Origin of the sequence: Nocardia brasiliensis NBRC 14402, from assembly GCF_000308475.2 — a bacterium.
Taxonomy (GTDB): domain Bacteria; phylum Actinomycetota; class Actinomycetes; order Mycobacteriales; family Mycobacteriaceae; genus Nocardia; species Nocardia brasiliensis.
The window spans coordinates 1-50,749 of record NZ_BAFT02000031.1; the positions used below are offsets into that span (position 1 = coordinate 1).

Genomic DNA, 50,749 nt, shown 5'->3' on the forward strand with positions numbered 1-50,749 from the left:
CGGTCGAGCGCGTTGATCAACACCGGCACCTTGCCGAACGCATGACTCCAGCTGACCTGTGCGGCGAACATGTGCGGATGGCTGGTGGCGACCGCCGCGACGCCGCCGAGCGCGCGAACCCGCTCGACGATGTCGTCGTCGATGTAGGCGGGCGGATCCCAGAGCAGATTGCCGTGCGGCGTCTGCGCGACGAACGACCAGTGGCCGATCGCGAATCGCGGTGTGCGGCGCAGGCTGTGCAGCCCGCGCCCGTGGTCGCGCTGCTCCACCTCGTGCGGTTGTCGCGCGAGTTCCGCATGCGTCGTCCAGTGCCCGTGCGGCCCCAGGTCGCCGCGCTCCTCGATGCTCACCGCGTCGCTGGCGAACACGCAGCCGTTGTCCGGCGGCGGCGCAACGGTATTCGCGTGCTCGAGCCCGCACCCATCACAAATCCAGGTCGTCATACCCGACAGTCTGAAACCTCGACCGCACTCGAGGTCAACCCGTTCATGGGACGTTTTCGGTAGGCTGCCCGGGACAGCTCGGTCGGTGCAGCGAAGTGTGATCCGCAGGGAGCAGCATGAGTGGCGTGGGCGTTCGAGGTATGACCAGGGCCGCCGCGGCAGTGTGCGCGGTGATGACGGTGGCCGCGTGTGGTGGGCGGGACGCGGCTCCGGACGACCCGTTCCTGTGGCTGGAAGAGTTGGACAGTGCGCGGGCGCGCAGCTGGGTGGCGGCGGAGAACGAGAAGACGCTCGGCGTCCTGGAGCAGGACCCGCGCTACGCCGAGAACCTCGCCACGGCAAAGGAACTCGGGAACGCGCCCGACCGCCTGCCGGTGCCGCAGCTGGTGGACGGGCGGATCGCCAACTTCTGGCAGGACCCCGCGCACACGCGGGGGGTCTGGCGGGTCACCTCGGTCGCCGATTACGAGTCGGCGCAACCGAATTGGGCCACGCTGCTCGATCTGGACGCGCTGGCGAAAACTGAGGACGAGAACTGGGTCTGGAAGGGTGCCGACTGTGCGTCGGTGAGCGGAACGCGCTGCTTGATCAGCCTGTCCGAGGGCGGCGAGGACGCGATCACGATCCGCGAATTCGACGTGACCACGGGGCAGTTCGTGTCCGACGGGTTCGTCCTGCCGCGCAGTAAACAGAACGTCGCCTGGTCCGGCGAGGACACCCTGCTGGTGTCGCGGGAATGGCAGCCGGGTGAGGTGACCACGTCGGGCTATCCGTACATCGTCAAGAAGGTGGTGCGCGGCCGTCCGCTCGCGGACGCGACGGAGGTGGTGCGTGGCGACAAGGCGGATGCCCTGGCGACCGCGCCGCTGCTGCTGAGTGACGGAAACGGCAACAGGCTCAACGTCGTTCAGCGCTCGCCGTCGTTCTTCGAACGCAGCTTCACCCTGCTCACCGGGTCGGGCACGGCCACCCTCGCGCTGCCCCCGAAGGCGGACTTCGCCGGACGGGTCGGCGACCGGATCGTGCTGACCGTGCGGCAGGACTGGACGACCGCAGGCGCGACTTTCCGGGCGGGATCGCTGGTGTCGCTGAACGCCGACGAGATGGTGAAAGATCCGCAGCGGCTACGCGCCACCCCGGTGTACGTGCCGGGCCCGACCGAGACCGCGGAGGGTGTACTCGCCACCCGCGATCGGCTGGTTGTCACCTCGATGAACGACGTGCGCGGCCGTGCCGCCATATACACTCCGCAGCCGGACGGTTCATGGTCGGCAGCCCCGGTTCCGTTGCCGGACAACGCCGCGATCGCGACGGTGGACGCGGACGCGAAGGGCAGCGCCGCGTATCTGTCGGTGACGTCCTTTCTGGATCCGACCACCGTGTGGCGGCTGGACACCGTGAGCGGGCAGGTGCAACCGGTGAAATCCACGCCGTCCAGGTTCGATTCGTCCAGGTATGTGGTCGAACAGCACAAGGCCGTCTCACCGGACGGCACCCAGGTGCCGTACTTCATCGTGCACGCCGCCGATCTGCGTTTCGACAGCAGCACACCCACGATCATGTACGGCTACGGTGGCTTCGAGATCTCGCAAACCCCCACCTATGACGGTGTGCTCGGCCGGCTGTGGCTGGCGCGGGGCGGCGCTTTCGTGGTGGCCAATATCCGCGGCGGCGGTGAATTCGGGCCCGCCTGGCATGAGGCGGCGCTGACCACCAACCGGCAGCGTGCCTTCGACGACTTCGCCGCGGTCGGCAAGGACCTGATCACCAGAAACATCACCGCCCCAGAGCATCTCGGCATTCTGGGGGGTTCGAACGGCGGGCTGCTGATGGGTGTCGAGCTCACCCAGCATCCGGAAATGTGGCAGGCGGTGGGCATTCAGGTGCCCCTGCTCGACATGGTGCGCTACGAGAAGATCGCCGCGGGGGCGTCCTGGGTGGGCGAATACGGCAGTGTCGCCGATCCCGCGCAGCGCGCGTTCCTCGAATCCATCTCGCCGTATCGCCAATTGCGTTCCGGTGTGCGATATCCCGAGCCGTTCATCTGGACCACCACCAAGGACGACCGGGTCGGCCCGCAGCACGCCCGCAAGTTTGCCGCGCGGCTCGCCGAACTCGGCAACCCGTACCTCTTCTACGAGGCGACCCAGGGCGGCCACGGCGCGGGCACCACGATCGATGAGCAGGCGCAGATGAGCGCCCTGCAATACACCTATTTCATGCGGCGGCTGATGGGGTCGAGCTAGTGGAGTTCAGACGAAGAACGTCTCGCTGGTGCCGGTGAACCGGTCGAGGGCGTGCGGCGGCAGCACCGCCTGATCGGCTGGATGCTCCGAGATCGGCAGGATCTGGCTGCGGAACTGCGCGATGGCGCGCAATTTGGCCTCGACCGCCGGGCCGGGGAGGGTCAACGTACGGGCCCGGCTGCTGGGCACCACGGGATGTTCGGGAGTCGCCCAGTGCCACATCCAGATCGGGAATTCGAGCAGCCTGGTAGGCGAACCGGCGCAGGCTGCGGCCGCGGCGCGCCCCACTGCCTCGTGATCGGGGTGCCCGTCGTGGCGCCAGGTCGTCGCGCACCACACACCGGAGCGTCCGCATTCGGCGAGCACACCGGTGATGGCGTCGGTGACCGCAGCCTCCGCAGCGGCCACCTTGCCGTCTTCGACGCCCAATTGGAGCGGCGCGTCGGCGCCCAATTCCGCTGCCGCGCGCCGTGATTCGAGCGCACGCAGGTCTGCCAGTTCGGCCGGGGAGTAGGTGGGCGAGCCGGGATGGGAGCCCTCGCCGTCGGTGACCGTGACGACGGTGACCGGCAGGCCTTGCGCACGTGCCAGCGCGATCAACCCGCCGACGCCGAGTACCTCGTCGTCGGGGTGCGGGGCAACCACGACCAGATGCCGCCAGCCCACGAGGGAGAGTTCGTGCTGGCGCTGCCGCCAAGGCGACCAAGCGCTGACCGGGGTGCCTCGGGCGGCCAGGTCGATGATCTGCATGCCCCCGGGCTACCCCGCGCGGTCGGAGGCAAACGGCGGACGTGACCGGAATGTGGTTCACCTCGCTACGCGGCATGGTGTGCTGGTAGCCGGGTATGCCCGCGGAAAGACGAGGTAACGAGGCCGAGAAAGACGACAGACCGCAGAGGAGCCGAGGAATGACCACGATCGCGGAAATGATTGTCAGCGCACTGGCCGAGGAGGGCGTCACCCACATCTGGGGTGTCGTCGGCGACGCGCTCAACCCGATCACCGACGCGATCCGACGCGACGATCGGGTGGAATGGATCGGGGTACGCCACGAGGAGGTCGCCGCCTACGCCGCCGGGGCCCAAGCCCAGCTCACCGGCACCATCGGGGTGTGTATGGGTACGGTCGGACCCGGGTCGATCCACCTGCTCGGCGGGCTCTACGACGCGAAGAAATCGCACGCGCCCGTGCTCGCGATCTGTGGCCAGGTGCCCACCGCCGAGATCGGCAGCGAGTACTTCCAGGAGGTCGACAACGACTCCGTCTTCCGCGACGTCGCCGAGTTCACCGCGACGGTCACCACCGCGGAGCAGATGCCGCGGCTGCTCGAGCAGGCGGTGAACGCCGCCGTCTCGCGTCAGGGCGTCGCCGTGCTGACGATTCCGGGTGATGTCGGGGGACTGAAGCTCGCCGATCCCGATGCCCGCCCGCGGTTCGTCGCCCGCGATCGCACGATCGTTCCCGGCCCCGATGAGCTGCGCCAGGCCGCCGAAACGCTGAACCAGGCGGAGAAGGTGACCTTGCTGGTCGGGATCGGGGCCAGGGAAGCGCGCGCCGAGGCGCTGGAACTGGCGGCGAAGCTCAACGCGCCCATGGTGCTGACGATCAAAGCGAAAGAGGGCCTCGAGGACGACAACCCGTACGCCGTCGGGCAGACCGGGTTGATCGGTAATCCGGCCGCGAACGCGGCGCTCGAGGATTGTGACGTGCTGTTCCTGGTCGGCACCGACTTCCCGTATCGCGACTGGTACCCCACCGGCAAGACAGTCATCCAGCTCGACGCGCGGCTGGAGCACATCGGCCGGCGCACCGCGGTCGACGTCGCGATGGTCGGTCATGCGGGTCCGGCGCTGCGCGAGCTGCTCCCGAAGCTGGACGCCAAGAAATCGGACAAGCACCTGTCGAAGGCGCAGTCGCACTATCAGAGCTGGATGGAAAGTCAGCTGCGGCTGGCCGAGCCGAAGCACGACCGCAAATTCCTGGGCCGGATCCGGCGTCACCTGGACAATCCGGACGAGCTGATCCGCCCCGAGGCGGTCGCCGCCGCGGTGAACAAGCACGCGTCCGACGACGCGATCTTCACCTCGGACACCGGCATGTCGACGGTGTGGCTGTCCCGGTTCCTCACCATGCGCGGCTCGCGCCGGCTGCTCGGGTCGTTCAATTTCGGGTCCATGGCCAACGCGATGCCGCAGGCCCTCGGAGCACAGATCCTCGATCGCGACCGGCAGGTCGTCGCCTTCTGCGGCGACGGCGGACTGCTGATGCTGCTCGGTGACCTGCGCACGGCCGTCACCTACGACCTCCCGTTCACCGCGGTGGTGTTCAACAACGGCCGGCTCGGCATGGTCAAACTCGAGCAGGAGGAAGGCGGCCTGCCCGAATTCGGCACCGTGCTGGACAACCCCGACATCGCCGCGGTCGCGCAGGCGATGGGCCTGCAGTCGCGCCGGGTCACCGACCCGGACGAGCTCGACGGGGCGATTGCGGAGGCGCTGCAGCAACGCAAGCCGGTGCTGCTCGATGTGGTCACCAACCCCGACGAGATCTCCGTGCCGCCGAAGCCCACGCTGGATCAGGCCTGGGGCTTCGCCATCGCCAAGGTCAAGGAGAGCATCGAGAGCCGCGCGTGAGCCGTGACCCGGCCCGGCAGCGCGGGCGCGGGTCTGGTCATCGGTAGATCCCATGACAACCGGGCGCGGAAGGTTTAGTGTCCGAGGACATTCCAAGGTTGTCGGGATCGGGCACGGGGAGTTCCGTCGTGCTCGGGTGTGTCCCGAAAACCGGTTATGAATCGGGAGAACGCGTGAGATTCACAAGAGCTGGTGCGCTGCTCGCGGCGGCACTGATGGCCACAAGCCTCGGGGCGACCGCATGTTCGTCGGACGGCGGTGCGGATTCGAGCATCGTGACCACCAATGCCGGGGAGCCGCAGAACCCGCTGGTGCCCACCAACACCAACGAGAACATGGGCGGTCGCGTGGTCGACCGGCTGTGGGCCGGGTTGAAGTACTACGACGCCGACGGCAAGGCGCACAACGAGGTCGCCGACAAGATCGAAACGACCGACCGGAAGAACTACAAGATCACCCTGAAGCCGGACTGGAAGTTCAGCGACGGCACTCCGGTCACCGCGAAGTCGTATGTCGACGCCTGGAACTACGGCGCGCTCAGCACCAACGCACAGCTGCAGAGCTACGTGTTCAATCCGATCAAGGGCTTCAAGGACGTGTCGGCGGAGAACCCGACGGTCAAGACGATGTCCGGGCTGAAGGTGATCGACGATCGCACCTTCACCGTCGAGCTCGAATCGCCGTCCATCGACTTCGAGACCGAACTCGGTTACGCGCCGTTCTACCCGCTGCCCGAGGTGGCGTTCAAGGACATGAAGGCGTTCGGCGAGCACCCGATCGGCAACGGTCCGTACAAGTTCGCCAGCGACACCGCGTGGCAGCACAACGTGCAGATCGACCTGGTGCCCAACCCGGAATACAAGGGTGGGCGGCCGGCCAAGAACGACGGCCTGCGCTTCGTGATGTACCAGTCGTTCGACACGGCGTACGCGGACTTGCAGGCGGGCAACCTCGACACCCTCGACGTGATCCCCGACAGCGCGATGGGCACCTACAAGCAGGACCTCGGCGATCGCGCGATCACCAAGCCGATCGCGTACAAGGCGTCCATCGGCATCCAGACCACGGTGCCGCACTTCGGCGGCGAGGAAGGACTGCTCCGGCGCAAGGCGCTGTCGATGGCGATCAACCGGGAACAGATCTCGCAGAACATCTTCCACGGCACCCGGATTCCGGCGCGGGACTTCACCGCGAGCACGCTGCCCGGCTTCAAGGGCGACCTGCCCGGCTCGGAGGTGTTGCGGTTCGACCCGACCGAGGCCAAGAAACTGTGGGCGCAGGCCGACGCCATTTCGCCGTGGTCGGGCACGTACGAGATCGCCTACAACTCCGACGGCGGCCACCAGGGCTGGGTCGAAGCCACGGCGAACAGCATCAAGAACACCCTCGGCATCGAGGCCGTCGGCACCCCGTATCCGACGTTCAAGACCATCCGGGACCTGATCAACGCCAAGACGATCAACAAGGCGTTCCGGTACGGCTGGCAGGGTGACTACCCGACGATGCTGCAGTTCCTCAGCGCGATGTACTACAGCTTCTCCGAGACCAACAACGTCAACTACAACAACCCCGAGTTCGACAAACTGCTGAACGATGCGCTGGCCGCGTCGACGCAGGAGGAGTCCTACAAGATCGTCGCGCAGGCGCAGACGCTGTTGTTCAAGGACATGGCCGATATCCCGATGTTCGACTACCAGGCCGCCGCAGGCCGCTCGGAGAACGTCAAGAAGGCCGAGCTGGCCTGGAACGGACTGTTCGACTTCGAGGGAATCGAGAAGTAGCAGTTCGGCATTCGCCGGGTGAGGCCCGCTGACGCGCGAAAGTGTCAGCGGGCCTTCGCTTGTCAGCCCTGCTGGGTGGGGACGACGATCATTTCGGCCACGTTCATCCGCTTGGGTGCCGCGACCGCGTAGCCGATCGCGTCCGCGATGTCCTCGGCCGCAAGGGTTTCCAAGCTGTCGCGCCATTCTGCGAGGCCGGACTTCTGGCTGGTATCGCGCATGCCGTCACCGAGTTCGGTGCGCGCCGGTGACGACCGCCACGCGGCCGGTGAGGTTGTTTGTCATGACCACAACATTCGTGCTGGTCACGACGCCGTGCCAGGGGAAGGACTTCCTGGTAGTGCGAGGGCCACCCAGGATGGCCGGGGCTCACTTACGCTCGAAGCATGGATTCCGACAATCGACTGGGCGCCTTCCTGCGGGCACGGCGCGAGCTGGTGCGCCCGGAGGATTTCGGGATGTCCGGCGGTGGTCAGCGCCGGGTATCGGGCCTGCGCCGCGAAGAGGTCGCGATGCTTGCGGGGATGAGCGCCGACTATTACGTGCGGCTCGAGCAAGGGCGGGACAAGCACCCCTCCGAGCAGGTGGTGGCGGCGCTGGCGCGGGTATTCGACCTGGACGAGGAGGCCACCGCACACCTGCGGGATCTGGCCAGGCCGCCGGTGCGGCAGCGCCGGGCGCCGCAGCGCGCGGAACGCGTGAGCCCCGGGCTGGCTAGCCTGATGGCGCAGTGGCCCAACACGCCCGCGCTGGTGCTCGGCCGGTATCTCGATGTGTTGATCGCGAATCCGCTTGCCGCAGTTGTCAATCCATGTTCGGTGCCCGGCGTGAATCAGGTCCGGATGATGTTCCTCGACCCGGAAGCCCGCCGGATCTATCCGGATTGGTCGCAGCATGCGGCGGAGACCGTGGCGAGCTTGCGCGCCAATGTCGGTACGGATCTGGACGATCCGCGGCTGACCGACCTCGTCGGCGAGTTGTCGCTCAAGAGCGAGGACTTCCGCACCCTGTGGGCCAGGCACGATATCCGCGCGAAGATCGCGGGCCGCAAGCGCTTCGCCCATCCCCTGGTCGGTGAGATGACCCTGGACTACGAGACTTTCACGGTGAACGGTGCGCCGGGCCAGCTGCTCATCGCCTATCACGCCCAACCGGGTTCGGAGTCCGAACGTACTTTGGCCCTGCTCGGCAGCATGATCGCCACCGGCGACCCGCTGTTGCACGACCCCGGCGCGCACACGGTCGAGGCGGGGCGCGGGGGCTCGGTCCGGCCACCGGACTGAACCCTGGGCGGTGTAGCCGAGTCCGGCGATACTCGACGGTGCTTGCGCGGCAGGCGTTGTCGAGATGAGCGGAGGATCTACGGTGCCCGAGATGACGACAGCGGACGAGTTACTTAAAGCCGCAAAGGCTTTCGCGCCAGAGCTGGCGAAGCGACGACAGGAGATCGATGCGGCGCGCCAGTTGCCGGCCGATATCGTCGAGCGGCTGCGCGCGATGGGGATCTACGCGATGGGTTTCAGCACCGAACTCGGCGGGCCCGGGCTCACCTCGCTGGAGCAGCTGGAGGTGTTCGAGGCGCTGGCTTACGGTGACACCGCCACCGGTTGGTGCGCGATGATCGGCGCGGCGACCGGCGTCTACGCCGGATTCCTCGACGAGCAGGCCGTCGCCGAACTGATGCCGACCCGCGATCTCATCACCGCGGGATTGATCGCGCCCGCGGGCCGAGCCGATCGCGTTCCCGGCGGCTACCGGCTGAGCGGGCGCTGGAAACTGGGCAGCGCGATCAACCATGCCGACCTAGTGGTCGGCGGTGCCATGGTGTTCGACGACGGCGCGCCGGCGCGCGCCGACGGTGCGCCGCTCGCCCGGATGTTCTGCATGCGGCGTGATCAGGTGCAGGTCTACGACACCTGGGACAGCACCGGTTTGCGCGGCAGCGGCAGCAACGACTACGCCGTCGACAACCTGTTCATCCCCGAGCACCATTCCTTCGACTTCTTCGAACCGAAAAGCGGCACAGGTAAACTCGCCGAACCGGAGACGTTGCCCCGGGTGATGCCCGGCATTCCGCTCGGTGCCGCGCGGGCCGCGCTCGATCACGTCCGCGAGCTGGCCGAGGGCAAGGTGCTGCCCGGTACCGGCCGGCGGTGGGCGGACAACTATCGCGCCCAATACATCCTGGGGGAGTGCGAAATGGAGTACATCGTCGCCCGTGCCGCGGTGGTGGAGAGCCTGCGTACCCAGTGGGAAGCCTTGGACCACAAGCGTTTCGCCGAACTTCCCGCCGATCTCCGGATCCAAACCCTGCTGACCCGGACCCACGCGTACCGGGCCTGTCGCCGCATCGTCGCCCGGCTGTGCGAGCTGGTCGGCACGGCGTCGGTGTACAAACCGAGCCCGCTCGACATCTGGTTGCGCGACGCCAGCACCATGAGCACCCACCTCATGGCCCACGACCAGATGCTCCAAACAGCAGGCGCCTTCCTGCTCGGCGGCACCCCCGAATTCCCCCTGGTGGTAGGCGAGCACTGAGCCCTACGGTGCGACGGCTTTCACATACCGGTGGGCCGGGACTTCGATGGGACCGTCGGGGCCGGGGGCATGGTGGGTGAACGGCCCCTTGTCGGTCCAGCCGTGGTTTTCGTAGAACTTACGGGCTCGGGCATTGCCCGCGACGACCGCGAGCCAGGCTTCGCGATGGCCGCCGGTGTATACCCGCTGTTCGGCGGCAGCCAGCAGCGGGGCGGCGAGGCCGGTACCGCGGTGCTGGGCGGCGACGTAGACCTGCTCCACCTCGTCGCCTGCCACCATGACGAACCCGGCGACGGTGTCGGCGACGAGCGCGACCGTGGTCTGCGGAATCCGCTGTGCCGCACGGGTATCGAAGGAGGCGCGGGAGCGGACGCGCAGCAGCTCGTCGGGCACGTTGCCCAGGTGTGCGACCTGCCAGCCCTCGTACCAGATCGTCGCGATCGCCGCCGTGTCCTCGGTGCGGGCCTGCCGCAAAGTCGTGCCGTCCTGCATTCGCGCACTGTAGCAACGGCGGTCTGCTGTTGGCAGACACAGCGCCGATCAGGGGCGGAGCGCGACTAGACCTGAGGCATGATCGAAACATCGCACCTGGACTATCGAGGCCAACTAGCCGACAGATTGTTCCGCCATCGGACGATCTTGCTCACCGGTGAGGTCGACGACGCGATGGCCGAGCGGGCCTGCACCGAGCTGGTGCTGCTGTCCGCCGAGAACGCCAAACGTGACATCGTCGTCTACATCAACTCGCCCGGCGGCTCGGTGCTCGCCGGACTCGCCATCTACGACACCATGAAGCTGATCCCCAACGACGTGGTCACCGTCGCGGTCGGATTCGCCGCGAGCATGGGGCAGGTACTGCTCGCCTCCGGCACGCACGGCAAGCGAATCAGTTTGCCGCACAGCCGGATCATGATGCACCAGCCGTCCGCGGGCATCGGCGGCACCGCGATGGACATCGCGATTCAGGCGGAGAATCTCGAGTACATGAAGTTGCAGTCCGAGCAGATCCTCGCGGCCGAGACCGGCCATACGCTCGAGGAGATCCGCGAGGACAGCGACCGGGACCGCTGGTTCACCCCGGAGCAGGCGCGCGAGTACGGGATCGTCGATCGGATCGCCGAAAACTTCCACCAGATCGCACCATTCACCAACGCACATCGAGCGGGGCTGTAGTCATGTCGCAATACACCATTCCGCATGTCATCGAACGGACGCCGAACGGCGAGCGCTCCTTCGACGTGTTCAGCAGATTGCTCAACGACCGAATCATCTTCCTCGGCACCGAGATCGACGACGGTGTCGCCAATGTGGTGATGGCGCAGCTGCTGCATCTGGAGTCTGAATCGCCGGACCGCGAGATCGGCATCTACATCAATTCACCGGGCGGCTCGAACACCGCGATGCTCGCGATCTACGACACCATGCAGTTCATGCGCACCCCGATCGAGACCTACTGCATGGGGCAGGCGGTCTCCGCCGCGGCGGTGCTGCTGGCCGCGGGCGCTCCGGGACGCCGGTATGTGCTCGCGCACTCGCGGGTACTGCTACATCAGCCGTCCGCGCAGGGGCAGGGCACCATTTCCGACCTGGCGCTGCAGGCGGCGGAGGTGATGCGGATTCGCGCGCAGACCGAGGAGATCTTGAGCAAACACACCGGTCAGCGGGTCGAGCAGTTGCGCAAGGACACGGCCCGCGACCGGGTCTTCACCGCCGCGGACGCGGTGGCGTACGGGCTGGCCGACGAACTGATCGTGACCCGCAGCCATTGAGCGCGAATCCAGCGCGGCGTCGAAGGATCACCCGTCGGCGCCGCGGCTCTGGATTACGCGGAACGATTTGTCGCGGAACGGGTTCAGGCAGCCAGCGCCAGCATCTCGACGCGGGTCTCGGAGACCTTGCGGGGGTGCAGCCGGCGCAGCGCGCCCAGGCGGCGCGCGCCGCGGAAGAGCAGCGATTCGATCGGCATGCCGAGCGCGCCGCAGATCGAGTGCAGCATCTCCGAGGACGGTTCCTTGCGGCCCCGCTCGATCTCGGACAGGTACTGCTTGGACATTCCCACCTCGGCCGCGACCTCGGCCAGCGTCCGATCCTGGTCCAGCCGCTCGTCCCGGAGCACCTCACCGTAGACGGCACGCAACAGCGGCGTCGCCGCCTCGACCGGCTCGCGATGGGGTTCGGCGCGGCGGCGCGCAGCGAGATCGACTACCACGCCATCCTCTTCTGCTGCCATACCCAAGAGTCTCGCACCCCGCGCCGCCGCTCGACGCGATGTTCACCCAGGGCGGAAGTGCCACCCGTGCGCGGGCGTCGGCAAGCATGTTTGCGCAGTGTTATCGGGGTACTCGATGCGCAGGAGGTGTGACATGCCGAAGCAATGGAGTGATAAACGGGAACGTCAGTACGAGCACATCAAGGACTCCGCCGAGGATCGCGGCGCGAGCACCAAACGGGCCAAGGAGATCGCGGCACGGACGGTGAACAAAAACCGTGCGCAGTCCGGCGAATCCAAGACCGCGAGCCGTTCCTCGATCAAGGACAAGTCACCGCAGAGCCGCGGCGGACAGCGTTCCGGGCGCAAGGGGCCCAAGGGGCCGACCCGCGACCAGCTGTACAACGAGGCGCGCCAGCGCAACATCGAGGGCCGTTCCAAGATGAACAAGTCCCAGCTGGAATCCGCGCTCGGCCGTAAGTAGCCGCCGGAATGCGCTCCCGGCGCAGGGTTTTGACCTGCGCGGGAGCGCATTCGCGCGGGTGGGGGAGTAAAAACTGAATTCTCCTTGTCGTAGAGATGTGTTTCGCTGGGCAACGGCGGCGAAGCACATTGGTCTGTGGATGGGAGAATTGCCGTGGTAGCGATCGACGTCGAACGGCCGATTCGCGGGGGACGAGCGTGGACCGTGTGGCGGGGCGTCGCGGAGCGCGGACTCGGCGGCGTGCCGCCCACGGCGCTGGTACTGGCCGGGATCGTCAGCGTGCAGGTGGGTGCGGCACTGGCCAAGCAATTGTTCGCGGCGACGGGGGCCGCGGGCGCGGCCGGCATCCGACTGGTCTTCGCCGGGCTCGTGCTGGTGCTGTTCTGGCGTTCGGCGTTGCGCATCGGCTGGCGCGCGGTGCCGGTGGCGCTGGCGTACGGCGCGGTGCTCGCCTTGATGAACCTGTCCATCTACGAGGCGATGGATCGCATTCCGCTCGGCATGGCGGTGATGATCGAATTCCTCGGACCGCTGGCCGTCGCGCTGGCCGGGTCGCGACGCTGGATCGACCCGGTGTGGGCGGTGCTGGCGGGCGGCGGTGTGCTGTTGCTGACCCAGGCCGAGGGGGACGTCGAGTGGGTCGGCGTGCTGCTGGCGTTAGGGGCCGGGGTGTGCTGGGCGGGCTACATCCTGTTGAGCGCGGCCCTGGGCGAACAGACCAGCGGCGGTGGCGGGCTCGCGATCGCGATGGCCTTCGGCGGATTGCTCATCGCGCCGATCGGGATCATCGAGGCGGGCAGCGCTCTGCTCGATCCCGAAATACTGGTGGTCGGTTTCCTGGTGGCGATGCTGTCCTCGGTGCTGCCGTATTCGGTGGAACTCGAAGCGCTGCGGCGCATTCCACCCCGGGTGTTCGGCGTGCTGATGAGCCTGGAGCCCGCGGTGGCCGCGCTGGCAGGTCTGATCCTGCTGGGGCAGGTGATGAACATTCCGCAGTGGTTGGGGATCGTCTGCGTGGTGGCCGCCTCGGCGGGCGCAACCCGCACCTCGGGCAAGGCTTGACCCCTTGTCAGCGGGGAATTCCCGGCCGGATCGTGCTGCGGCGGGGCGAGTTCGGCGGTTCGGGCGCGCCCGGGGCCTGGCCGGGGTGAGGATCTAGGGGAGTTGCCCCGGGTGCGTGGCCACGTCGGCCGGGGTGCGAACCGGTGATCAGGACGGATAGGACCCTCGGGATGCGGATGCGAATCGGTGTTGTGGCGGGAGTGTTCGGGGTGGCGGCGGCGCTGGCCGCGCCCATGGCGGGGGCGACGGTGACCCAGGTTTCGATGTACCCGGGGATCAATTTCGGGCTGGCGACCAACTACGGGACCGGCTGCACCTACACGGCCCGCGCGGCGGTGACCGACGTGACGCAGCCCGTGGTCTTCTACGACAACGGGGTGCCGTTCGCGGCCGGCCGTCCGTCCGGCGGAACCGCGCTGAGCGACTGGGTGCCCGCGACGGAAGGCCCGCACACGATCAGCGCGGTGCAAGCCCCCGACGACCGCATTGTCGCGAGCGTGGACCTGCGCGTCGGGCGCGGCGTGCATCTGGGCTACGGCTGCAACGTCTTCGGCGGCTGACCCCGCGGACTACACCAGGTGAAGCCCGGTTGGCACGCGCGTACCGGGGTGGCGGCGGCGTGTCCGAATAGTCTGCTCCGTCCGGTGGCCGCGACGCCGAACCAGGGCTACCATCAGCGCATTCGAGCGCCCGCCGAGGAGAACAGTGATGCCGGAGACTCCGCTCGGGGCAGCGGTCACCGCCCCACCTCGCGGCGCGTGGTCAACAGGGGTGTGGTCATGATCCGGGTCGAACTCGATATCCGTTCCGGCAGGCCGAATCCCCAGTGGCGGCTGTCCTCCGGCGACGAGGCGCAACTGCACGGGCTGATCGCCGCGGCACCCCGGGCGGCCGACGGCTGCGGCGAAAACGACAGCGAATACCAGGGTTTCATCGCGCAACTGTCGGAGGCGGAGACCCTGCGGGTGCAGCGCGGGGTGATCGAGATCGAGCGCGGCGGCGAGCGCACCTATCGCACCGACGCGGACCGCGCGGTCGAGCGCTGGTTGCTGGCGACCGGACGGCCCTCGCTGCAACCCTGCGACTACCAGGCCGTCGTCGCGGCACTCTGGGCGTGATTTCGCGAGCATGACACTTGTCATGCCGCAGTCGTGATGGTTGACAGATCCGCCCGCTCTTCGGCGCCCGTAGCGTCAATTCTCGTAGCGCACCGCTGAATACGCCGCCGAGGAGCACCCGATGACCGTCACCACCGACACCGCCGAGCCCGCCGTCACCGTCGCACCGGTCAGCCACCTGAGGCTGCTCGCGCCGATCGCCCGCGATATCGCCGTCCCCGTGGGCGCCTACTTCGTCATGCACGCACTGGGATACAGCGATTTTGCCGGCCTGCTGGCCGGCACCGTGCTGTCCGGGGCGATGGTGCTCGTCGAGGCGATCCGGCACCGCAGGCTGGAGGTGTTTCCCGCAATCCTGTTGAGTGTCTTCGCCTTCGGCCTCGTCACGTCGCTGATCAGCGGCGACCCGCGGATGATGATCGTGAAGGATTCTGCGGGCACCCTGCTGATCGGCCTGGCTTTCCTGATCAGTGCCGTGGTCGGCAAGCCGCTGACCTACCTGGCGGCGCGTAAAGCGGCCGTCGCCGGTGGCCCCGCCCGGGTCGCCGCTCTCGAAGCCGTCTACCGCGACAACGCCGCGAAGCGCCGGATGTTCGCCGCCCTGGCCGTGCTGTGGGGCGCGGGCCTGGTGGGCGAGGCGATGATCCGGGTGGTGCTCGCCTACCAGTTGCCGATTCCGACCATGGCGTGGCTGTCGCCGGTCCTGATGATCGCGGTGATCGTGCCGCTGCTGGCGACCACGGTCGTCCTGCGCAAGCGGGCCGATCGCGCCTGAATCGCGCAGCTCACACGCCCGCTGGGCCCGGTCCGCCACGGACCGGGCCTGCGTCGTGCGCTCGGCCACCGGACGCACGCAGGTAGTGTCGGTTTCGTCGAGTTTGCCACCCCACGGAATGGAGAAAGCAGTGCAGATCCAGATCAATACCGGAAGCGGCATCCACGGCGGCGCGAGCCTGATCGAGCGGGCCGAGGCCGAAATCGCCTCGGTGCTCGACCGTTTCAGCGCGCAGCTGACGCGGGTCGAGGCGCACCTCACCGACCAGAACGGTGAGAAGGGCGGACCGGACGACAAGCAGTGCGTGCTCGAGGCGCGGCCGAACGGTCAACCGCCGGTCGCGGTCACCCATCGGGCGGCGTCGGTCGAGGAGGCGTACACCGGTGCGGCCGAAAGCATGGCGCATCTGCTGGACAGCCGATTCGGCAGGCTGCACCACACCAAGGGCGGGGAGTCGATCCGGCACATGACCCCGGAATAGACCGCCGCGGTCGTCAGGCCCCGGTGGTGGAGCCGGGGCGGACGATCATCAGCACGGTGACGACCACCCACAGCACGTTGAAGATGCCGGTGTCCATGCCCAGGCGCCGGATCAGTGCCGGGGTCGTGGCAGGCAGATCGGCGAGGATCTTGCCTTGACCGGGCAGGATGAGCATGGCGAGCACCCCGGCGGCGGCCGCGGTCAAGCCGATGGAAACGATGAGCCACTTGTCGGTGAGCACGCCGAGGCTCAAGGCGGTGAGCGCGCCGAAGGTGGGAACCAGGATCCCGATGTAGGCGTAGACCCGGCAGATGCGATGCAGCGTCGCCAGTACGGCGGCGTCGCGATCGTTCGCGGGGCCGGCGAGGGCGCGGCGGGTGGTGGGCGCGAACATGCTCGCCGCGACCGTGACCGGCCCGACGGCGATGATCACGGCCAGCACATGGACCGAAAGCAGGAACTTCGTCACAGCCGCGAGGTTAACGATCATCGAGCCGAAGCGAAATAGGCGAAACGGCCATACACCGGTCGATTCCCGCCAATAGCTCTGACGTCGTAGTTTGCAGAAGATGTACTGCTCATGGCTATTGGCTGGAATCCGGGTGCGCCCTATTCTGAAGCCATGCATGTCGTAGCCGTCCTGGCGCTGGACAAGGTCATTCCGTCCGACCTCGCGACGCCGGTCGATGTGTTCGGCGGCGCTCGACTGCCCGACGGGCGGATGGCCTATCGGGTGCGGGTCTGCGGTGTCACCCCCACCGTCGACGCGGGCGCGTTCACGCTGCATCCGCCCTACGATCTCACCGCGCTGGCCGAAGCCGACACCATCATTGTGCCCGGCCGGGCCGAGCCCGAGCGGCCCGTGCCGGACGAGGTGCTCGACGCGCTGCGGCAGGCGGCGGCCGCGGGCACCAGGATCGCGTCCATCTGCGTGGGCGCGTTCGTGCTCGCCGCGACCGGCCTGCTCGACGGGCAGCGGGCGACCACGCACTGGATCGCCGCGACGCAGTTCGCCGCCCGCTATCCCGAGATCGACCTCGATCCGGACGTGCTCTACGTGGACAACGGTCAGCTGCTCACCTCGGCGGGCGCCGCGGCGGGAATCGACCTGTGCCTGCACATGATTCGGCGCGACCACGGTTCCGCGGTGGCCGCCGACACCGCGCGGCTGTCGGTGGTGCCGCTGGAACGTGAAGGGGGGCAGGCGCAATTCATCGTGCACGACCAGCCGCCGACCCCGCGTGGCTGTTCGCTGGAACCGGTGATGCAGTGGATGCGGGACAATTCCGCGAGGGATCTGACCCTCGACGACATCGCCGCGCACGCCAAACTCAGCACCCGCACCCTGAACCGGCATTTCCGCGAGCAGGTCGGCACCACGCCGCTGCAATGGTTGCTGCGGGCCAGGATTCGGCAGGCGCAGTATCTGCTGGAGTCCACCGGTCACCCGGTGGACCGGATCGCCGGGCAGGTCGGGTTCGGCTCGCCGACCGCCTTCCGGGACCGATTCAAGCGCGTGGTCGGCACCACTCCGCAGAGCTATCGTGCGGCGTTCCACGGCGCCGGGGTCGGCAACTGAACCCGGCGAAATGCATGTCACGTCAAAACGGAGCTTTGTTCTCCGTTTCTCGATAGGATCGGTTCGTTCATCCTGATCCACCATCGAGGCAAGGGGCAGGTTCATGACCGAGAGTGAGGCACCATCCGGGCTCGACCCGGCCGACATTGATTTCGAGCAGGCCTACCGGAGCGGAACCCTCGTCGAGGGCGCCGTGATGGATCGGCTGCCCTGGGAGATAGATCGCCCGCAACCACTGCTCGTGGAGTTCGAGCGCAGCGGCCGGGTCACCGGCGATGTGCTCGACATCGGTTGTGGCCCAGGGGATACCGCCATCTATCTGGCCGGACTCGGCTATCGGGTGACGGGCCTGGACTTCGCGCCGACCGCCATCGGGAAGGCCCGCGCGCGGGCCGCCGAGCGCGACGTGACGGTGGCCTTCGCCGTCGCGGACGCCACCGAACTCGGCGGGTACGACAACCGATTCGACACCGTGGTCAGCAGCGCGCTCGCGCACTGTCTCGACCCCGAGCAGCGCAAAGCGCATGTGGCAGCACTGCATCGGGTGATGCGGCCCGGCGCGCGGCTGTTCCAGCTCTGCTTCTCGGAAGGGCCGCACAGTGCCGGCTACGCGCCCTACGCGGTCGGCGAAGACGAGTTGCGAGGGGCTTTCGCCGCGCCGGACTGGCGACTCATCGAGCTGCGACCCGGCAAGTTGACCGCGATCAAACCGCCGCCGGCGTTCCAGGAGTTGCTGCAGGGCATGCCGCTCGAACTGGACGCGGACGGTCATCTGTTGCTGCCGGTCTGGGTGCTGGAAGCCGAACGGATCTGAGCCGATGCGCTGACCGATGATTTTCCGCGCACCGCACCGTCGGATCAGGCAACGTACTCACCACTGATCCAGGAGTTGGGCGATGAGAAAAATCACCGCAGGTCTGTTCATGTCACTCGACGGCGTCATCGACAACCCGCAGGACTGGCACTTCCCGTACTTCAACGACGAGATGGGCGTTGCGGTCAACGCCCAGCTCGGCGCCGCCGACACCCTGCTGCTCGGACGCAACACCTACGAGGGCTTCGCGGGCGCCTGGCCGGATCGGGAGGCCGCGGGCGGCGAGGACGCGGCCTTCGCGAAGGTGCTCGGCGACGCGCGCAAGGTCGTCGTCTCGCACCAGGATCTGGAGTTCACCTGGCGTAATTCCGAGGTGTTGCAGGGTGGTCTGATCGAGGGCGTGACCGCGTTGAAGAACGAGCCCGGTGGCGATATCGGCATGAGCGGTTCGGTCTCGGTCGTGCTCCAGTTGCTCGAAGCCGGACTGCTGGATGAATTGCACCTGCTGGTGCACCCGATCGTCGTGGGCAAGGGCGCTCGGCTGTTCCCGGACCGCGAATCGACGCTGCCGCTGCGGCTGCTCTCCTCGCAGACGTTCGAGACCGGTGTGCTCAACCTGATCTACACCCGCGACGAGGCGGCCACCACCGCCACCTACGACGACGCGAAAGTGCATCTGCCCGAGGCGGATCAGTAGTCGCGTCGCTGGGCGGGGGTGTCGAGCAGGTGTGCGAGCTGCTTGACCACCTCCGCCGCCAGGACCGCCTGTCCGGCCGCGGAGAAATGAATCCGGTCCGCGCTCAACAGATTCGGGCGGTCGTTGAGCGGGTGCTCCCAGCAATCGACTACGGCGACATCGTATTCCGCGGCCAATGAGCGGGTGAGGTCGTTGAGCCTGCGGACGCGGTCGGTCCAATCCGGAAAGACCGGCACCACATAGGCTCTGCCGAGGGTGAAGACCGTCATCGTGGCCCCGGTGCGCGCACCGAGTCGATACATATCGCGTAGCTGCTGCTCGATCTCGCCGAAATCCGGTGTGCGGCGGACGATATCGTTGGCGCCGCTGGACAGGTGCAGTAGGTCCGGGCCGAATTCCAGCAGTCGATCCGCTTGGTGCCGGACGACCTCCGCGGTGGTCGCGCCGACTACGCCGGTATTGAGATACGCGAGATCGGGCCGCACCCGGCGCAGCACGTCGGCGACGCGATCGGCCCAGCCGAGGGTCGCGTAGCCGGGGCTGGGGTCGCCGGTGCCCACCGACAGGCTGTCCCCGATCACCGCGAAGCGCCGCCAGGGGGAGTCGTAGAGCAGGGCCGCGGCCTCCAGTGAGGGAAGGCAGAAGGGGTCGGTCTCTTCGGTGGTGGGGTACGCCACGGTCATGAACAAACAATACGTTCGACCGTATGTCTAATCAAGTGTCAGTCTTCGGCGGCCATGGCCTGGAGCAGATCGCGCAGTGCGCGCTGCTGGGTGGCGGTCAGTGAGGTCAGCGGCGAGTCCGTATTGAGCAACTCGACCGCGACCGCCCGTTGCCGAGTGCCCGCCGGGGTCAGCACGATCTGTTTGGCGCGCCGGTCGCTCGGGTGCGGCTCGCGGCGGATCAGTTCCTGTTCCTCGAGCCGGTCCAGGACGAAGGTCGCATTGGACGGCTCGCACGACATCCGAGTGGCGAGCTCGCGTGCGGTGATCGGCTCCGACAGTTCGCGCAGGGCGATGACCTGGGACGGCGTCAGGTCCAACTGCTCGGCGACGCGGCGGACGTGCTGGTCGAGGCGGTGGGTGAAGCGGTGCACGAGTTTGCAGACGTCCCGGTCGAGCTCGGTCTCCACGGGCGGCGGGGGTCGGCGCTTCATTGCTCCGAGTCTAGCGCGCATCGTTCGAACTGTGATAGTTCTAGTTCATATCATTTGAGTTCGAACTATCTGAGGATGCTCTGATGCGCCCTGCTGTCCTGTCCCTGATGTTGGTGGTGTTCGGTCTGACGACCGGGGAATTCGTGATCGCCGGGATCCTGCCGGAAGTGTCCGGCGGACTAGCGGTTTCGGTGCCCGCCGCCGGCATGCTGGTGACCGCCTACGCGATCGGCATGATCGTCGGCGGGCCGGTGGTGACCCTGCTGACCGCGCGGATGTCGCGCAGGCGGCTCGTCGCCGGGCTGGTCGTGTTCGCGATATTCGCCAACACGGGTTCGGCCCTGGCGCCGAATTACCCTGTGCTGCTGGCGATGCGGGCGGCCGCCGGGCTGATCGTCGCCACCTTCTTCGCGGTCGCGATCGCCACCGCGGTGTCGACGGCCGAGCCCGGGAAAGAAGCCACCGCGGTCGCCCGGGTAGCGCTCGGATTGAACCTCGGGATCGTGCTCGGCACGCCGATCGGCGCGCTGATCGGCCAAAGTTTCGGCTGGCGAGCCACTTTCGTCGCGGTGGCATTGTGTGTGGGTCTCGCCTTGCCGGTGGTGCTGCGGTACCTGCCGGACGCGCCCGGTACCGCCGCCGAATCGGTACTCGGGGAGTTGCGCGTGTTCGGCGACCGGGCGGTCTGGTCGGCAATCGCGTTGACGGTGCTCGGGAATATCGGTGTGGTCACCGTTTTCACCTTCATCACACCGCTGCTCACCGATTTCAGTGGATTCGGCACGGGGGCGGTGCCGGTCCTGCTGCTGGTGTACGGCGCCGGCGCGGTCGTCGGCAATCAGGTGGGCGGATGGCTCGCCGATCGCACCCGGACGGCGGTGGCGAGATTGCTCGCGGTGCTCGCCGTGGCGCTGTTGCTGTTCTGGGCGCTCGGCGGCAACCGAATCGCCGCGGTGGTAATGACTTTCGTGATCGGTGCGCTCGCGTTCGCGATCGTTCCCGGCATGCAGACCCGGGTGATCACGGCGGCCGCCGCCGCGCCGACCCTGGCCGTCGCGGTGAATGCCTCCGGCTTCCAGCTGGCGGCCGCCGGTGCGGGGCGGTTGGGAGGCTGGGTGCTCGGCGACGGCTCGGGTCTGCGGGCGATCCCCCTCGTGGGCGCGGCGCTGACGCTGGCGGGCCTGGCCTTCGCGCTCGTGCTGCTGTGGCGGGACCGCGAACAGGTCGGCGAGCCCGCGCCGGAGCCGGCCGAGAAGCGTTAAGCGGTCAGTGCTTTCGCGACGATGCCGCCCGTGATCGCCTTCGTCAGGTAGTGCGTCGAGTCGTGCGGACTCGCGCCGTTGTCCAGTGGTTCCTCGGTGACCGGCACTACCCCGGCGCCGGGGAACGGCGGGAAGAACGGGGTGAGATCGAGATGCGCGGCGACCAGATCGTCGCGGTCCACCAGATTATGCCAAGCCGCAACGGCTTTCGGGACCGTGGCGGGTTGCGGGCGGAGCCGCTCGTAGATGACGGTGCGCAGGCCGAGCGGGGAACCCATGGTCAGCAGGGTCACCTCCTGGTCGACGCGATGCAGCGCCTCGTAGGCGACGACCGAGCCGAGCGAGTGCGCGACAACCAGTTCGGTCTCCGGCCCGACCTGCGCGAGCACCTGCTGTTGCGCGTACTCGCGCACGTTCTCGTCGGTGAAATAGCGGGCCACCTGGGACAGGGCGCGCACCACGAACTTCTCCGCGAGCCCGATGCCGAACGGCGCGAACCAGCGCAGCCGCACCAAGGCGTTGAGTGCCGGGCGCAGCGCGGCTTTGGCGCCCTGCGCCTTGGCCTCCGGCGGCACCACCGCGGTCAGGCGCTGCGCGGTCAGCCGATCCCGCTGGTCGCCCGCGTGCTCGGCGGCCGTCGCCAACCAGAGTTCGGCGAGCTGCTCCATCAGCTCGAGTTGCTCGTCGTCGAGATCGCCGACGGCGCCGCCCTGCGCTCCCTCGGCCAAGAACTGATTGCCGTAGAACGCCATCCTGGTCGAGATGTCACCCGGTCTGCCGTTGCGCCACAGGCGATCGGCGAGTTCCAGGTCGCCGTGGTTGCGTACTCCGCCCGCGAGGCCGGGCAACCACTGGGCCTCCAGCGTGTCGGCCGACGCCTGCTCCTGGGCGATGCCGTGTACGAGGACGATCGTTGCCAACGTCCCACCCCTTTCCTCCGGCCGTGCGGCCTGCGACGTTGTCCGCGGTTATTGTCCCGCATCAGCGGGCGCCGAGTTCAGCTCTCGCGCCACTTGATCGAGCACCCCATGCTCGGCCGGTGTGGTTCCGGTACCGGCGCGGCATCCAGGACCGTTTCGATGGCGGACCGCAATTCCTTGCCGGTCACCGGCTTTCCGTTGCCCGGGGTGGATTCGTCTAGCGCGCCGCGGTAGGCCAGCGTCAGGTGCGCGTCGTAGAGAAAGAAGTCCGGCGTGCACGCGGCGCGGAAGGCGCGGCCGACCTGCTGTGTCTCATCGATGAGATAGGGAAACGTCCACCCCGCCCGAATCGCCTGGTCGCGCAACCCGATCGGGGCGTCGTCCGGGGAAATTCCGGCATCGTTGCTACAGATCGCCACCGCGGGCATGGGCAGCGAATCCACCACCTCGCCCAGCACCGACTCGACATGCCTGACGTACGGACAGTGATTGGACGCGAACATCACCAGCAACCCCGGCCCCCCGACGAAATCCGCCCGCGAATACACCCGCCGATCGAGATCCGGCAGCACGAAATCCGGCGCCGGCGTACCGAGAGGAACCATGAACGATGCAAGCGCCATAGCGCCATGCCTTCCGTCGGGATCGAAGACGCCCCGAGCATAATCCCGCCACCCCTTACCCGCCCCCCAATTCAATCCCCCGACAGCCGCGCTCTACTCGGTCGCGAGGTCGGAGGGGTTGGTGTTTGCGCCGCAGAGGATGACGCAGACTTTTTCGTGGGGGGCGGGGGTGTAGGCGGTGGGGTGGAGGGCGGCCAGGGCGGTGGCGGCGCCGTGTTCTACGGCGAGCCGGTGGTCTTCCCAGAGGGTGCGGCGGGTGGCGATGATGGTTTCGTCGTCTACCAGGATCGAGTCGACGCGGTAGTGCTGGGCGGCGTGCAGGGCCAAGGCGGTGGCGCGGCGGGCGCCGAGGGAGTCGGCGGCGATCGACTCGACCGGGACGTCGACCAGGTGGCCGGCCTCGACGGCGGCGTGCAGCGCTCGGCAGTCCCGTGGCTCGACGGCGACCGTGCGGATACCGTAATGGTCTGCGGCGGTGGCGATTCCGGCGAACAATCCGCCGCCGCCGACCGCGACCACGACGGTGTCGAGGTCGGGCATCCGCTGCTGGATCTCTTCCATGAGGGTGCCTGCCCCCGCGGCGATGAACGGATGGTCGTAGGCGTGGGACAGCAGTGCGCCGGTCGAGGCCGCGAAGTCCTGGCTCGCCGCCAGCGCGTCCGCGTACTGTGTGCCGACCAGATGCACTGTGGCGCCATAGGAATGCAGCCGTCGCACCTTCACCTCCGGCGCAGTGGCGGGCAGGAACACGGTGGCTTCGACACCCTGCGTCCGGGCCGCCCACGCACAGGCGAGCCCGGCGTTACCGCCAGAGGCGATCGTCACGCCCGCCGCGGGCAGGGTGCCGTTCTCCTGGTGTGCCAGTAGGAAATTCAGCGCGCCCCGAACCTTGAAGCTGCCGGTGTGCTGGAGCAGTTCCAGTGCGAACCACAGATTCCCCGCACCGTCACCGGCGGGCGCGAGGGTGATCGGCCGCACCCGGTGCGCCACCCGCGCGACGGCGGCCTTGATATCGGTGTGGCCGAGTTCCATTGTGCTCCTCAGTGTTCGCGACGGTGCGGTGCGAACTCCAGGGTAAGCAGCGCGGCGGCCGCGATGAGCACCTCGCGCCAGCGGATCAGCACGTACCGCTGGTCGGACAGCGCGTGGAACTTGCGCAGGAACCGATACAGCGACTCCAGCCGGATGAGCGGATCGCCGAGGTGCACGAGCACATACATCAGCTTCGCGGTGCGCGACTTCGCTTTGTCGGCGAACAGCTCCGGAAAAGGCGCGAAGGCCAACGAGATCCGAGTGATGCCGTGCTCGCGGGCGTAGTCGACCAGATCGATGATCATCCGCTCGTCCAGGCCGTTCGGGGCGCCCTTGCGCCGCCACGGCACGTCGAGGCTGAGTTCGCGGCCGCGCCCGGAGATGCCGTAGCGCTGGAAGCCCGACACCGTGCCGTCCGCGTCTTTGGCCATGACCACCAGCATGTTCGGGTTCCGGCCGTCCAGCAGGTGGTCGAGGATCATCGAGAAGCCGCGGGTCTGCCTGCCCTTACCCCATTCGTCGACGATGCCGAGCAGTTCGGCGCGCTGGGTGTCGGTCAGGGCCGACTCGTCCACGATCTCGGTGGTGACACCGAAATTGCGGGTGCGGCTGACGGCTTGGCGCAGGTTGCGGAAATGCCGGCCGACCATCGCGAAATCGTCGACCTCGAGCACCACGTCGCGTCCGATCGGAACGGCGTGCAGCCCACGGTGTTCCAGCGCGCGCACGCGCCACAGTTCGGCCAGCTCCGGGCTCGCGCCGAGCACGGCGATGCGCCAGCCTTGATTCAGCGCGAACTCGGAGAACTCCGTGAGCAGCGCGGGGAAGGCGGCGCGGTCACCGATCGGATCGCCCGCGACCACGGCAATGCCGAAGCGGGCCCGATAGCCGATGCCCGCGGTCGAACCCGCGTTGAAGAAGTAGGTTTTCGAGGAGTGCAGCGCGAAGGGGGCGAGCGGATCCCGTTCGGTGCGGCCGACGAGTTCGGCGACCCGGTACAGCTGATCGGGCTGCGGGCGGCTGGACTGCGGGAGCACCAGCACCAACCCGCTCGAGGCGAGCAGCACGAAACCGTAGCCGGGATGTTCGGCGCGGTAGGCGAGATGGGCGATGGCCAGGACGAGCAGCGCCACCGCGAAGTGGGCCAGCGTGATCGGCCTGCGCAGGTGCAGCCCGCGGGCCACGAACACTCCGGCGAGCGAGACGGCGACGAACCACGCGTGGTCGACGCCGTGATTCGCGGCCTGATGTGCCTCGTACACGAGCAGCACGCTGATCACCAGGGCCACGCCGATGAACACCGGTCGCACCCACGAGTCCGCCGGGAAAGCCGCCTGCCGGTATCCGATCCGCGTCGCAAAGCGCACGGGCGCGGCGGCCGCGGCGCGTTCCTCGCTCACATCCCCACCAGCTTCGCCATGTGGTCCTCCCGAATGATCGCCTACCGAACAACATTAAGCGGAACCGGCGGTAACGGGGAACAGCGGTCCCCGAAAACCGGCCGGTTGGTCGCGTGACGGCACGATCCCGCGGTGGTGGGGTCGAAGCCGACCCCAGGCGAAACATAGGATGATTCAGACTTATTCCGCGGAGAGCGAACGCCGGAACAATGTCACAAGATCGTCCAGGTGACGTCGGTAGGCGTCCTCGCGGTACACCGGGACGTCCCGCATGGTGAAACCGTGCGGTGCGCCGGCGTAGACGACCGAGGTGTATCGCGTGCCCGCCGCGTCCAGCGCCTGCTCGAGGCGGGCGATCTGCTCGGGCGGCATGGCCGAATCCTGATCGGCGTGCGCGACGAACACCTCCGCGGTGATGCCCGGCGCCGCGAGGTGCGGGCTGTCCGGCTGGTCCGCGGCGGCGAGGTTGCCCCCGTGGAAGCTGGCCGCGGCGGCGATGCGATCGCCGAACGCCGCGGCGGTGCGCAGCGCGAGCCGCCCGCCCATGCAGTAGCCGGTCGTGCCCACCGGGCCCGGCGTCACGGCCGGGGCGGCGGCGAGCCAGTCCAGATAGTGCTGCGCGTCCTGCAGGGCGCCCTCGGGCGTGAGGGCGGCGCGCACCGGTGCCAGTTCGGCGAAGAACTTCGCGCCCGCGTCGGGCTCGGTGAAGTCCGGCATGGGCAGCACCGGCGCGCGTCCGGTGCGATAGAAGATGTTCGGCGCGAGCACGCTGAAACCTTGCGCCGCAATGGTCTCCACCAGTTCGCGCAGGTAGGGACGCAAGCCGAACGCGTCCATGTAGAGCAGGACGCCGGGGTGGCGGGCGCCGTCGTCCGGATGGGCGAAGTAAGCGTCCGCGGTGCCGTCGGGGAGTGGAATATCGATCGCCTGAAAAGCCACAGGGGAAGTCACCGCAGCGAGTCTACGGAGGAATGTCGGCGGCGGTCGACCCGTCATTACCTCGGCAAATTACCGCATATCTCAGCGATTTCGGGCGTGTGTACGCTCCATTCGCCGCCGAAGTTGACATGCTCTCTGTCGGTGCCGTGTACGGCTCCCGAGTGGTCACGTTTCACCAGCGCCCGCGGGGTCCGCGCGATTACGTCACCGTGTTCGATCGCCGATCCGTACCAATCGCCTGGTGAATGGGCGCGACGAGAGGTTTGACTCGTGAAATTGAGCTGGCTGGTGGTTCCGGCGCTGGTCGCCGTTGCGGTGGCAGGGTGCTCCGACGACACGTCGACGAGCCGGGAATCGCCCTCGTCGAGTGGTGCGGCGACCTCGAGTTCCGCTGCTCCGGCTGCCGATTCGAACAATGACGACGAAGCGGGCGGTGTGCGAATCGCGCTCGGTGAGACCAAAAAGGTTCCGATTCCCGCCGATGCGGTGATGGATATCCGGGTGCCCGCGGACTGGGGTGCCGCCGCGAATACGTTGCGCTGCACCGCGGTGGACAGTTCCGGCCGGAACGAAGATCTCCGGTCGAGCGACGTGAAAAAGACCGAAACGGTCAACGGCAAGGACTGGGTCACGGTGTGGACGTTTTCCTCCGCGCCCGCCGGTGAGGTCACCGTGGGGTGCAAGGACCCCGATTCGAGCATCGCGGCCGCCCATCCCGCGCCGTTCGTCCGCGTGGTTCCGCGCGGCGTGCTGCCGGTGCCGCCGCAGCGCTGAGCCGTCCTGCCCTGCTCGGCGGCGCGGCGTGCGAACGTTGCCGACCCTGTCGGCGGGTGCCGGTAGCGTCGAGTCATGAGCGCAGGCGGGTACCGGGAGCGGCCGTCGCGGTTCGCCCCGGCCGTGGCGTGGACCCGCACGGTGACCGCCCGGGACGCCACCGTGCCGGTGTTGCCGGACGGCTGCATGGATCTGCTGTGGGTCGGCGGGCGGCTGGTGGTGGCCGGACCCGATACCCGGGCTTTCCGGCCCGTGGTCGCGGCCGGTACCCGGTATGCCGGGTTGCGCTTCTTCCCCGGCGCCGCGCCCGCCTTGCTCGGGGTGCCCGCGGCGGAACTACGGGACCAGCGCGTCGAACTGGAGCAGATCTGGTCGTCGGCGTCGGTGCGGCGGTTGGCCGAGCAGGTGACCGAAGCGCCGGACCCGCTGGCGGCCATGGAAACGATCGTCCTGCGGCGCGCCATTGAGGTGTCGCCGCCCGACCCGGTGCTCCGGCAAGTGGTCTCGGCCTTGGACGCGGGCTGGTCCGTCGGGGCGACCGCGGCGGCGGTGGGGCTCAATGCCCGGCTGCTGCATCGGCGTTCGCTCGCGGCATTCGGTTACGGCCCCAAGACCCTCGCGCGGGTGCTGCGCCTGCAGCGCGCGCTGGCGCAGGCCCGCGCGGGCATGTCGTTCGCCGCGACCGCGGTCGGCGCCGGTTATGCGGATCAGGCCCATCTGGCGCGCGAGGTCCGCGATCTCACCGGAATGCCGTTGGGGCAGGTGCTGACTCGATCGGGGACCGCCGCGGACCGGGCGATCGTCGGCTGACCCGGTTCAGTCGGTGGGCAGCGCGGCGTACAGGTCGATGCCGTTGCCGTCCGGATCGAGCACGACCGCGTACCGCTGACCCCAGAACGCGTCCCACGGCTTCAGCTCGCCGTGATAGCCCGCGTCGACCAGATCGGTGTAGACGGCGTCGACTTCGGCGGGATCGGCGCAACGGAAGGCCAAGCCGATCCGCCCCGCGCTCGTCGGGGGTGTCCAGGTGGGGTGGAACGACTTGATCGTGGCCTCGGTGTCCAGGGCCAGCCGCAGTCCGTTCGGCAGCGCCGCCTCGGCATGCGGCGCCGCTTCCGAGCCTTCGGGGAAGTCGAGGCCGAGCCGTCGATAGAACGCGACCGAGGCGCTCATATCGGTGACGACAAGGCCGGCGACGTCGAGTTGAGGAGTCATACCCGAACGGTAGCCAGCCGCGTGCGCCGCGGTCTTGAACGAATCGGACAACGCGGCCGGACGGTCTAGCGGGCCGGGGCGGGCACCAGTTCGGCGATCAGGTTCTCCGCCAGGATGCGGATACGGTCGCGGATGGTGCGCACGACATCGATGGTCTGCTCGGACGGGTCCGGCAGGACCCAGTCGCGATAGCTGATGCCAGGGAAGAAGGGGCAGGCGTCGCCGCAGCCCATGGTCACCACGACATCGGAGAGGCCGACGGCGTCCATGGTGAGCAGCTTGGGGGTGCGGCCGGCGATGTCGATGCCGACCTCGGCCATGGCGGCGACCGCGACCGGATTGAGCGCCGCGGCCGGTGCGCTGCCGGCGGTCCTGACCTCGATGCGGTCACCGGCCAGCGCGCCGAGGAACCCTGCGGCCATCTGCGATCTGCCTGCGTTGTGCACGCAGATGAACAGCACGCTGGGTTTGTGCGGCATAGAGGCGCCTTTCGGGGTGAGCTGAGCAAGGGGTATGCGGTGCCGCCGGACCGATCGTCCGGCATGGTGTCGCCGAAACGCTGTCGAAGCGTACGGGATACGTATACCAGCGTGGCGAAGATCGTTACCGCGCACCGGGGCCTCGCCTGCCGCGGCGGGAGCGCGGTGCCGGTCGGAACCTCGAAGTTGTTGCTGCACAGCAATAATCGGAGCATTGCGGGGCGACCGGTTCAACTCCGGACCGGTCGGTATTTCCACGGCGCGGGCCGCGCTGTCGTCAGAACAGCGCGGCCCGTGCGGTGGCGTGCGTGAAAATCGTTGACGTACAACGGATGAATCGGACTGGCCGACGTACCTCAGATCGGCCGGAAATCGATCATCTTGCGCAGCCGCAGCCGGTCTCGCTCCAGCCGCCGCGCTTCGAAGGCGATCGGGAAGTAACGCACCCGCTCCGGCAGCAGCGGAACCGTGCGCGCGAGCACCCAGCCGAGCGCGCGCAGCTTCCGTTCGTCGGCCGCGGACCAGGTGAGCCCGAGTTTTTCGCGGGCGACCTCGGGCGTGGTGCCGACCGTCACGAAGTACTGCATCCGCCCGATCGGGGCGGCCGCGCGCCGCCAGACCGGCGCGAGCGCCCGCGGCAGCTGCTTCGGCGGCGCGACCGAGCGGATCACGCGCAGGTAGTCGCGGGCGGTGTCGGTGGCCACCAGGTGGTTGGCCACCTGGTCGGCGAAGAACTGCTCGAACTCCCGGTAGTTCGCCGGAATCTCCTTGGGCGGCACCGAGAAATTGCGCATGAGCTGCACCATCTCCTGGTAGACCGCTTCCTTTTCCGCGTCCGTGAGCGGATTGCGGGCGAAGTACCTGGCGTTCTCGGCGAACGCGAAGGTGCCGGTGTGCAACACCCATGCCCACGGTCCCGAGGACAGCGCCTTGTGCCGGTCGCCGTGCGCGTCGGTGGTGTTGAGCGAGGCGTGCATGGTGCGCAGCCGATCGGCCTCGGCGATGGCCTCTTCGCCGCCGTAGATCCACATCATCACCGACGCGATGCTGCGGACCGCGCGGCCCATCGGGTCGGTGCGGAAGGTGGAGTGCTCGTCGACGACGGCCGAGATGCTCGGCTCCATGGTCTGCAACAGGAACGCCGAGCCCGCAGTGAGCGAGAAGGTGATCAGGCCGGTCTCGTCCCAGAGTCGGCTGCCCGGTTCGAAGGGGCGGCGGGGCGGCAGCGTCGCCGGGTGGGTGGCGTCGAGGGCGGCGGTCATCGTGATCTCCCTTGATCAGCAACATTCAGGCGATGAGATAATTAGAGTAACATTCTCTCATCATCTTTGGGTTGTCCGCGACCTACGCTTGGTGGCTATGACGAGCGAGTGGCGCAGTCGTGCGGGCCGGATCGGCGTGCTCACCGGGGCGGGCATCTCTACCGACTCGGGCATTCCCGACTTCCGGGGCCCGCGTGGCGTGTGGACGAAAGATCCGATCGCCGAACTGCTTTCGACCTACGACAGCTACCTGGCCGACCCCGACCTACGCCGGCGCTCCTGGCTCGCGCGCCGGGACAACCCGGCCTGGCAGGCGCAACCCAACGCCGCACACCGGGCGCTGGCCGAACTGGCGGAGGTCGGGCGGGCGGTCACCATCATCACCCAGAACATCGACCGGCTGCACCAGCGCGGCGGGTTCCCGCCGGACCGGGTGATCGAGATCCACGGCAACATGTTCGAGGTGGTCTGCGTCGAATGCGATTACCAGGGCACGATGGCCGATACCCTGGCGCGGGTGGCCGCGGGCGAGGCTGATCCGCCGTGCCCGAACTGCGGCGGCGTGCTGAAAGCGGCCACCATCATGTTCGGTCAGCAGTTGGACCGGCGCGCCGTGACCAAGGCCGCGCTCACCGCGGAGACCAGCGATATCTTCCTGGCGATCGGCAGTTCGTTGCAGGTCGAGCCCGCGGCGTCGATGTGCGCCGTGGCCGTGCAGAACGGGGCCGCTCTCGTCATCGTCAATGCCGAGCCGACCCCGTACGACTCGATCGCGACCGAGCTCGTGCGCGAACCCATCGGCACCGCCGTACCGCAGTTGGTCGCCGAAATCCTCTCGGCCGGAACGTGATCGGTCAGAGCGGGCCGAGTACGCGCTCCACGTAGCCGTTGCTGAAACGACCCTTCGGATCCAAGCGGCGGCGTACCTCGGCGAAGCGATCCCAGTCGGGGTAGCGCTCGCGCAACGTATCCGCGGTCTGGAAGTGCCGCTTGCCCCAGTGCGGCCGGCCGTTGTACTTGTCGAAAACCGCTTCGCAGGCACGGAAATACGGCTCGTAGGCCATGCCGCGGTACTGATGCACCGCGATGTAGCAGGTCTCGCGGCCGCCCGCGGGGGAGAGGAACGCATCGTCGGGGGCGACCCAGCGCACCTCGATCGGCATCGGCGTCTCGAAATTCGTGGCCAGCGCTTTGATTTCGCGGATCGCCGCGGCGGAGTGCGCGCGCGGGATCGCGTACTCCATCTCGGTGAACCGGACCAGTCGGGGCGAGGCGAACACCCGATAGGACCGATCGACCTGACGGCGATAACTACCCGCATAGGCCGCGCCCCGGTGGATCCACGGCACCATGCGCGGCTGCCAGCGGCCCAGCTTGCACAGCGCGTCGAAGGTGTAGTTGGACATCAGGATATCGGCGAACCAGTCGACGGTCTTGCCGCGCGGCTGCTCGGCCAGTTCGACCGGGTTGTTGCGCTTGGTCAGCGCCAGCGGGCTGTGCGCGAACATGTAGAACTCGAAATGCTGGTTGCCGTCGACGTGCGTATCCAGTTCTGCGAGTACGTCTTCCAGCGGAATCGGGCGTTCGACGCCCTCGAGCACGAACGACGGCACCATCTGCAACGTCACCGCGGTGACGATGCCGAGCGCGCCGACGCTGACCCTGGCCGCGCGCCAGCCGTCCGGGTCGGTCTCGGCGTTCAGTTCCACCGTGCTGCCGTCGGCGAGCAGCAGTTCGATGGAATGCAGTGCGGCCGAGAGGTTTTGCAGCGTCGCGCCGGTGCCGTGGGTGCCGGTCGCGGTAGCGCCCGCGACGGTCTGCACGTCGATATCGCCCAGGTTCGGAAACGCGAGGCCGTGCGCGTGCAGTGCGTTGCTCACCGCCTTCAGGGTGCTGCCCGCCTCGACCCGGACGCGTCCGGTCGCGGTGTCGACGTCGAGGATGCGGTCGAGCTTCGACAGGTCGAGCAGGACGCCGTCGGTGAGGACGGCGTCGGTGAACGAGTGGCCGGCTCCGGCGACGCGGACGGTCTGTCCGGCATCGGCTGCGCGACCGAGGATCTCGGCGATGTCGTCAGTGCTGCGCGGCGTCGCCACGATTGCCGGTGCGCACTGCTGATCGCCAGCCCAGTTCACCCACGAGTTGGTCATGTGACCAACTGTAGGGGATGGCCTCCTGATGTGGGCTTTCTATAACGTAGTTGTTACCTTCGGCGGCCCGTGCACGCGCCCTTCGCCTGCTCTACCTCGACATCGGTGAGTGGGGGTACGAGCAGTTGCTGGCGCGGGGTGCTGTCCGCGCGCACGCCGTTCAGGGCGATCGCCATGTAGCGCTGCCAGACATCGGGATTGACCGACCGGGAGAACTCGGCGATGCCGTCGACCATGTGGATCAGCGCGAAGAAATCGGAGGGCTCGACGCCGGGGGCGAGCATGCCGGCCTCGCGGGCCCGGTCCACGATGGCCGTCACGGTCGGCTTGATCCGGTCGCGCACCACCACGAAGCGGTCGATGTTGTCCTCTTCCAGTTCGAGCATGACCGAACTGAAACCACGGTTCACCGCCATGTGCCGGCACGCGTACTCGAAGAACTCGACCAGGCCGAACCAGGGATCGGCGTGCCGATAGGCCGCGTCGGCCGCCTCGGCGAACTCCCGGAGGTTCTGCTCGAAGACCTCGGTGATCAGGTCCTTCTTGTTGGCGAACCGGCGGTAGACCGTGCCGACGCCGACGCCGGCGCGCTCGGCGACGTCGTCGAGGGTGATCTCGAGTCCGTGGTCGGCGAACAGCTCGCGCGCGGCGGCGATGATCCGCTGCTGGTTACGCGCGGCATCGGCACGCAGGCGGCGGGGCGGAGAAAGTGCCGTGGCGTGATTCACACCCACATCCTAACAAGTATCGGGATTAAGCGGAGGCGTTCTCTCCGTTATGGTGGTAGCTTTTCACGGTAACCGGAGACGCCAACTCCGCATCAATACTCGAGACAAAGGGGACACATGACTACCACGTTCGACCGTGGGGCACCCGCCCCCGCGAAAGCAGACCAGGGCCGTCGCGGCTCGCACGCCCTGCGCTGGTGGGTGCTCGCCACTCTCGGCGTGGCACAGCTCATGGTGGTGCTCGACGCCACCGTCGTGAACATCGCGTTGCCCGCCGCGCAGCGCGACCTCGGCTTCACCGACGGGGACCGGCAGTGGGTCGTGACCGGTTACGCACTCGCGTTCGGCAGCCTGTTGCTGCTCGGAGGTCGCCTCAGCGACCTGTTCGGTCGCCGCAACACCTTCATCATCGGCCTGATCGGCTTCGCCGGCGCCTCCGCCGTCGGCGGCGCGGCCACCAGCTTCGAGATGCTGGTCGCGGCCCGGGTCGGGCAGGGCGTCTTCGGCGCGCTGCTGGCGCCCGCGGCGCTCTCGCTGCTCACCGTGACCTTCACCGAACCGTCCGAGCGCGCCAAGGCCTTCGGCATCTTCGGTGCGGTCGCCGGCGCCGGTGGCGCGATCGGCCTGCTGCTCGGCGGCATGCTCACCGAATGGGCCAACTGGCGCTGGGTGATGTTCGTCAACCTCGCCTTCGCGGCCGTGGCCCTGGTCGGCGCGGTGCTGCTGCTGGCCAAGCACGTCACCAACGAGCGGCCCAAGCTCGACATCCCCGGCACCGTCGTGGTGACCGCGGCGCTGTTCGGCATCGTGTACGGCTTCTCCCACGCCGAGTCGACCAGCTGGACGAACCCGGTCACGCTGGCCTTCCTCATCGGTGGTGCGGTGCTGCTCGCGGCGTTCGTGGTGATCGAGAGCCGGGTCGCGCATCCCCTGTTGCCGTTGCGGATCGTGCTGGACCGCACCCGCGGCGGTTCGTTCCTGACCGTGTTCGTCATGGGCATCGGCATGTTCGCGATCTTCCTGTTCCTCACCTACTACATGCAGTTGAGCATGGGTTACTCGCCGATCAAGACCGGTCTGGCGTTCCTGCCGATGGTCGCGGCAATGGTCGTCTCGTCCACCACCGTGCCCTCGCTGGTGCTGCCCAAGCTCGGCCCGAAGATCGTGATGGCGGGCGGCTTCCTGATCGCGGCCGGCGGCATGGCCTGGCTGACCCAGATCGGCCTGGACACCGGCTACTCCTCGCACATCCTGCCCGCGCTGATCCTGCTCGGTCTCGGCCTCGGTGGCGCGATGTCGACCGCGTTCCAGGGCGCGACCGCCGGTGTGCACCACGAGGACGCCGGCGTGGCCTCGGCCATGATCAACACCAGCCAGCAGGTCGGTGGCTCGATCGGCACCGCGCTGCTGAGCACGATCGCCGCCTCGGCCGCGACGGACTACCTGTCCTCGCGCACGCCGGACCCGCTGACCGTCGCGCAGTCCGCGATCGAGAGCTACACCACCAGCTTCTGGTGGGCGACCGCGATCTTCGTGGCCGGCGCGGTGATCACCGCCGTGCTGATGCCGAACACGGTGCCCGCTCCGTCGGAAGGCGAGCCGGTCATCGTGCACTGAATTATTGGCCGCGTGGCCGCGGCGTGGTTCGCGGCCCCTGGTGTCTCGCGGCCGAGCGGTCGAGACTTGCGCCTGCGGCGCGTGCGCTTCGACCGCTCGGCCGCGAGACGGCCGCGAACGGGTCGCTCGTAAGACTCGCTCCGTGGTGCGGGCGTTGGGCGGATTGCTTTCGGTAGGGCTTTACAACACAGCACAGCGCCCGCGTTCGATGTGAACGCGGGCGCTGTGTCGTCGGCAAGTGGTTCAGCAGTTACTGGGGGCGGGGAGGCCGGCGAAGCGGTCGCCGAGGTAGGTGAACGCCTGGGGGGCGCCTGCGGCGATCGCGGTGCCGTGGTCGGCGCCCGGCACCATGTTGAGCAGCACGGGAACGCCTGCGGCGCAATAGCGTCCGAGCACCTCGCGCACGAGCTGTGGCGAGACCTGGTCGTTCGCGCCGTGCCACTCGTAGATCGGCGTGCGCGGGACGCCCGGGTAGATCTCGATGCTGTTCTCGTGCAGGATGCGCGCCACCGTCGGATCGGCGTACATATCGCCGAAGAAGACGTCGCCGAAGCTCTTGTTGGCGCCCGCGTTGATGATCTCCTGAGTGCACGCGTTGGCGAGCTGGCTGCGCAACGCCAGGCCGGCCGGGTTCAGCACCTGGTCCATCGGCAGTTCACCCGGGTATTCGCGCTCGAGGCCGATGGCGGCCGCGAACCCGAGCCCGAACAGCGGACTCGGCTGCATGCCGACGTCGAGCGCCAGCTTGCCGATGTTCATCGGGACACCACCCTGGGCGGCGCCGACGATGTTCAGCTCCGGCGCGTACTCGGGGGCCAGCGCTGCGGCGAAACCGGTCGCCATGCCGCCGCCCGAGTAACCGGCCATGCCCACCGGGCTGAGCCGCAGATCCGCTGGGCCGAAACGCTGTACGGCGCGGATGCCGTCGAGGGTCAGCCTGCCGCCGAGCTTCGCGGCGCCGTAGGAACTCATCGGTCCGAGATGATCCGGCACAGCCACCGCCCAGCCCCGGGCGAGCAGCAGGTTCAGCGCGGGCGCCTCCTGCATGGTGCCGTTGAAGATGCTGTGCGAGGGCGCGCACTGCAGACCGAGCGAGTTGACGAACGGCTGGTAGGACACCAGCGGCCGGTTCATGCCACCGCCCGGGGGCAGCAGCAGGGTGGTCATCGCGGCGATCGGATCGCCCGCCGAATTGCTCGACCGGTACAGCAGCTGCCACGCGGACGCGCCGGGGAATCCGTTCGCGGCCACCGGCCTGCTGCGGATCACGTCACCGGGCTGGAAGTTTCCGACATCCGGTGGTGCCCAATAGAACCCGTCGCCGTCGGCGACGGGGTAGATCGGCGCGGCCACCGCGGGTGCCGCGTGGCCGAGTCCGGCCGCGGCCACCGCGAGTGCCGCGATGGAGAGTCGCCGCAGTGTCCGGCGGACGCCTAGCCGTCTGCCGGATATTTGCTGATGACCCGCTCGGCGTGCTGCCTTCGCCGTCGGGTGCGCATTCGGTTGTGCCCGCTGTGCCGCCATCGTTGCTCCGACCTGAGAGGTGAAGTAGGGGGAGACAACTTCGGCCAAACCTTCAGGCCATTCGTACTTGGAACTGGTCGGGATGTCAATGAACAACACTGTTCGCAGTCTTCGCGCGGGTGGGGTGCGGCTGAACGGACCGTCCGGTCCAACCGATAACATTGCCTGGATACGGTAAATGTCATGGGATGCATTGCCATCGGGATCCTGATGGTTCCGCACCCCGAGGGATGGGTAGCCCACAGACTGCTGCGTCCCGTTCTCCGGATCGGAGTGCTCGGCGGCTGCACTACTTCACCTACTGCCTCGCGGTTCGTAGACTGCTCGGGTCGGGTGGCTCGGGGGGATCGGTAGTGGCGTCGCCGGGGGACAACTGGCACGACTCGGCGGTCGACGGCGCGACGAAAGGGGGCCTGGGCATGAATGAAGCGGGACGGTGGCAGCCGGCGGCGCGGTTGACGGTGTTACTGGACGAAGACGACAAATGGCGACACACGCCCCTGTACGCCGAGATAGTCAGCCGGGCCCGGGACACCGGTCTCGCCGGCGCGAGCGTCTGGCGCGGCATCGAAGGCTACGGCGCGTCCTCGCGCATCCACACCACGCGCATTCTGGACATGGCCGATCATCTGCCGCTGGTGCTGATGCTCGTCGACGAACCGGAGCGGTTGCGCGCGTTCGTCGAACAGAACGCGGAACTGTTCACCACCATCAACGTCGCGCTCTCGCCACTGGAGCTGTGGCAGGGAGCCGCCCGATGACACCGCCGTGCTACCCCGTGGACCGTGCCGTAGCAGCACGTTTCGAGTCTCTGCTGCCACTTGGGTCACCGACCGTTAACATTGTCGGTTCGGCGCTGCTCGGTGGACTGGTCGGCGCGGGTGCGGGCAACGGGCTGCCGGCCGCCGCCGGTCTGCGCGGCGCGCTGATCACGTTCAGCACAAGCCTCGTCGCGGTATTCGCCGCGACGTCGACGACACAGTGGTTGTGGACATGATCCTGATGACGAGCAGGGCGCAGCCGATACGGAAGGGAGACCCGAGCATGGCCCATGATCGAGCAGGGCGACTCGCGCGTCCCACCGACCTGGAGGACATCGCCCACCTGGTCACGGCCTATTACAGTCGCATCCCGGATCCGTCCGATCCGGCGCAGCAGGTGGTGTTCGGCACCTCCGGCCATCGCGGCTCGAGCCTGGACACCGCCTTCAACGAGGCGCATATCCTCGCGATCACCCAGTCGATCGTGGAATACCGTGCGACGCGCGGGATCACCGGTCCGGTATATCTGGCCAGGGACACGCACGCGCTGTCGGAGCCCGCGCTGGTCACCGCGCTCGAGGTGCTCGCCGCCAACGACGTGGTGGCGATGATCGACGCCAGGGATCGGTACACGCCGACGCCCGCGCTGAGTCATGCTGTGCTGCGCCACAATCGGGGCGGCACCAAGCACCAGGCCGACGGCATCGTGATCACGCCGTCGCACAACCCGCCGCGCGACGGCGGCTTCAAGTACAACCCGCCGCACGGCGGCCCGGCCGACAACACCGCCACCGACGCCATCGCCGCGCGCGCCAACGAACTGCTGCGCAGCGGCCTGTCCGGGATCAAGCGGACCACGCTGCAGCACGCGCTGGAGACCAACGTCCAGCGCTACGACTACCTCGACCACTACATCGCCGATCTGCCGAACGTGTTGAACCTGGACGCGATTCGCGGCGCGGGCATCCGCCTCGGCGCCGACCCGATGGGCGGGGCGAGCGTCGACTACTGGGAGGAGATCGGGCAGCGCTACGACCTCGAGCTCGAGGTTGTCAACCCGTTCGTCGACCCCACTTGGCGCTTCATGACGCTGGACAGCGACGGCAAGATCCGGATGGATCCGTCCTCGCGGTATGCGATGGCCTCGCTCATCGCGATCAAGGACGACTACGACCTGTCCACCGGCAACGACGCCGACGCCGACCGGCACGGCATCGTCACCCCCGACGGCGGGCTGATGAATCCGAACCACTTCCTCGCGGTCGCCATCGAATACCTGGTCGCGAACCGGATGGGCTGGGACGCGCTCACCAAGATCGGCAAGACGGTGGTCACCTCGTCGATGATCGACCGGGTGGTCGGCGTGCTCGGCCGCGACGTGCACGAGGTGCCCGTCGGGTTCAAGTTCTTCGTGCCCGGATTGTTCAGCGGCAGCCTCGCTTTCGGCGGTGAGGAGAGCGCGGGCGCCTCGTTCCTGCGGATGGACGGCACCGTCTGGACCACCGACAAGGACGGCATCCTGCTCGCGCTGCTCGCCGCCGAGATCGCCGCGGTCACCGGCCAGAGCCCGTCGGCGCGCTACGTCGAACTCGAAAAGCGCTACGGCACTCCGGCCTACGCGCGGATCGACGCCGCCGCGACCCCGGAACAGAAAGCACTGCTGGCGAAGTTGACTCCGGACATGATCACCACCAAGGAGATCGCCGGTGAGCCCATCACGTCCGTGCTCACCAGGGCGAAAGGAAACGGCGCGCCGCTGGGCGGCCTCAAGGTGACCACCGAGAACGCCTGGTTCGCCGCCCGCCCGTCGGGCACCGAGGACAAATACAAGATCTACGCGGAGTCGTTCCACGGTCCCGAGCATCTGGCGCAGGTGCAGGCGGCCGCGGAGGAAGTGGTGGGACAGGCGCTATCCGGTGAGTGACGGATCGGCGAGCGGTAGATCGGGCAACCGTCCCGAAGCCCTCCCCATCGAGATCTGGGTGCTCGTCGGTGGTGCGTTCGTTATCGCCATCGGGTTCGGCCTGGTCGCGCCGGTGCTGCCGCAGTTCGCGCGCAGCTTCGGCGTCGGGGTGGCGGCGGCCTCGGCGATCGTGAGCGCGTTCGCGCTGATGCGGTTGCTCTTCGCGCCGCTGAGCGGACGGCTGGTGCAGCGGCTGGGTGAGCGGTCGGTGTATCTCGGCGGCCTGTTGATCGTCGCGGTCTCCACCGGTGCCAGCGCGCTGGCCCAAAGCTACTGGCAGCTGATGGTTTTGCGGTCGCTCGGTGGGATCGGGTCGACCATGTTCACGGTGTCCTCGCTGGCGCTGGTGATCCGGATGTCGCCGCCCGCCGCGCGCGGACGGGTGTCCGGACTGTGGTCGACCAGCTTTCTGATCGGGTCGGTCAGCGGGCCGCTGGTCGGTGGTGCGCTGTCCGGGCTCGGGCTACGGATGCCGTTCGTGATCTACGCGGTCGCGCTGCTGGCGGTGACCGTCGCGGTGTATCTGGCGCTGCGCGATTCGCAGCTGGCCGCCCCCGAACCCGTTGGCGGCGTGCGGATGATGTCGTTTCGGGAGGCGTGGGCGCGATCCGAGTACCGCGCGGTGCTGTGGTCCAACTTCGCCAACGGCGCGGCGATCTTCGGCGTGCGGATGGCGTTGGTGCCGTTGCTCGTGGTGGAGGTGCTGCACCAGACGCCGGGCATGGCCGGGGTGGCGTTGACCGTGTTCGCCGCGGGCAATGTCGCAGTACTCTTCCTCGCCGGCCGGTACTCGGATCGCCTGGGGCGCAAACCCTTCCTGATCGCGGGATCGCTGGTGTGCGCGCTGGGCACGGCCGGACTCGGTATCGCCGACACCCTGCCGTGGCTGCTCATCACGTCGTTCGTAGCCGGGCTCGGGGCGGGCATGTTCACCCCGACGCAGCAGGCCGCGGTCGCCGACATCATCGGGCCGAACGCGCGCGGCGGACCGGTGCTGGCCGGCTTCCAGATGGCGGCCGACTTCGGCACCGTGCTCGGCCCCGTCGCGGTCGGTGCGCTGGCGCAGCAGGCGTCCTACGGGCTGGCGCTGGCGGTGACCGGTGCGCTGCTCGCCGTCGCGGCTGTCGGGTGGGCGATCGTGCCGGAACCGCTGCGCAAGCGGGCCGCCGAGGAAACGGTCGACTGCGACCACCTCTGTGGTGCGGACGGCGCCGATCATCAGTTGCCGGCGCGCGAGGACAAGGTGGATCAGGCGGTGAGTGAGGTCGCGGGTGCGCCCGTCGCGGACAGTCCGGTGCCGCCGGTGGCCGAACCCGCTGTTACCGAACAGGACCGGGTGCAGCGTCCGGATGCGGACAGATCGCACGGTGCCACCACGGCTCGATGAGGAGCGGCGGTGTGTGACTCCCGGTCGGTCTGTTCGCGTAGCGCGCTGACGGGCGATGGGTTGTCGCCGCGTGCGGGGGTTTCGTGTCTGTTCGTGTAGCGCGTCGACGGGCGATCGGTGGGTCGCCGCGTGCGGGGGTCACCTGTCTATTCGCGCAGCGGGCTGACGGGCGATCGGTGGTCGCGGCGTGTGGGGGTCGTCGCAGCGTGTGGGGGTGGCATGCGGGTGGCGCGGACGTTGCGGCAGAGTGTGGGGGTGAGCGAATCGCGTTCGAACTACACCCCGCGGCCCATGTCCAGCAAGACCACGTACGCGCTGGGGGCGGTGGCCCTCGCGTTGATCGCGGTGATCGTCGTCGCGGCGATCAACTGGGGGCACGACGAGGCGAGCGTGCGCAACGAGGGGTACGGACCGGTGCGGGACGCCTCGGTCCGGGCGCAATTGGAACCGGACGGTTCGATTCTGCTCGGGCGTATCGACGCCAAGAAGACGATCGATATCTTCGAAGACCCGCTCTGCCCCGGCTGCGGAAATCTGGAACGCATCTACGGCCAGGAGATCGCGCAGAAAATAGACGAGGGCAAGCTGGCGGTGCGCTACCGGCTGGTGAACTTCCTGGATGCCCGTTCGCGGAGCAAGGACTATTCCAGCCGGGCGGTGGCCGCGAATCAGTGTGTCGCTGAGGGCGGTTCGGGGCCGGTGTACTCTAAGTTCCATATGGAACTGTTCACCACCAAGCGACCGAGCGAGGGCGGTGCAGATCTGAGCAACGACGAACTCGCCGCGCTCGCCCGGGTCTCGGGCGCGCCGGAGTCGCAGTTGCAGTGTGTAGCCGCCGGTGCCCGGGTCGACCAGGCCAAGGTCACCGCCACCGCCGCGACCGCGGCGCTCGGCGAGGCGCTCGACGGCACAGCGGCGACTCCCGCGGTGTTCGACGGGAAGACGAAGATCGATGTGAGCAACGAGGACTGGGTGGACGTACTGACCCGGTAGTAGTGAGTGCTTGATTGAGTCATTGGCCCGCGCCGCATGCGGCTGTGTAGCTAGGCTTTTCGAATACGGTCAATTGTCCGAGTCCGTCCGAAGGATGAACGATGACGAGTTCCGAGTCGGCGCCTGTTGATTTCGACGTGAGCAAGCCGAGCATCTCTAGGGTCTACGACGCGCTACTCGGTGGTAAGGACTTTTACCCGTCCGACGAGCGAGTCATCGAACATCTCCGGCAAACAATGCCCGAAGTGGACGAACTGGCACGGCTGAATCGCGCCGTACTCGGTCGTGGCGTCAAATACCTGGCCGGAAAAGCAGGCCTGAAGCAGTATCTCGACCTCGGCGCCGGGCTGCCCACCATGGAGAACACCCATCAGGTGGCGCAGGCGTTCCAGCCGGACGCAAAGGTCGTCTATGTCGACAAGGATCCGATCGTGTTGGCGCACGGGCGGGCATTACTCGGTGACAACGATCAAATTCGAGTCATCACTGCCGATTTGCGCGATCCGGCCACCGTGCTGGCGCATCCCGATGTGCAGAAGATGATCGATCTCGCCGAACCGGTGGCGGTCATGTTCGTCGGCATGCTGCACCACCTACACGACGACGAAGATCCGGAGGGTGTCGTCGCCGGGTACATGGACGCGGTGCCGGTCGGCAGCCATTTGTTCGTCACGCACTTCCTCGACAACGGCCCGGAATCGCGGGCGCTGGAGCGGTCGTTCCTCGAATTCCTCGGCACCGGGCGCTTCCGGACCGAGGCGGAGATCCTCCGGTTGTTCCGTGGCTTCGAACTCGTCGAACCCGGCCTGGTGCCGCTGAGCAATTGGCAGCCGGACACTATCGTGCGCGATCCCCTTCCGTTGGTCGAGCAGATCATCGTCGGCGGGATAGCCGTCAAGTCCTGAGCCCGAGGGCCGAGCCGGACGCACCACCCGCCACGGCCCGGCCCGCCCGGCGCGCGATCCGACTCCCAGAGTTCCCCGGGACCGCGGTGCCGAGCATTCGGGTGGTTCGAGGACGCCCGGGTGGGTTCGCCGGCACCCGGCTGGTTCCAGGGCATCCAGTTGGTTCCGGGGCCGAGCCGTCGAACGCTGTCGAGGGCTCGGCCCGCTCGACGGGCGATCCGGCTTCCCCAGCCGGCCGGATAGCCGCTGTCGAGCATTCGGTTGGTCTGTACGTGTGATCTGTTGTGCGGCCGAAAGTTCCGTTGTTGGGCCGGGCCGGCGACTCCACCAGTCGCCGGCCCGGCCTGCTCGACGGCGCCGTCCCGGCTTCCCCAGTAACCCGGGACTGCTGCGCGTCGAGATTTCGGGTGGTCGGTGGGCGGGGCGTCGACTCCGGCTGCCGACGCCCCGGCCCGGCTGTTCGGCCGTGGGATCCGTTCCGTCGTCACCGCGGATCCGCACCGGTCGAACTCGTGGTTCAGTACGCGGTGTCCACCGCGGGAGTTGCTGTGTCATCGGGGATTTCGTCCTCCGGTGGAATCCGGCACAATTGCCGATGGACCAGGACGTGACCGCGCAGGGGATAGGCGATATCGTCGGCCAACGAGCGGGTGCCCGACTCCATGACCGGGGCGTGCTCGGTCGGCGCACCGGAATCGTTGTGCGGGAACAGATATCGCGCACCTTCGCGCGTCGTCGTCTGCTGCGCGCCGGTGGGCGTGGTCCACTGCAGCCGGTCGGCCTCGGCCAGCCAGGTCTCCCACGGCACTTTTCGCTTGTCCACCAACACTTTCAAGCGGTTGTGCCGGGTGCACAGTGCCGTCACGTCGGCGCGAGTGGCGGGGGAGCGGTGGTGTGCGAGGTCGGATTCCGCCGCGGGCATCACACAATTCGGGAACCGGCACATGCCGTCGAGGGCGCGCACCTCGCGCGCCAATCGCGGTGTGTGCGCGACCTGTTCGGCAGCGACCGGCTCTTCGGCACCCGACTGCTCCGGAATCACTTGGAACCGAGCATGTTCGGCGACCATCCGCGCCAGCGCCGCGTCGATCGGACCGTAACCGGCCAGGAATGCCGGCGCCTCCGTCATGCCGAGGAGGGTGTCCGCCGGAATCCCGATCTGGATCAGCGGCCGCCGCGGCGGCTGCGCCACGTCCCGCTTCGGACATCGTTCGCCACGTCCGCACGTGCACCGCAGTCGCCCCGAACCGTCCGCCAACGCCACCAGCGCATCCGCCCGCCGCTGCGGCATCGTCCGCGGATCCGACGAACACACCTGCAAACTCATCTCCCGCAGCCGCATCGCCACCGTCTGCGCGCCCGGCGCCGGCAACACCCCGTCGAACACCGCCATGCTGTCCTGGATCGCCCGAATTCGGACGTCCCGATCATCCTGACGCCGCTCCCGCCGCCGTTGCGCCCCAACCGGATCCAACCGCGCCACCCAGCGCCGCGCCGTCTGCCGCAGCCGCACCGGCGTGGTCCGGGTGGCCGTCTCCAGTAACCGCGGCTCCAACTCGTCGAGCACCTCCCTGGCCACCGCGCGCGTGTTGTCGATCACCACCCGCACCTTCGCCAGATCGATCCGCCCCGCGGCGAACTCCGCGCGCGTGCGCGGCAACCACCCCTCCAGCGCCAACCCCACATCGATCATCGCGGCGACCGACCCCTCGTCGACCTGGACCGCCATCGCCGCTTCGGTCGCCGCGAACTCACCCGCCCGCACCCCGCCCGGCCCAGGCTCCGCACTCGATGCCCGATGCCGCCGATACAACTCGCGTACTGCGAACACCTCCGCCGCCTGCGCCGCCGCCGCAGCCCCATGCGCCGTCCGAAGGGCCTCGATCAACCCCTCATCGCTCATGGCCTGAAAGTCCATCACCGAGGAACCGCCTCCTTCGAACATGCGTTCGAGTCTACGACCCGCAAACCCCCGCCGCCACCCCCAATTCAAGGCGATTTGGCCGCCACCACACCCGTGGTGTAACTTCGTTCAGGCAGTCAGGGAAACCTGAAAGCAACCCACTCGGGGCTATGGCGCAGCTGGTAGCGCACCACACTGGCAGTGTGGGGGTCAGGGGTTCGAGTCCCCTTAGCTCCACTCGAAACAAGTATCCGCAGGTCAGGGACCTGCGGATATTTTTGTTTGTGTCGCCGTACGAACCGGGCGGTACTGCTGGACCTCCTAACGCGTCGGGGTCAGCGGGGTTGGCTGGCCTGTTCGGCGGACGGCAGCAATATGTTTGGCATTCGGGCTGCCTATAGGGTGGTGATCATCCGCGACGCGTTGGTTCGATGAGGTCGAACCAGCGGTATGGGTGAGGGAGGGCCGCTCCAGGTTCGCCGATGATGTTGATGGCAGGGTCGCTGTATTCTCGTTCGTCGCGGTCTCCGCAGGTGTATCCGAGGACTGCTTGTATGCCGATGTCGAAGGTGGACTGTTCGAGGATGTGGGATTCGAGGCGTTCCCAGTCGTCGTCCTCGATCAGGCTTTGTTCAGCGCCGTCGTCCGTGTCGGTCCACTCGGTGATCCGTTCGGGGGGCAGTGGTCATGGGTGCTCTTCGTCAGGTTCGTCCTGGAGGTCGTCGACCGCTGCCAGGAGTATCAATTCGTCGAAGGGGAAGTGTCTGTGACGCAGCGGGTTGATTTCGTGCTGTAGCAGCTTGGAGAGCGAATAGCACTGCTGCCATGCACTTTTTAGCCACGCCCGGTTCTCGTTGATCAGCATCATGACTCGAAGGTCGAAACACTGGAAGGGATTTCCGTCGTGGAACGCCTCGCCATTGAGGATGAAGCCGTTGGAATCAGCCCAGAAGCCGAGTGACCTGCCCCAGCTTTGGTTACCTGTTTGACCAAAGCCGGCGCAGTCCCGACAAACCCAGATCGGCGACCCGAGCCGGTTGCCGGAGGCGTGGGTGAAGGCCTCGGTGAAACCGGATGCCACGACATCACCTCGAGCACCAGCTCCGGTAAATCGATGCGCGGCAGCATCGCTTCCACGCGGCGGCGCAGCTCGGTCAGGCTCGGGGCTCCGGGATCGCGACCAGCGCGGCGGCGTGCAGTTTCCTTCGTCGTCGACGGTGGCCGGGGTGTCGGCGTCCAGACGTGCGGCGACCTCCCGGTAGGCGCCATCGAGGGCTTCGGCGTGCGCGACGAGCATTCCCGCTGCCTCACCGGGCAGGCCCAGGGCGTTGAGGTCGGCCTGGCGTGCGGTTTCCCAACTGATTCCGGCCGGCAGATGCGCCCGCGGGTCACGCTATTTCGAGGACCGTGATCAGCTCGCCGAGTGCGCGCATCGCGGCCAGGACCGGCGCCCCGTCGGCGGTGGCAACGAAGGCGATGGCGCACATCAACCGCGGCAGGAACGGGCGCACCGTGGTGAAGCGCCCCGCCAGCTCCTCGGTGCGCTGTCCGTCGAGTTCGGTGTCGCCGAGCGGGACAAGTTCTGTGATGATCGCGACCGCCGAGCGTAGCTCGGCACCGGAGACCTTCTCCTCAACCTGATTGCCGCCGCCGGGCTCGGCACCAAACCTTGCGCTGGAGAACGAGTTTCGATCGTGTGGAAAGTTGGCATCAGCGTGGGCGCGGTTTCGCCGCGCTCGTCCGTGAGCACGCCTGCATCGGGATCCGCTAGCCGAGGACTCGGTTACCGATCCGCGGAAACACATCCGCCTCTGACCATCCACCTGCCAAAAAGGCGAAGGAGCGCTTGCATGTCTTTCGACACCGACAGCCCCCCACACCGTCGTGAGCGCGCAAAATCGGCGCAATGGGCACCGGTCGCGCTCCTAGGCGGGTTGGGCATGCTCGTCGCCGCGTTCGCCACGCTCGACCGTGTCCCTGGCTGGGGCGAGGACTACGGCGCTGTGCTGATCTATCTCGCCTTCTTCCTGTGGATGTCGATCGCCGGACGGCTCACCTGGTGGGCCATCGACACCCTGGCCGACCGGATCAGGAAGCGCCGATGACCCCACGTACGGGGACCGCGGCCGCGGCCTAGTGAGGGCGGCCGCGGCCGCATTCGGAATTGCCGCCGTATGATGTCGCGATGCGCGTGAACCGTGAGCTGGGGCACTCCGCCACCGGCAGGTGATCCTCCTCTCTTTTCCTTTGCGAAGCGGTCGCGTTCTCGTTCAGAATCGAGATGTAGAAAGAACGATTTCTAGTAACAAGATGTCTTATCAGATGACATCTGGGGCGCTCGGCTCGAACTTCGACATCGTGATGAACAAACACGGATCACGCCCTTTTCTCAACCCCATCTGTCTCGAATGCACAACTGATCGTGCGCACCGAAGTGGAGGATGACATGGTCGACAACGCTGCTCTCAGCCGAGAAATCGGGACGTTCTACGCCAACTATGCCGCAGCGTACGTGGCGGCCATGACCGATAATCCGGACGGCGATGAATACTTCTACCGAAACTACTATTCGGTCCCGATGTATATCGGCGAGGCCGAGCCCGCGGATAGTGGTGGGTCTGGATCCGGCCGGAGTCGCTGGCTATTGACCGATTCGGACATACGCGAATTTCTGCTGGCCAGTGCGAAGGATCTGGCCGATCGGGGTTACCACCACGCCAAGATCCTGGATCGTGTTGTCCGGGTGTTGAACAGCACGCGCGTCAACTTGGAGATCGTGGTGAGCCGCTTACGCGAAGACGAGGTCGAAATCGAGCGTTGGGCGGTTGGTTACGGTATCGCGAAACTAACTGGGGGATGGCGGATCATCGACCTCTACACCACGGTGACGGCTGCGGAGACAGTCGCCGACGCATGGCCACCGGCCACCGCCCTGTGAACGTCTATGCGCTGTACCGCAACGAAAGTGGTGATCGAACATGACCCCGAGCATCCGAGCTCGCGCCGCCGAACCACTGTTCTGGTTTCTCGGTGTGCGACGACAGACGAAGACGGCGGAACTGGCAGCCCGAAACATCGACCGGTTGCGGCGAACCCAGCAGGCGCCGGTCCCGCCGAGACGTGTTCAGCGGAAGGTCGAGGTGACCGAGAGTCGTACCGGCCGATGGACGATACACACGCTGCGTCCTCGGGATCAGGCTCCCGGACTGCGGATCGTGTACCTGCACGGCGGCGGGTATGTGAAGCAAATGATCGGGCTGCATTGGAATTTCGGTGCGTATCTCGCGCAGCGGGTGCCTGCGGTGGTCGACATGGTCACCTATCCACTGGCCTATGAGCAGACCGCCGAGCACACCATCCCGCAGCTCGCCGAGTACTGTGCCACGCTCGACCAGTCAGACCTGCCTGTCGTGCTGGCCGGTGACTCGGCGGGCGGTGCGATGGCGCTCGCGGTCGCCCAATACCTGCGCGACAAATCGACTTCAGGTCCGGCGGGCCTGCTGCTGATCTGTCCGTGGCTCGATGTGCGGATGCGAAATCCTGAACAGCAGGTCATGCAGCGCCGAGACTGTTCGCAGGCGATTCCCGGCTTGCGTGTGTACGGCGCCGCCTACGCCGGGCCGCTCGGCATGGACCATCCCTACGCGAGCCCGATTCTCGGTGGCGCCCAGGGCCTTCCGCCGACCCTGCTGATCTCCGCGGGCCGCGATATGTTCGACGCCGACGACCGCGTCTTCGCGGACCGAGCACGCAACGAGGACGTCCGCTTACAACACCATCGCGGAGCCGGTATGCAGCACGACTATCCGATGCTGGCCGTGCTGCCCGAAGCAAGACTCGCACGCCGCGTCATGCTCGACTGGCTGCACGAGGCGATGCCGGTGAGCCCGCCGCCGCGCCGAGGTCGACTGCACAGTGTCACCGAAGTGGAGAAGACGCGATGACCATCGAACCTCTGACGCATCCGCTCGTGCGGGTGCTCGACCGCAGCGAAAGAATGTTCGCCGCAAGCGGTCACTGTGTCGGATACTCCGTCCGCGTGCGCGGCCGAGTGGACCTCGAAAGCTTGCGTGCGGCGTTCTCCGCGCTGGGCACAACGCATCCGCTGCTGTCGTGCCGGCTGGTCGACACGAGCGACGGGCACACCGCATTCGCCCACGTCGACGAACCGCCGCTGGTGCTCGTAACGCACGGCACCGAGGGCAACGAAACCTCGCCCGACATCGAAAACCGCACCGCGGCAATACATGTGCGGCTGGAGAATGCCGACATCGCGTGGGTGACCTTCCTGGTGCACCACTCGATCGCCGACGGCACCCACGCCATGCGGCTACTAGCCGACCTATGGACCTACTACACCGACACCGTGCAGGGTCACGTGCTGCGACCGCGCCCGCAGCCATATCCCCGATCACTGGAACAACTGCTCACCGAACGCCATATCGCCGCGAACCCGACGCCCGAGTTGCCCGTGGCGCCGGCCGATCGCCCGACCACCCTCGATCCCGTCCCCGCCACCACGGCACACCCGCGCGTAGAACTCACAGCAGCAGAGACCAAAGCCCTCGCCGAACTCGGGCATGAGGTTGGCGCGACCATCAATTCGTTGGTCTCCGCCGTGCTGCTTCGCGCAGTCGCCGACACCAACGGCGTCGACATCACGGACCTGCGCTACGCCTACCCGGTGAACGTCCGCCCCCGATTGACCCCCGCGGTTTCGGCTACCGAAGGAACCAATGTCCTCGGAACGGCCTTCTTCACTCCGCTCGTGCGGATGTCCACCGTTGCGCTCGCCCGCGCCATCAGCGACAAGCTCGCGATCGATCTCGCCGCCGGTCGCGTACAACGGCACTATCTCAACACCTCCGAGTTCCTCGACGCCGTCGACGCTGCGTTCTCACACCGCCCGGGAACCGTGCTGGCCGCCAATTGGGGAGTCATACCGGAACTTTCGGCGCCGATCGGAGTCACCGTCGATGATTTTCGGCCCGTCTGGCATGGTGTGCGGCCGGTCGGCGGGGCCGAGATCCCCTCACTCACCCCTGAGCATATGGGCGTCATTCTGACGTTCAGCGGCCGGCTCATCGTCGAGATCGCGCAATTCGACCCGCGCCCGGACGCCCTCACCACCCACCTCCGCCGACACTTCGACGCGCTGCTCGCCCACCCCGCCGCTCCGGAGGCAACATGACCACCACCAGTCGCGAATGGCGTCTGCGCGCCCGCCCGACCGGCGAGCCCAAGCCGGCGGACTTCGAACTCGCCGCGGCCGAACTCGCCGATCCCGCACCAGGGCAGGTGCTGGTGCGCAACGAATGGTTATCCGTCGACCCGTATATGCGTGGCCAGATGGACGATACCGACTCCGACATCGGGTCGTTCGCGCTGGGCGAGGTGATGACCGGGGGCGCGGTGGGCACCGTGATCGCGTCCGAGACCGCGGCCATTCCGGTGGGAGCCACCGTCTCACATCTACGGGGCTGGCGTGAATACGCCGTGCTCAACGAGTCGGAGGCGGAAGTCGTCGACACCACGGCGGCCCCCGCACAAACCTATCTGGGCCTCCTCGGACTCACCGGCCTGACCGCCTACGCCGGACTCACCGAGATCGCGCCGGTCGCTACGGGTGATGTCGTATTCGTCTCCGCGGCCGCTGGAGCGGTCGGATCGGCCGCCGGGCAGATCGCTCGCAAACTGGGTGCATCGAGAGTGATCGGCTCCGCCGGTGGGCCCGAGAAGTGCGCTCGTCTGGTGCGTGAGTTCGGTTTCGACGCCGCGATCGACTATCAGCGCGGTGACGCGCTCGGCCAACTGCGCGCTGCCGCGCCCGAGGGTATCGAGGTCTATTTCGACAATGTCGGGGGCGACCACCTCGACGCCGCGCTGGTCGTGCTCAATCGCTTCGGGCGAATAGCCCTGTGCGGGGCCATCTCTGGATACAACAACGCTGGACCACCACCATGCGTCCGCAACCTCCCGCTGGCCATGCGCAAGCGAATCATTCTGCGCGGCATGAACACCACCGACCATCTGCACCTCCTCGCCGACTGGCGCGCACAAGCCGCCGGCTGGCTGCGCGACGGCAGCTTGCACAACGCGGAGACCGTCTACGACGGCATAGACAACGCCCCGGACGCCTTCCTGGCGATGATGAACGGCGGCAACACCGGAAAGATGCTCGTTCGCACGGCAATCGGAGACAAACCTTGATCACGATCATCACGGCCGTCGACATCACCGTACGAGCCACGCCAGATGCGGTGTTCGACCTGATATCGGTGCCCGACAACTGGCCCCAGCTCATCCCGTCCTCACAGCGGGTGGAAGGCGACACACATCGATCCGTCGGCGTCGGTGCCCGCTTCACCGACCACATCCTCGTCCCGGCCAGCGGCTTGGCGACGGCATTGGACTACACAGTGCGCCGCGCGGAGCGCGCAGCGATCCTGGAGTTCGACACCGCGAAGCCTTTCGGCAGAGCGGACGTCACCTACACCGTCACCTACCGTTTGGAACCCACCACGATGGGAACCATATTCAGCCGAGAAGCACGCACCGAATACTCCGAGCTGCACCCGTTACCGAAAGCGGTCGTGGACGGCATCTTGACCGAACCCGACCATGGCCGGCGCTATCTGGAAAACGTGAAGAACAGGCTGGAAGCGAACCGTGCGTCATGACCTGTGAGGGGTGACATGACTGCTACGCGTCTTCGTGGCGGTGCTGCTGGTAGCGTGCTTCACCAGGATCGGTGAAGCCCTGTCGGTCGATCTCTGTGGCCAGCTGGACTAGAAGAACTCGAGTCTTTCGAGTACCCGGACAGGCACACGTCGGTCCCGGTCCGGCAATGTCCTGTGTCGGTGCTCTGTGATCTCGGTCTTGTCATGGAAGTCGTT

At 67.5% G+C, this 50,749-nt stretch carries 55 protein-coding genes and 1 tRNA gene; 34 read left to right on the forward strand and 22 right to left on the reverse strand.

Features of this window, described 5'->3' with window-relative positions; all coding sequences use genetic code 11:
• The coding region (locus tag TY25_RS08820; protein ID WP_042255433.1) for a hypothetical protein at positions 1–443 on the reverse strand (443 nt) is incomplete at its 3' end.
• A gap of 116 nt (positions 444–559) precedes the next feature.
• Here TY25_RS08820 and TY25_RS08825 point away from each other — a divergent pair.
• Positions 560–2,689 (forward strand): prolyl oligopeptidase family serine peptidase, encoded by a 2,130-nt coding sequence (locus TY25_RS08825; protein WP_236639100.1) that lies wholly within the window; start codon positions 560–562, stop codon positions 2,687–2,689.
• A gap of 6 nt (positions 2,690–2,695) precedes the next feature.
• On the opposite strand, the gene TY25_RS08830 is transcribed toward TY25_RS08825, so the two are convergent.
• Positions 2,696–3,439, reverse strand: coding sequence for a PIG-L deacetylase family protein (locus TY25_RS08830; RefSeq protein WP_042255434.1), 744 nt, complete (start codon positions 3,437–3,439; stop codon positions 2,696–2,698).
• A gap of 158 nt (positions 3,440–3,597) precedes the next feature.
• Between TY25_RS08830 and TY25_RS08835 the strand changes: the two genes are divergently transcribed.
• Positions 3,598–5,322, forward strand: a complete 1,725-nt coding sequence (locus tag TY25_RS08835) for a thiamine pyrophosphate-dependent enzyme (protein ID WP_042255435.1) — start codon at positions 3,598–3,600, stop codon at positions 5,320–5,322.
• Between the two features lie 215 nt (positions 5,323–5,537).
• Positions 5,538–7,103 (forward strand): peptide ABC transporter substrate-binding protein, encoded by a 1,566-nt coding sequence (locus TY25_RS08840; protein WP_042255436.1) that lies wholly within the window; start codon positions 5,538–5,540, stop codon positions 7,101–7,103.
• A 62-nt stretch (positions 7,104–7,165) separates the two neighbouring features.
• Here the strand turns inward: TY25_RS08840 and TY25_RS42510 are convergent, their stop codons facing one another.
• Positions 7,166–7,324: a Rossmann-fold NAD(P)-binding domain-containing protein gene (locus TY25_RS42510; RefSeq protein WP_201773651.1), complete on the reverse strand. Its 159-nt coding sequence runs from the start codon at positions 7,322–7,324 to the stop codon at positions 7,166–7,168.
• A 165-nt stretch (positions 7,325–7,489) separates the two neighbouring features.
• Here TY25_RS42510 and TY25_RS08845 point away from each other — a divergent pair, with 165 nt between their 5' ends.
• Both TY25_RS08845 and TY25_RS08850 read left to right on the forward strand, forming a co-directional pair.
• Entirely contained in the window at positions 7,490–8,386 is an 897-nt protein-coding gene (locus TY25_RS08845; protein WP_042255437.1) for a helix-turn-helix transcriptional regulator, read from the forward strand.
• A gap of 91 nt (positions 8,387–8,477) precedes the next feature.
• Positions 8,478–9,641, forward strand: coding sequence for an acyl-CoA dehydrogenase family protein (locus TY25_RS08850; protein ID WP_169744334.1), 1,164 nt, complete (start codon positions 8,478–8,480; stop codon positions 9,639–9,641).
• A 3-nt stretch (positions 9,642–9,644) separates the two neighbouring features.
• Here TY25_RS08850 and TY25_RS08855 read toward each other — a convergent pair whose 3' ends face one another.
• Entirely contained in the window at positions 9,645–10,133 is a 489-nt protein-coding gene (locus TY25_RS08855; protein WP_042255439.1) for a GNAT family N-acetyltransferase, read from the reverse strand.
• Between the two features lie 78 nt (positions 10,134–10,211).
• On the opposite strand from TY25_RS08855, the gene TY25_RS08860 reads away from it, so the two are divergent.
• Both TY25_RS08860 and TY25_RS08865 read left to right on the forward strand, forming a co-directional pair.
• Positions 10,212–10,814, forward strand: a complete 603-nt coding sequence (locus TY25_RS08860; RefSeq protein WP_042255440.1) for a ClpP family protease — start codon at positions 10,212–10,214, stop codon at positions 10,812–10,814.
• A gap of 2 nt (positions 10,815–10,816) precedes the next feature.
• Positions 10,817–11,410 (forward strand): ATP-dependent Clp protease proteolytic subunit, encoded by a 594-nt coding sequence (locus TY25_RS08865; RefSeq protein ID WP_042255441.1) that lies wholly within the window; start codon positions 10,817–10,819, stop codon positions 11,408–11,410.
• 83 nt (positions 11,411–11,493) lie between these two features.
• Here the strand turns inward: TY25_RS08865 and TY25_RS08870 are convergent, their stop codons facing one another.
• Positions 11,494–11,871, reverse strand: a complete 378-nt coding sequence (locus TY25_RS08870; RefSeq protein ID WP_042255442.1) for a helix-turn-helix domain-containing protein — start codon at positions 11,869–11,871, stop codon at positions 11,494–11,496.
• A gap of 133 nt (positions 11,872–12,004) precedes the next feature.
• On the opposite strand from TY25_RS08870, the gene TY25_RS08875 reads away from it, so the two are divergent.
• The 6 genes from TY25_RS08875 to TY25_RS08900 all read left to right on the forward strand — a co-directional run bounded on the left by TY25_RS08875 (position 12,005) and on the right by TY25_RS08900 (position 15,770).
• Complete coding sequence (locus TY25_RS08875; RefSeq protein WP_029892818.1) at positions 12,005–12,334, forward strand: hypothetical protein; 330 nt, start codon at positions 12,005–12,007, stop codon at positions 12,332–12,334.
• A 153-nt stretch (positions 12,335–12,487) separates the two neighbouring features.
• Positions 12,488–13,396 (forward strand): EamA family transporter, encoded by a 909-nt coding sequence (locus TY25_RS08880; RefSeq protein WP_063602713.1) that lies wholly within the window; start codon positions 12,488–12,490, stop codon positions 13,394–13,396.
• A gap of 170 nt (positions 13,397–13,566) precedes the next feature.
• Positions 13,567–13,956: a hypothetical protein gene (locus TY25_RS08885; protein WP_146154155.1), complete on the forward strand. Its 390-nt coding sequence runs from the start codon at positions 13,567–13,569 to the stop codon at positions 13,954–13,956.
• A gap of 219 nt (positions 13,957–14,175) precedes the next feature.
• Positions 14,176–14,514, forward strand: coding sequence for a hypothetical protein (locus TY25_RS08890; protein WP_042255477.1), 339 nt, complete (start codon positions 14,176–14,178; stop codon positions 14,512–14,514).
• Positions 14,515–14,635: 121 nt separating this feature from the next.
• A complete protein-coding gene (locus tag TY25_RS08895; RefSeq protein WP_042255444.1) occupies positions 14,636–15,289 on the forward strand; it encodes a VC0807 family protein in 654 nt (217 codons plus the stop codon).
• A gap of 130 nt (positions 15,290–15,419) precedes the next feature.
• Positions 15,420–15,770: a hypothetical protein gene (locus TY25_RS08900; protein WP_029892823.1), complete on the forward strand. Its 351-nt coding sequence runs from the start codon at positions 15,420–15,422 to the stop codon at positions 15,768–15,770.
• Positions 15,771–15,783: 13 nt separating this feature from the next.
• Here TY25_RS08900 and TY25_RS08905 read toward each other — a convergent pair whose 3' ends face one another.
• Positions 15,784–16,239, reverse strand: a complete 456-nt coding sequence (locus tag TY25_RS08905; RefSeq protein ID WP_029892824.1) for a hypothetical protein — start codon at positions 16,237–16,239, stop codon at positions 15,784–15,786.
• A 153-nt stretch (positions 16,240–16,392) separates the two neighbouring features.
• Between TY25_RS08905 and TY25_RS08910 the strand changes: the two genes are divergently transcribed.
• The 3 genes from TY25_RS08910 (at position 16,393) to TY25_RS08920 (ending at position 18,860) form a co-directional block, all read left to right on the forward strand.
• Positions 16,393–17,349 (forward strand): GlxA family transcriptional regulator, encoded by a 957-nt coding sequence (locus TY25_RS08910; RefSeq protein WP_042255445.1) that lies wholly within the window; start codon positions 16,393–16,395, stop codon positions 17,347–17,349.
• 103 nt (positions 17,350–17,452) lie between these two features.
• Positions 17,453–18,163 (forward strand): class I SAM-dependent methyltransferase, encoded by a 711-nt coding sequence (locus TY25_RS08915; protein WP_042255446.1) that lies wholly within the window; start codon positions 17,453–17,455, stop codon positions 18,161–18,163.
• An 82-nt stretch (positions 18,164–18,245) separates the two neighbouring features.
• Positions 18,246–18,860, forward strand: coding sequence for a dihydrofolate reductase family protein (locus tag TY25_RS08920; protein WP_042255447.1), 615 nt, complete (start codon positions 18,246–18,248; stop codon positions 18,858–18,860).
• Here TY25_RS08920 and TY25_RS08925 read toward each other — a convergent pair.
• Positions 18,854–19,543 (reverse strand): SGNH/GDSL hydrolase family protein, encoded by a 690-nt coding sequence (locus tag TY25_RS08925; protein ID WP_042255448.1) that lies wholly within the window; start codon positions 19,541–19,543, stop codon positions 18,854–18,856. The two genes, TY25_RS08920 and TY25_RS08925, sit on opposite strands and share 7 nt — an antisense overlap.
• A gap of 38 nt (positions 19,544–19,581) precedes the next feature.
• Positions 19,582–20,016: a MarR family winged helix-turn-helix transcriptional regulator gene (locus tag TY25_RS08930; RefSeq protein WP_042255449.1), complete on the reverse strand. Its 435-nt coding sequence runs from the start codon at positions 20,014–20,016 to the stop codon at positions 19,582–19,584.
• An 83-nt stretch (positions 20,017–20,099) separates the two neighbouring features.
• Here TY25_RS08930 and TY25_RS08935 point away from each other — a divergent pair, with 83 nt between their 5' ends.
• Positions 20,100–21,278, forward strand: a complete 1,179-nt coding sequence (locus TY25_RS08935; protein WP_042255450.1) for an MFS transporter — start codon at positions 20,100–20,102, stop codon at positions 21,276–21,278.
• Here the strand turns inward: TY25_RS08935 and TY25_RS08940 are convergent.
• The 5 genes from TY25_RS08940 to TY25_RS08960 all read right to left on the reverse strand — a co-directional run bounded on the left by TY25_RS08940 (position 21,275) and on the right by TY25_RS08960 (position 26,204).
• A complete protein-coding gene (locus TY25_RS08940; RefSeq protein WP_042255451.1) occupies positions 21,275–22,198 on the reverse strand; it encodes a hypothetical protein in 924 nt (307 codons plus the stop codon). The two genes, TY25_RS08935 and TY25_RS08940, sit on opposite strands and share 4 nt — an antisense overlap.
• Positions 22,199–22,275: 77 nt before the next feature.
• A complete protein-coding gene (locus TY25_RS08945; protein ID WP_042255452.1) occupies positions 22,276–22,821 on the reverse strand; it encodes a thioredoxin family protein in 546 nt (181 codons plus the stop codon).
• A gap of 93 nt (positions 22,822–22,914) precedes the next feature.
• Complete coding sequence (locus TY25_RS08950) at positions 22,915–23,853, reverse strand: threonine/serine dehydratase (RefSeq protein WP_042255453.1); 939 nt, start codon at positions 23,851–23,853, stop codon at positions 22,915–22,917.
• An 8-nt stretch (positions 23,854–23,861) separates the two neighbouring features.
• Complete coding sequence (locus TY25_RS08955) at positions 23,862–25,253, reverse strand: bifunctional lysylphosphatidylglycerol flippase/synthetase MprF (RefSeq protein ID WP_052382879.1); 1,392 nt, start codon at positions 25,251–25,253, stop codon at positions 23,862–23,864.
• Positions 25,254–25,433: 180 nt separating this feature from the next.
• On the reverse strand, positions 25,434–26,204 hold the full coding sequence (locus TY25_RS08960) for a dienelactone hydrolase family protein (RefSeq protein ID WP_226887203.1): 771 nt from the start codon (positions 26,202–26,204) through the stop codon (positions 25,434–25,436).
• Positions 26,205–26,462: 258 nt separating this feature from the next.
• Here TY25_RS08960 and TY25_RS08965 point away from each other — a divergent pair, with 258 nt between their 5' ends.
• Both TY25_RS08965 and TY25_RS08970 read left to right on the forward strand, forming a co-directional pair.
• Complete coding sequence (locus TY25_RS08965; RefSeq protein ID WP_042255455.1) at positions 26,463–26,966, forward strand: hypothetical protein; 504 nt, start codon at positions 26,463–26,465, stop codon at positions 26,964–26,966.
• A gap of 75 nt (positions 26,967–27,041) precedes the next feature.
• Complete coding sequence (locus tag TY25_RS08970) at positions 27,042–27,776, forward strand: DUF6597 domain-containing transcriptional factor (protein WP_042255456.1); 735 nt, start codon at positions 27,042–27,044, stop codon at positions 27,774–27,776.
• Between the two features lie 6 nt (positions 27,777–27,782).
• Here TY25_RS08970 and TY25_RS08975 read toward each other — a convergent pair whose 3' ends face one another.
• From TY25_RS08975 to TY25_RS08985, 3 genes are all read right to left on the reverse strand, one after another.
• Positions 27,783–28,181, reverse strand: coding sequence for a VOC family protein (locus TY25_RS08975; RefSeq protein ID WP_172595814.1), 399 nt, complete (start codon positions 28,179–28,181; stop codon positions 27,783–27,785).
• Positions 28,182–28,246: 65 nt separating this feature from the next.
• Positions 28,247–28,660: an arsenate reductase ArsC gene (locus TY25_RS08980; protein WP_042255458.1), complete on the reverse strand. Its 414-nt coding sequence runs from the start codon at positions 28,658–28,660 to the stop codon at positions 28,247–28,249.
• Positions 28,661–29,016: 356 nt separating this feature from the next.
• The gene (locus TY25_RS08985; RefSeq protein WP_042255459.1) at positions 29,017–29,922 is read right to left on the reverse strand and encodes an oxygenase MpaB family protein; all 906 of its coding nucleotides are present in this window, start codon (positions 29,920–29,922) and stop codon (positions 29,017–29,019) included.
• Between the two features lie 97 nt (positions 29,923–30,019).
• On the opposite strand from TY25_RS08985, the gene TY25_RS08990 reads away from it, so the two are divergent.
• Positions 30,020–30,772 carry an SIR2 family NAD-dependent protein deacylase gene (locus TY25_RS08990; RefSeq protein ID WP_042255460.1) on the forward strand — a complete coding sequence of 251 codons (753 nt, stop codon included), beginning with the start codon at positions 30,020–30,022 and terminating at the stop codon, positions 30,770–30,772.
• 4 nt (positions 30,773–30,776) lie between these two features.
• Here the strand turns inward: TY25_RS08990 and TY25_RS08995 are convergent, their stop codons facing one another.
• Both TY25_RS08995 and TY25_RS09000 read right to left on the reverse strand, forming a co-directional pair.
• Positions 30,777–32,072, reverse strand: coding sequence for a D-arabinono-1,4-lactone oxidase (locus tag TY25_RS08995; protein ID WP_042255461.1), 1,296 nt, complete (start codon positions 32,070–32,072; stop codon positions 30,777–30,779).
• A gap of 53 nt (positions 32,073–32,125) precedes the next feature.
• Positions 32,126–32,800, reverse strand: a complete 675-nt coding sequence (locus TY25_RS09000) for a TetR/AcrR family transcriptional regulator (RefSeq protein WP_042255479.1) — start codon at positions 32,798–32,800, stop codon at positions 32,126–32,128.
• Between the two features lie 117 nt (positions 32,801–32,917).
• Between TY25_RS09000 and TY25_RS09005 the strand changes: the two genes are divergently transcribed.
• Complete coding sequence (locus TY25_RS09005; protein ID WP_042255462.1) at positions 32,918–34,417, forward strand: MFS transporter; 1,500 nt, start codon at positions 32,918–32,920, stop codon at positions 34,415–34,417.
• Between the two features lie 243 nt (positions 34,418–34,660).
• Here TY25_RS09005 and TY25_RS09010 read toward each other — a convergent pair whose 3' ends face one another.
• Positions 34,661–36,040: a lipase family protein gene (locus TY25_RS09010; RefSeq protein ID WP_425342582.1), complete on the reverse strand. Its 1,380-nt coding sequence runs from the start codon at positions 36,038–36,040 to the stop codon at positions 34,661–34,663.
• Between the two features lie 320 nt (positions 36,041–36,360).
• On the opposite strand from TY25_RS09010, the gene TY25_RS09015 reads away from it, so the two are divergent.
• The 6 genes from TY25_RS09015 (at position 36,361) to TY25_RS09040 (ending at position 41,950) form a co-directional block, all read left to right on the forward strand.
• Complete coding sequence (locus TY25_RS09015) at positions 36,361–36,702, forward strand: DUF190 domain-containing protein (RefSeq protein WP_042255481.1); 342 nt, start codon at positions 36,361–36,363, stop codon at positions 36,700–36,702.
• Positions 36,699–36,938 (forward strand): hypothetical protein, encoded by a 240-nt coding sequence (locus TY25_RS09020; RefSeq protein WP_081868761.1) that lies wholly within the window; start codon positions 36,699–36,701, stop codon positions 36,936–36,938. The genes TY25_RS09015 and TY25_RS09020 overlap by 4 nt, the downstream gene beginning before the upstream one ends.
• A 47-nt stretch (positions 36,939–36,985) precedes the next feature.
• Entirely contained in the window at positions 36,986–38,626 is a 1,641-nt protein-coding gene (gene pgm, locus TY25_RS09025) for a phosphoglucomutase (alpha-D-glucose-1,6-bisphosphate-dependent) (RefSeq protein WP_042255463.1), read from the forward strand.
• Positions 38,619–40,052, forward strand: coding sequence for an MFS transporter (locus TY25_RS09030; RefSeq protein ID WP_042255464.1), 1,434 nt, complete (start codon positions 38,619–38,621; stop codon positions 40,050–40,052). The genes pgm and TY25_RS09030 overlap by 8 nt, the downstream gene beginning before the upstream one ends.
• Positions 40,053–40,307: 255 nt before the next feature.
• Positions 40,308–41,045 (forward strand): DsbA family protein, encoded by a 738-nt coding sequence (locus TY25_RS09035; RefSeq protein ID WP_052382883.1) that lies wholly within the window; start codon positions 40,308–40,310, stop codon positions 41,043–41,045.
• Positions 41,046–41,146: 101 nt separating this feature from the next.
• Positions 41,147–41,950, forward strand: a complete 804-nt coding sequence (locus tag TY25_RS09040) for an SAM-dependent methyltransferase (protein ID WP_042255467.1) — start codon at positions 41,147–41,149, stop codon at positions 41,948–41,950.
• Positions 41,951–42,467: 517 nt separating this feature from the next.
• Here the strand turns inward: TY25_RS09040 and TY25_RS40410 are convergent.
• Complete coding sequence (locus TY25_RS40410) at positions 42,468–43,895, reverse strand: DUF222 domain-containing protein (RefSeq protein ID WP_052382881.1); 1,428 nt, start codon at positions 43,893–43,895, stop codon at positions 42,468–42,470.
• 122 nt (positions 43,896–44,017) lie between these two features.
• Here TY25_RS40410 and TY25_RS09050 point away from each other — a divergent pair.
• A tRNA-Ala gene (locus TY25_RS09050) sits at positions 44,018–44,090 on the forward strand.
• Between the two features lie 448 nt (positions 44,091–44,538).
• Here TY25_RS09050 and TY25_RS42515 read toward each other — a convergent pair.
• Complete coding sequence (locus tag TY25_RS42515; protein ID WP_146154156.1) at positions 44,539–45,150, reverse strand: hypothetical protein; 612 nt, start codon at positions 45,148–45,150, stop codon at positions 44,539–44,541.
• Positions 45,151–45,241: 91 nt separating this feature from the next.
• The gene (locus TY25_RS44430) at positions 45,242–45,364 is read right to left on the reverse strand and encodes a hypothetical protein (RefSeq protein WP_256656749.1); all 123 of its coding nucleotides are present in this window, start codon (positions 45,362–45,364) and stop codon (positions 45,242–45,244) included.
• A 339-nt stretch (positions 45,365–45,703) separates the two neighbouring features.
• On the opposite strand from TY25_RS44430, the gene TY25_RS42520 reads away from it, so the two are divergent.
• The 6 genes from TY25_RS42520 to TY25_RS09090 all read left to right on the forward strand — a co-directional run bounded on the left by TY25_RS42520 (position 45,704) and on the right by TY25_RS09090 (position 50,533).
• Entirely contained in the window at positions 45,704–45,958 is a 255-nt protein-coding gene (locus tag TY25_RS42520; protein ID WP_146154157.1) for a hypothetical protein, read from the forward strand.
• 317 nt (positions 45,959–46,275) lie between these two features.
• Positions 46,276–46,791: a DUF6841 family protein gene (locus TY25_RS09070; protein WP_042255471.1), complete on the forward strand. Its 516-nt coding sequence runs from the start codon at positions 46,276–46,278 to the stop codon at positions 46,789–46,791.
• Positions 46,792–46,831: 40 nt separating this feature from the next.
• Positions 46,832–47,797 (forward strand): alpha/beta hydrolase fold domain-containing protein, encoded by a 966-nt coding sequence (locus TY25_RS09075; protein ID WP_042255472.1) that lies wholly within the window; start codon positions 46,832–46,834, stop codon positions 47,795–47,797.
• Complete coding sequence (locus TY25_RS09080) at positions 47,794–49,044, forward strand: phthiocerol/phthiodiolone dimycocerosyl transferase family protein (RefSeq protein WP_052382882.1); 1,251 nt, start codon at positions 47,794–47,796, stop codon at positions 49,042–49,044. The genes TY25_RS09075 and TY25_RS09080 overlap by 4 nt, the downstream gene beginning before the upstream one ends.
• Positions 49,041–50,063: an NADP-dependent oxidoreductase gene (locus tag TY25_RS09085; protein WP_042255473.1), complete on the forward strand. Its 1,023-nt coding sequence runs from the start codon at positions 49,041–49,043 to the stop codon at positions 50,061–50,063. The genes TY25_RS09080 and TY25_RS09085 overlap by 4 nt, the downstream gene beginning before the upstream one ends.
• Positions 50,060–50,533 (forward strand): SRPBCC family protein, encoded by a 474-nt coding sequence (locus TY25_RS09090; protein WP_042255474.1) that lies wholly within the window; start codon positions 50,060–50,062, stop codon positions 50,531–50,533. Before TY25_RS09085 ends, TY25_RS09090 begins: the two co-directional genes overlap by 4 nt.
• The last annotated feature ends 216 nt before the right edge of the window (positions 50,534–50,749 follow it).

Coding starts and splice junctions, on each gene's coding strand:
- TY25_RS08825 (WP_236639100.1), top strand. CDS start 560: ATGAGTGGCGTGGGCGTTCGAGGTATGACCAGGGCCGCCGCGGCAGTG.
- TY25_RS08830 (WP_042255434.1), bottom strand. CDS start 3,439: ATGCAGATCATCGACCTGGCCGCCCGAGGCACCCCGGTCAGCGCTTGG.
- TY25_RS08835 (WP_042255435.1), top strand. CDS start 3,598: ATGACCACGATCGCGGAAATGATTGTCAGCGCACTGGCCGAGGAGGGC.
- TY25_RS08840 (WP_042255436.1), top strand. CDS start 5,538: ATGGCCACAAGCCTCGGGGCGACCGCATGTTCGTCGGACGGCGGTGCG.
- TY25_RS42510 (WP_201773651.1), bottom strand. CDS start 7,324: ATGCGCGATACCAGCCAGAAGTCCGGCCTCGCAGAATGGCGCGACAGC.
- TY25_RS08845 (WP_042255437.1), top strand. CDS start 7,490: ATGGATTCCGACAATCGACTGGGCGCCTTCCTGCGGGCACGGCGCGAG.
- TY25_RS08850 (WP_169744334.1), top strand. CDS start 8,478: ATGACGACAGCGGACGAGTTACTTAAAGCCGCAAAGGCTTTCGCGCCA.
- TY25_RS08855 (WP_042255439.1), bottom strand. CDS start 10,133: ATGCAGGACGGCACGACTTTGCGGCAGGCCCGCACCGAGGACACGGCG.
- TY25_RS08860 (WP_042255440.1), top strand. CDS start 10,212: ATGATCGAAACATCGCACCTGGACTATCGAGGCCAACTAGCCGACAGA.
- TY25_RS08865 (WP_042255441.1), top strand. CDS start 10,817: ATGTCGCAATACACCATTCCGCATGTCATCGAACGGACGCCGAACGGC.
- TY25_RS08870 (WP_042255442.1), bottom strand. CDS start 11,871: ATGGCAGCAGAAGAGGATGGCGTGGTAGTCGATCTCGCTGCGCGCCGC.
- TY25_RS08875 (WP_029892818.1), top strand. CDS start 12,005: ATGCCGAAGCAATGGAGTGATAAACGGGAACGTCAGTACGAGCACATC.
- TY25_RS08885 (WP_146154155.1), top strand. CDS start 13,567: ATGCGGATGCGAATCGGTGTTGTGGCGGGAGTGTTCGGGGTGGCGGCG.
- TY25_RS08890 (WP_042255477.1), top strand. CDS start 14,176: ATGATCCGGGTCGAACTCGATATCCGTTCCGGCAGGCCGAATCCCCAG.
- TY25_RS08895 (WP_042255444.1), top strand. CDS start 14,636: ATGACCGTCACCACCGACACCGCCGAGCCCGCCGTCACCGTCGCACCG.
- TY25_RS08910 (WP_042255445.1), top strand. CDS start 16,393: ATGCATGTCGTAGCCGTCCTGGCGCTGGACAAGGTCATTCCGTCCGAC.
- TY25_RS08915 (WP_042255446.1), top strand. CDS start 17,453: ATGACCGAGAGTGAGGCACCATCCGGGCTCGACCCGGCCGACATTGAT.
- TY25_RS08920 (WP_042255447.1), top strand. CDS start 18,246: ATGAGAAAAATCACCGCAGGTCTGTTCATGTCACTCGACGGCGTCATC.
- TY25_RS08925 (WP_042255448.1), bottom strand. CDS start 19,543: ATGACCGTGGCGTACCCCACCACCGAAGAGACCGACCCCTTCTGCCTT.
- TY25_RS08930 (WP_042255449.1), bottom strand. CDS start 20,016: ATGAAGCGCCGACCCCCGCCGCCCGTGGAGACCGAGCTCGACCGGGAC.
- TY25_RS08935 (WP_042255450.1), top strand. CDS start 20,100: ATGCGCCCTGCTGTCCTGTCCCTGATGTTGGTGGTGTTCGGTCTGACG.
- TY25_RS08945 (WP_042255452.1), bottom strand. CDS start 22,821: ATGGCGCTTGCATCGTTCATGGTTCCTCTCGGTACGCCGGCGCCGGAT.
- TY25_RS08950 (WP_042255453.1), bottom strand. CDS start 23,853: ATGGAACTCGGCCACACCGATATCAAGGCCGCCGTCGCGCGGGTGGCG.
- TY25_RS08970 (WP_042255456.1), top strand. CDS start 27,042: ATGAGCGCAGGCGGGTACCGGGAGCGGCCGTCGCGGTTCGCCCCGGCC.
- TY25_RS08975 (WP_172595814.1), bottom strand. CDS start 28,181: ATGACTCCTCAACTCGACGTCGCCGGCCTTGTCGTCACCGATATGAGC.
- TY25_RS08980 (WP_042255458.1), bottom strand. CDS start 28,660: ATGCCGCACAAACCCAGCGTGCTGTTCATCTGCGTGCACAACGCAGGC.
- TY25_RS08985 (WP_042255459.1), bottom strand. CDS start 29,922: ATGACCGCCGCCCTCGACGCCACCCACCCGGCGACGCTGCCGCCCCGC.
- TY25_RS08990 (WP_042255460.1), top strand. CDS start 30,020: ATGACGAGCGAGTGGCGCAGTCGTGCGGGCCGGATCGGCGTGCTCACC.
- TY25_RS08995 (WP_042255461.1), bottom strand. CDS start 32,072: ATGACCAACTCGTGGGTGAACTGGGCTGGCGATCAGCAGTGCGCACCG.
- TY25_RS09005 (WP_042255462.1), top strand. CDS start 32,918: ATGACTACCACGTTCGACCGTGGGGCACCCGCCCCCGCGAAAGCAGAC.
- TY25_RS09015 (WP_042255481.1), top strand. CDS start 36,361: ATGAATGAAGCGGGACGGTGGCAGCCGGCGGCGCGGTTGACGGTGTTA.
- TY25_RS09020 (WP_081868761.1), top strand. CDS start 36,699: ATGACACCGCCGTGCTACCCCGTGGACCGTGCCGTAGCAGCACGTTTC.
- pgm (WP_042255463.1), top strand. CDS start 36,986: ATGGCCCATGATCGAGCAGGGCGACTCGCGCGTCCCACCGACCTGGAG.
- TY25_RS09040 (WP_042255467.1), top strand. CDS start 41,147: ATGACGAGTTCCGAGTCGGCGCCTGTTGATTTCGACGTGAGCAAGCCG.
- TY25_RS40410 (WP_052382881.1), bottom strand. CDS start 43,895: ATGTTCGAAGGAGGCGGTTCCTCGGTGATGGACTTTCAGGCCATGAGC.
- TY25_RS42515 (WP_146154156.1), bottom strand. CDS start 45,150: ATGCTCGTCGCGCACGCCGAAGCCCTCGATGGCGCCTACCGGGAGGTC.
- TY25_RS42520 (WP_146154157.1), top strand. CDS start 45,704: ATGTCTTTCGACACCGACAGCCCCCCACACCGTCGTGAGCGCGCAAAA.
- TY25_RS09075 (WP_042255472.1), top strand. CDS start 46,832: ATGACCCCGAGCATCCGAGCTCGCGCCGCCGAACCACTGTTCTGGTTT.
- TY25_RS09080 (WP_052382882.1), top strand. CDS start 47,794: ATGACCATCGAACCTCTGACGCATCCGCTCGTGCGGGTGCTCGACCGC.
- TY25_RS09085 (WP_042255473.1), top strand. CDS start 49,041: ATGACCACCACCAGTCGCGAATGGCGTCTGCGCGCCCGCCCGACCGGC.